This is a genomic window from Sphingomonas sp. BRN-1R (genome assembly GCF_057748035.1).
In genome coordinates this window covers 1,152,730-1,210,154 of record NZ_CM173236.1, presented here as the reverse complement: position 1 = coordinate 1,210,154, position 57,425 = coordinate 1,152,730, and the positions used below count along the sequence as shown (strand labels likewise).

General features: G+C 63.6%; 50 protein-coding genes, 1 tRNA gene and 1 pseudogene (2 of these 52 only partly in view). 29 read left to right on the top strand and 23 right to left on the bottom strand.

Annotation, left to right across the window (positions count from 1 at the left end):
* The 5 genes from AC3ANX_RS05480 to typA form a co-directional block, all read left to right on the top strand.
* Positions 1-44, top strand: the end of a protein-coding gene (locus AC3ANX_RS05480; RefSeq protein ID WP_488336009.1) for a cold-shock protein. It extends 163 nt beyond the left edge of the window; only the last 44 of its 207 coding nucleotides appear in the window; its start codon lies beyond the left edge, outside the window; the stop codon is at positions 42-44.
* Between the two features lie 60 nt (positions 45-104).
* Complete coding sequence (locus AC3ANX_RS05475) at positions 105-311, top strand: hypothetical protein (protein WP_488336008.1); 207 nt, start codon at positions 105-107, stop codon at positions 309-311.
* Positions 312-444: 133 nt separating this feature from the next.
* The gene (gene ligA, locus AC3ANX_RS05470; protein ID WP_488336007.1) at positions 445-2,574 is read left to right on the top strand and encodes an NAD-dependent DNA ligase LigA; all 2,130 of its coding nucleotides are present in this window, start codon (positions 445-447) and stop codon (positions 2,572-2,574) included.
* A 202-nt stretch (positions 2,575-2,776) separates the two neighbouring features.
* A complete protein-coding gene (locus AC3ANX_RS05465) occupies positions 2,777-5,362 on the top strand; it encodes a TonB-dependent receptor (protein ID WP_488336006.1) in 2,586 nt (861 codons plus the stop codon).
* Between the two features lie 167 nt (positions 5,363-5,529).
* Positions 5,530-7,365 (top strand): translational GTPase TypA, encoded by a 1,836-nt coding sequence (typA, locus tag AC3ANX_RS05460; protein WP_488336005.1) that lies wholly within the window; start codon positions 5,530-5,532, stop codon positions 7,363-7,365.
* Positions 7,366-7,676: 311 nt separating this feature from the next.
* Here the strand turns inward: typA and AC3ANX_RS05455 are convergent, their stop codons facing one another.
* Positions 7,677-8,489 (bottom strand): SDR family NAD(P)-dependent oxidoreductase, encoded by an 813-nt coding sequence (locus AC3ANX_RS05455; protein ID WP_488336004.1) that lies wholly within the window; start codon positions 8,487-8,489, stop codon positions 7,677-7,679.
* A gap of 72 nt (positions 8,490-8,561) precedes the next feature.
* Between AC3ANX_RS05455 and AC3ANX_RS05450 the strand changes: the two genes are divergently transcribed.
* Positions 8,562-8,996 (top strand): winged helix-turn-helix transcriptional regulator, encoded by a 435-nt coding sequence (locus AC3ANX_RS05450; RefSeq protein ID WP_488336003.1) that lies wholly within the window; start codon positions 8,562-8,564, stop codon positions 8,994-8,996.
* Between the two features lie 4 nt (positions 8,997-9,000).
* Here AC3ANX_RS05450 and mce read toward each other — a convergent pair whose 3' ends face one another.
* Together mce and AC3ANX_RS05440 are read right to left on the bottom strand one after the other, a co-directional pair.
* A complete protein-coding gene (gene mce / locus AC3ANX_RS05445; protein ID WP_488336002.1) occupies positions 9,001-9,417 on the bottom strand; it encodes a methylmalonyl-CoA epimerase in 417 nt (138 codons plus the stop codon).
* A gap of 2 nt (positions 9,418-9,419) precedes the next feature.
* Positions 9,420-9,989 carry a hypothetical protein gene (locus AC3ANX_RS05440; RefSeq protein WP_488336001.1) on the bottom strand — a complete coding sequence of 190 codons (570 nt, stop codon included), beginning with the start codon at positions 9,987-9,989 and terminating at the stop codon, positions 9,420-9,422.
* Positions 9,990-10,142: 153 nt separating this feature from the next.
* Between AC3ANX_RS05440 and acs the strand changes: the two genes are divergently transcribed.
* Positions 10,143-12,083 carry an acetate--CoA ligase gene (acs, locus tag AC3ANX_RS05435; protein ID WP_488336000.1) on the top strand — a complete coding sequence of 647 codons (1,941 nt, stop codon included), beginning with the start codon at positions 10,143-10,145 and terminating at the stop codon, positions 12,081-12,083.
* Positions 12,084-12,206: 123 nt separating this feature from the next.
* A complete protein-coding gene (locus AC3ANX_RS05430) occupies positions 12,207-14,240 on the top strand; it encodes a M13 family metallopeptidase (protein ID WP_488335999.1) in 2,034 nt (677 codons plus the stop codon).
* A gap of 45 nt (positions 14,241-14,285) precedes the next feature.
* Here the strand turns inward: AC3ANX_RS05430 and AC3ANX_RS05425 are convergent, their stop codons facing one another.
* A complete protein-coding gene (locus tag AC3ANX_RS05425; RefSeq protein ID WP_488335998.1) occupies positions 14,286-14,684 on the bottom strand; it encodes a cupredoxin domain-containing protein in 399 nt (132 codons plus the stop codon).
* A 99-nt stretch (positions 14,685-14,783) separates the two neighbouring features.
* Between AC3ANX_RS05425 and AC3ANX_RS05420 the strand changes: the two genes are divergently transcribed.
* Positions 14,784-15,161, top strand: a complete 378-nt coding sequence (locus AC3ANX_RS05420; RefSeq protein WP_488335997.1) for a hypothetical protein — start codon at positions 14,784-14,786, stop codon at positions 15,159-15,161.
* Positions 15,162-15,170: 9 nt separating this feature from the next.
* Here AC3ANX_RS05420 and dprA read toward each other — a convergent pair whose 3' ends face one another.
* Both dprA and plsY read right to left on the bottom strand, forming a co-directional pair.
* A complete protein-coding gene (gene dprA, locus AC3ANX_RS05415) occupies positions 15,171-16,256 on the bottom strand; it encodes a DNA-processing protein DprA (protein WP_488335996.1) in 1,086 nt (361 codons plus the stop codon).
* Positions 16,249-16,848, bottom strand: a complete 600-nt coding sequence (gene plsY / locus AC3ANX_RS05410) for a glycerol-3-phosphate 1-O-acyltransferase PlsY (RefSeq protein ID WP_488335995.1) — start codon at positions 16,846-16,848, stop codon at positions 16,249-16,251. Before plsY ends, dprA begins: the two co-directional genes overlap by 8 nt.
* Before the next feature lie 114 nt (positions 16,849-16,962).
* On the opposite strand from plsY, the gene murI reads away from it, so the two are divergent.
* Complete coding sequence (murI, locus tag AC3ANX_RS05405; RefSeq protein WP_488335994.1) at positions 16,963-17,760, top strand: glutamate racemase; 798 nt, start codon at positions 16,963-16,965, stop codon at positions 17,758-17,760.
* Between the two features lie 146 nt (positions 17,761-17,906).
* Positions 17,907-19,160, top strand: a complete 1,254-nt coding sequence (gene hemA / locus AC3ANX_RS05400; RefSeq protein WP_488335993.1) for a 5-aminolevulinate synthase — start codon at positions 17,907-17,909, stop codon at positions 19,158-19,160.
* 269 nt (positions 19,161-19,429) lie between these two features.
* On the opposite strand, the gene AC3ANX_RS05395 is transcribed toward hemA, so the two are convergent.
* The 5 genes from AC3ANX_RS05395 to AC3ANX_RS05375 form a co-directional block, all read right to left on the bottom strand.
* Positions 19,430-19,978: a Uma2 family endonuclease gene (locus AC3ANX_RS05395; RefSeq protein ID WP_488335992.1), complete on the bottom strand. Its 549-nt coding sequence runs from the start codon at positions 19,976-19,978 to the stop codon at positions 19,430-19,432.
* A gap of 32 nt (positions 19,979-20,010) precedes the next feature.
* Complete coding sequence (locus tag AC3ANX_RS05390) at positions 20,011-20,673, bottom strand: class I SAM-dependent methyltransferase (RefSeq protein WP_488335991.1); 663 nt, start codon at positions 20,671-20,673, stop codon at positions 20,011-20,013.
* Positions 20,673-21,899, bottom strand: coding sequence for a BtaA family protein (locus AC3ANX_RS05385; RefSeq protein WP_488335990.1), 1,227 nt, complete (start codon positions 21,897-21,899; stop codon positions 20,673-20,675). The genes AC3ANX_RS05390 and AC3ANX_RS05385 overlap by 1 nt, the downstream gene beginning before the upstream one ends.
* A gap of 270 nt (positions 21,900-22,169) precedes the next feature.
* Positions 22,170-22,889, bottom strand: a complete 720-nt coding sequence (locus tag AC3ANX_RS05380) for an anti-sigma factor (RefSeq protein ID WP_488335989.1) — start codon at positions 22,887-22,889, stop codon at positions 22,170-22,172.
* Positions 22,886-23,467, bottom strand: a complete 582-nt coding sequence (locus AC3ANX_RS05375) for a sigma-70 family RNA polymerase sigma factor (RefSeq protein WP_488335988.1) — start codon at positions 23,465-23,467, stop codon at positions 22,886-22,888. The genes AC3ANX_RS05380 and AC3ANX_RS05375 overlap by 4 nt, the downstream gene beginning before the upstream one ends.
* Before the next feature lie 96 nt (positions 23,468-23,563).
* Here AC3ANX_RS05375 and AC3ANX_RS05370 point away from each other — a divergent pair, with 96 nt between their 5' ends.
* The 5 genes from AC3ANX_RS05370 to AC3ANX_RS05350 all read left to right on the top strand — a co-directional run bounded on the left by AC3ANX_RS05370 (position 23,564) and on the right by AC3ANX_RS05350 (position 27,378).
* Complete coding sequence (locus AC3ANX_RS05370; RefSeq protein WP_488336891.1) at positions 23,564-24,016, top strand: RpiB/LacA/LacB family sugar-phosphate isomerase; 453 nt, start codon at positions 23,564-23,566, stop codon at positions 24,014-24,016.
* Positions 24,013-25,332 carry a serine hydroxymethyltransferase gene (glyA, locus tag AC3ANX_RS05365; protein ID WP_488335987.1) on the top strand — a complete coding sequence of 440 codons (1,320 nt, stop codon included), beginning with the start codon at positions 24,013-24,015 and terminating at the stop codon, positions 25,330-25,332. Before AC3ANX_RS05370 ends, glyA begins: the two co-directional genes overlap by 4 nt.
* Before the next feature lies 1 nt (position 25,333).
* Positions 25,334-25,795, top strand: coding sequence for a transcriptional regulator NrdR (gene nrdR / locus AC3ANX_RS05360; protein WP_488335986.1), 462 nt, complete (start codon positions 25,334-25,336; stop codon positions 25,793-25,795).
* 168 nt (positions 25,796-25,963) lie between these two features.
* Positions 25,964-27,046 (top strand): TrmH family RNA methyltransferase, encoded by a 1,083-nt coding sequence (locus AC3ANX_RS05355; protein ID WP_488335985.1) that lies wholly within the window; start codon positions 25,964-25,966, stop codon positions 27,044-27,046.
* Between the two features lie 83 nt (positions 27,047-27,129).
* Complete coding sequence (locus tag AC3ANX_RS05350) at positions 27,130-27,378, top strand: hypothetical protein (RefSeq protein WP_488335984.1); 249 nt, start codon at positions 27,130-27,132, stop codon at positions 27,376-27,378.
* A 25-nt stretch (positions 27,379-27,403) separates the two neighbouring features.
* Here AC3ANX_RS05350 and msrA (AC3ANX_RS05345) read toward each other — a convergent pair whose 3' ends face one another.
* The 4 genes from msrA (AC3ANX_RS05345) to galE form a co-directional block, all read right to left on the bottom strand.
* Positions 27,404-28,063 (bottom strand): peptide-methionine (S)-S-oxide reductase MsrA, encoded by a 660-nt coding sequence (gene msrA, locus AC3ANX_RS05345; RefSeq protein ID WP_488335983.1) that lies wholly within the window; start codon positions 28,061-28,063, stop codon positions 27,404-27,406.
* Between the two features lie 98 nt (positions 28,064-28,161).
* Complete coding sequence (locus AC3ANX_RS05340) at positions 28,162-29,568, bottom strand: M20/M25/M40 family metallo-hydrolase (RefSeq protein ID WP_488335982.1); 1,407 nt, start codon at positions 29,566-29,568, stop codon at positions 28,162-28,164.
* 101 nt (positions 29,569-29,669) lie between these two features.
* Positions 29,670-30,437, bottom strand: coding sequence for a helix-turn-helix domain-containing protein (locus AC3ANX_RS05335; protein WP_488335981.1), 768 nt, complete (start codon positions 30,435-30,437; stop codon positions 29,670-29,672).
* 72 nt (positions 30,438-30,509) lie between these two features.
* Positions 30,510-31,505 carry a UDP-glucose 4-epimerase GalE gene (gene galE, locus AC3ANX_RS05330; RefSeq protein ID WP_488335980.1) on the bottom strand — a complete coding sequence of 332 codons (996 nt, stop codon included), beginning with the start codon at positions 31,503-31,505 and terminating at the stop codon, positions 30,510-30,512.
* Positions 31,506-31,601: 96 nt separating this feature from the next.
* On the opposite strand from galE, the gene msrA (AC3ANX_RS05325) reads away from it, so the two are divergent.
* Entirely contained in the window at positions 31,602-32,150 is a 549-nt protein-coding gene (gene msrA / locus AC3ANX_RS05325; protein ID WP_488335979.1) for a peptide-methionine (S)-S-oxide reductase MsrA, read from the top strand.
* 337 nt (positions 32,151-32,487) lie between these two features.
* Here the strand turns inward: msrA (AC3ANX_RS05325) and AC3ANX_RS05320 are convergent, their stop codons facing one another.
* A complete protein-coding gene (locus AC3ANX_RS05320) occupies positions 32,488-37,080 on the bottom strand; it encodes an NAD-glutamate dehydrogenase (RefSeq protein WP_488335978.1) in 4,593 nt (1,530 codons plus the stop codon).
* 85 nt (positions 37,081-37,165) lie between these two features.
* Positions 37,166-38,452, bottom strand: a complete 1,287-nt coding sequence (locus AC3ANX_RS05315; RefSeq protein WP_488335977.1) for a PAS domain-containing protein — start codon at positions 38,450-38,452, stop codon at positions 37,166-37,168.
* A gap of 192 nt (positions 38,453-38,644) precedes the next feature.
* On the opposite strand from AC3ANX_RS05315, the gene AC3ANX_RS05310 reads away from it, so the two are divergent.
* Both AC3ANX_RS05310 and AC3ANX_RS05305 read left to right on the top strand, forming a co-directional pair.
* Positions 38,645-38,720 (top strand) — tRNA-Thr (locus AC3ANX_RS05310).
* 244 nt (positions 38,721-38,964) lie between these two features.
* Positions 38,965-41,571, top strand: a complete 2,607-nt coding sequence (locus AC3ANX_RS05305) for a DNA polymerase (RefSeq protein WP_488335976.1) — start codon at positions 38,965-38,967, stop codon at positions 41,569-41,571.
* Between the two features lie 140 nt (positions 41,572-41,711).
* On the opposite strand, the gene AC3ANX_RS05300 is transcribed toward AC3ANX_RS05305, so the two are convergent.
* Positions 41,712-42,182, bottom strand: a complete 471-nt coding sequence (locus AC3ANX_RS05300; RefSeq protein WP_488335975.1) for a hypothetical protein — start codon at positions 42,180-42,182, stop codon at positions 41,712-41,714.
* Positions 42,183-42,480: 298 nt separating this feature from the next.
* Here AC3ANX_RS05300 and AC3ANX_RS05295 point away from each other — a divergent pair, with 298 nt between their 5' ends.
* The 4 genes from AC3ANX_RS05295 (at position 42,481) to AC3ANX_RS05280 (ending at position 45,868) form a co-directional block, all read left to right on the top strand.
* Positions 42,481-43,065: a hypothetical protein gene (locus AC3ANX_RS05295; protein WP_488335974.1), complete on the top strand. Its 585-nt coding sequence runs from the start codon at positions 42,481-42,483 to the stop codon at positions 43,063-43,065.
* Between the two features lie 280 nt (positions 43,066-43,345).
* A complete protein-coding gene (locus tag AC3ANX_RS05290; protein ID WP_488335973.1) occupies positions 43,346-43,837 on the top strand; it encodes a rolling circle replication-associated protein in 492 nt (163 codons plus the stop codon).
* A gap of 288 nt (positions 43,838-44,125) precedes the next feature.
* Entirely contained in the window at positions 44,126-44,470 is a 345-nt protein-coding gene (locus AC3ANX_RS05285; RefSeq protein ID WP_488335972.1) for a hypothetical protein, read from the top strand.
* Positions 44,471-44,776: 306 nt separating this feature from the next.
* Positions 44,777-45,868 (top strand): DNA methyltransferase, encoded by a 1,092-nt coding sequence (locus tag AC3ANX_RS05280; RefSeq protein WP_488335971.1) that lies wholly within the window; start codon positions 44,777-44,779, stop codon positions 45,866-45,868.
* Here AC3ANX_RS05280 and AC3ANX_RS05275 read toward each other — a convergent pair.
* Positions 45,849-46,766: a hypothetical protein gene (locus AC3ANX_RS05275; protein ID WP_488335970.1), complete on the bottom strand. Its 918-nt coding sequence runs from the start codon at positions 46,764-46,766 to the stop codon at positions 45,849-45,851. The genes AC3ANX_RS05280 and AC3ANX_RS05275 overlap by 20 nt on opposite strands.
* A gap of 285 nt (positions 46,767-47,051) precedes the next feature.
* On the opposite strand from AC3ANX_RS05275, the gene AC3ANX_RS05270 reads away from it, so the two are divergent.
* Both AC3ANX_RS05270 and AC3ANX_RS05265 read left to right on the top strand, forming a co-directional pair.
* On the top strand, positions 47,052-47,708 hold the full coding sequence (locus AC3ANX_RS05270) for a recombinase family protein (RefSeq protein WP_488335969.1): 657 nt from the start codon (positions 47,052-47,054) through the stop codon (positions 47,706-47,708).
* A complete protein-coding gene (locus AC3ANX_RS05265) occupies positions 47,698-48,837 on the top strand; it encodes a hypothetical protein (protein WP_488335968.1) in 1,140 nt (379 codons plus the stop codon). Before AC3ANX_RS05270 ends, AC3ANX_RS05265 begins: the two co-directional genes overlap by 11 nt.
* Before the next feature lie 16 nt (positions 48,838-48,853).
* Here the strand turns inward: AC3ANX_RS05265 and AC3ANX_RS05260 are convergent, their stop codons facing one another.
* Both AC3ANX_RS05260 and AC3ANX_RS05255 read right to left on the bottom strand, forming a co-directional pair.
* Positions 48,854-51,433, bottom strand: a complete 2,580-nt coding sequence (locus tag AC3ANX_RS05260; RefSeq protein WP_488335967.1) for an NACHT domain-containing protein — start codon at positions 51,431-51,433, stop codon at positions 48,854-48,856.
* Positions 51,434-51,676: 243 nt separating this feature from the next.
* Complete coding sequence (locus tag AC3ANX_RS05255) at positions 51,677-52,045, bottom strand: helix-turn-helix domain-containing protein (RefSeq protein ID WP_488335966.1); 369 nt, start codon at positions 52,043-52,045, stop codon at positions 51,677-51,679.
* Between AC3ANX_RS05255 and AC3ANX_RS05250 the strand changes: the two genes are divergently transcribed.
* Both AC3ANX_RS05250 and AC3ANX_RS05245 read left to right on the top strand, forming a co-directional pair.
* Positions 52,046-52,312 carry a hypothetical protein gene (locus AC3ANX_RS05250; RefSeq protein ID WP_488335965.1) on the top strand — a complete coding sequence of 89 codons (267 nt, stop codon included), beginning with the start codon at positions 52,046-52,048 and terminating at the stop codon, positions 52,310-52,312. It abuts the gene before it with no gap.
* Between the two features lie 9 nt (positions 52,313-52,321).
* Positions 52,322-52,966: a hypothetical protein gene (locus AC3ANX_RS05245; protein WP_488335964.1), complete on the top strand. Its 645-nt coding sequence runs from the start codon at positions 52,322-52,324 to the stop codon at positions 52,964-52,966.
* Between the two features lie 54 nt (positions 52,967-53,020).
* Here AC3ANX_RS05245 and AC3ANX_RS05240 read toward each other — a convergent pair whose 3' ends face one another.
* Positions 53,021-53,464, bottom strand: coding sequence for a DUF6641 family protein (locus AC3ANX_RS05240; protein WP_488335963.1), 444 nt, complete (start codon positions 53,462-53,464; stop codon positions 53,021-53,023).
* A gap of 482 nt (positions 53,465-53,946) precedes the next feature.
* On the opposite strand from AC3ANX_RS05240, the pseudogene AC3ANX_RS05235 reads away from it, so the two are divergent.
* Positions 53,947-54,033 (top strand): annotated as a pseudogene (locus AC3ANX_RS05235) (hypothetical protein); the annotation flags it as partial.
* A 55-nt stretch (positions 54,034-54,088) separates the two neighbouring features.
* Positions 54,089-54,490, top strand: coding sequence for a phage integrase central domain-containing protein (locus AC3ANX_RS05230; protein ID WP_488335962.1), 402 nt, complete (start codon positions 54,089-54,091; stop codon positions 54,488-54,490).
* On the opposite strand, the gene AC3ANX_RS05225 is transcribed toward AC3ANX_RS05230, so the two are convergent.
* A protein-coding gene (locus AC3ANX_RS05225; protein WP_488335961.1) for a LamG-like jellyroll fold domain-containing protein crosses the window boundary here: on the bottom strand, positions 54,487-57,425 show its 3' portion. 916 nt of this gene lie beyond the right edge of the window; only the last 2,939 of its 3,855 coding nucleotides appear in the window; the start codon falls outside the window, past its right edge — the gene reads right to left on this strand; its stop codon occupies positions 54,487-54,489. The genes AC3ANX_RS05230 and AC3ANX_RS05225 overlap by 4 nt on opposite strands.

The window sequence follows — 57,425 nt, the reverse complement described above, 5'->3', positions numbered from 1 at the left end:
ATCGTCGCGGCAAGGTGTCCGCGGTCAATCTGAGCGCCGCGTGAGCGGCCGGGCGGCGCGGGGCTCTTCCCGCGCCGCCCGTTACCCTCAAGCGGAGATATGCGATGAACACCACCGTCTTGTTCTATCAGGATCGCGCCCGTCAGGCGCATGCCGACGCCGCATCCGCCACACTCGACAACGTCCGTGACCGGTGGCTCCGCGCCGCCAAGGCGTGGGACGACATGGCCAATCGCGCCGAGAAGACGGCCGAACGCCGTTCGGTCAACGAAGAAGCCAAACTCACCGTCGATATGATGGCCGACGACTAGATCGCGCTCAGGCGATCCGTTTCGAACCGCGTCGGGCGCATCGCACACGTCGCCTCGGCGCGGCTCGCGCGTAAAGCGTAACCTGCTCCTCCGCCCCTTGATCCCGCGCCCCGCTCTCCGCTAGCCCACGGCCATGCCGACGCCGCTGCCCGAGACCGAAGACGCCGCCGCCGCTGAACTCGCGGCGCTCGCCGTTGAGATCGCGCACCACAACCACCGCTATCATACCGAGGACGCGCCCGAGATCTCGGATGCCGACTATGACACGCTGGTCCGCCGCAATGCCGCGATCGAGGCGGCCTTCCCGCACCTCCTGCGCGCCGATTCGCCGAGCATCCAGGTCGGCGCCGCGCCCGCCGGGCATCTCGCCAAGGTTGCGCATGCCCGGCCGATGTTCAGCCTCGACAACGCGTTCAGCGACGAGGAGGTGGCGGATTTTCTCGGTCGAGTGCGTCGCTATCTGAAGCTCGCCGATGATGAGGCGATCGCACTCACCGCCGAGCCCAAGATCGACGGCCTGTCCTGCTCGGTTCGCTACGAGAACCGCCGCCTCGTCCGCGCGCTGACGCGCGGCGACGGGCAGATCGGCGAGGATGTCACCGCCAACGTCCGCACCATCGCCGACATTCCCGGCACCCTCCCCGACGACGCGCCCGATCTGTTCGAGGTGCGCGGCGAGGTTTATATGGCGAAGGACGATTTCGCCGGGTTGAACGCCCGCCTGCTCGCCGAGGCGGAAGCGACGTCGAAGGAGGCGCGCCAGTTCGCCAATCCGCGCAACGCCGCCGCCGGATCGCTGCGCCAGAAAGACGCGGCGGTCACGCGCGGACGCCCGCTCCGGTTCTTCGCATGGGGCTGGGGGGAGACTTCGGACCTGCCGGGCGATACGCAAAGTGCGATCATCGCGGCGATCCGCGCGTGGGGCTTCCCCGTCGCCGCCGCATTCCGGCCGGGCGGTACGCTGGAGGATGCGCTCGCCACCTACAAGGCAATCGAGCGCGAGCGCGCCGACCTTGGGTTCGATATCGACGGCGTGGTTTACAAGGTCGACCGGCTCGACTGGCAGCATCGCCTCGGCTTTGTCGGCCGCGCGCCGCGCTGGGCGATCGCGCACAAATTCCCCGCCCAGCAGGCGCAGACCACGCTTGAACGGATCGACATCCAGGTCGGGCGGACCGGCAAGCTCACCCCCGTAGCGCGGCTTACCCCCGTGACGGTCGGCGGCGTCGTCGTCACCAACGCTACGCTGCACAATGCCGACGAGATCGGGCGGCTGGGCGTATGGCCGGGCGACCGCGTCGTGCTGCAACGTGCTGGCGACGTGATCCCGCAGATCGTCGAGAACCTCTCGCGCGACGATTCGCGCGGGACATGGCCGTTCCCGCTCACCTGCCCAGAATGCGGCAGCGCGGCAGAACGCGAGCCCGGTGAGGTTGACTGGCGCTGCTCGGGCGGGCTGATCTGTCCGGCGCAGCGGGTCGAGCGGCTGCGCCACTTCGCCTCGCGCCACGCGCTCGACATCGAAGGGCTCGGCATCACCAACGTCGAGAGTTTCGTCCGCGACGGGCTGATCCACACCCCCGCCGACATCTACCGGCTGACCAAGGACACGCTGCTCGCGCGCGAACGCTGGGCGGAGGTGTCCGCGCAGAACCTCATCGACGCGATCGACGCCAAACGCGCGCCGCCGCTCGACCGGTTCCTGTTCGCGCTCGGCATCCGCCACGTCGGCGAAGTCACCGCGCGCGATCTCGCGCGGCGCTATCGTAGCTGGAGCGCATTCCACGAGATGGTCGGCCGCATGGCGGCGCGACGCGCGGAGCTGGTGCCCGCGCTCGGCGAGAGCGATGACAAGTTCCTCGCGCGCACCGCCAAGGATCTGGCCGCGATTGTCGAGACACCGGGCGTCGGCCCCGAGGTTGCGCTCGCGCTCGCCGACTTCTTCGCCGAGCCGCACAATGCCGAAGCGATCGCCGATCTGCTCGGCCAGGTCGCGCCTGCCGAGCTGATCCACGAGACCCGCGACTCGCCCGTCGCGGGTAAGACGATCGTCTTCACCGGCACGCTCCAAACGATGAGCCGCGACGAAGCAAAGGCGCAGGCTGAGCTTTTGGGGGCACGCGTGGCGGGATCGGTATCGGCCAAGACCGACCTCGTCGTGGCTGGCCCCGGCGCCGGCTCGAAGCTCAAAAAAGCGAGCGATCTCAACATCGAGGTAATCGACGAGGCCGGGTGGGCCGCGATCGTGGCCGCCAGCGCCTGATTGCGCCGGAGGGTCCGTCGCGGCTCCGCTGATGTTTTTTTGCAACGCAGCGGAACTTCTTGCGCGCCAGGGCTGGCGCGTGGGGCCGTTGTCATTTTACTTACACATTCGGGCCCCACGGGGCCGGACGACGACGCACACGTCGCGTCCGCAGACGATATCGCAACGACATATCGCGGCAACGACATAACAGGGGTACAGAATGCGTAGTAAACTGCTTTTGAGCGCGGCTTCGGTCGCGCTGCTGATTCCGGGCGCGGCGCTCGCGCAGTCGACCGGTACGGTCGATTTCGAGAACCAGCAGGATATCGTCGTCAAGGGCGCGCGCACCGACAAGGGCGTGAACGGCGTCCAGATCCCCGACACCCCCAAGACGCGCCAGGTGTTCACGCAGGAATACCTCCGCAAGCAGGTTCCCGGCCAGACGATCGACGAGATCATCAACCAGATGCCGGGCGTCAGCTTCCAGAACAACGATCCTTACGGTTCGTCGGGCGGTCGCCTCACCATCCGTGGCTTCGGTCCGGATCGCATCTCGCAGACCGTCGACGGTATCCCGACCAACGACACCGGCAACTACGCGCTGTACTCGAACCAGCAGATCGCGCCGGAACTGATCGATCAGGTCAACGTGACCTTGGGCTCGACCGACATCGACAGCCCGACCGCCTCGGCCTCGGGATCGACGGTCGCCTACCGCACGATCACCCCGACCGACGATTTCCACGCGCGCATGATCGGCTCGATCGGCGACTTCAACTATTTCCGTGTGTTCGGCCTCGTCAACACCGGCACCTTCACGCCCTGGGGCACCAAGGCATGGTTCTCGGCCAACACCTCGACCAACGACGTGATCTTCTCGAACTTCGGCAAGATCAAGAAGGACGAGTATGACGCCAAGATCTATCAGCCGATCGGCTCGAATGGCGATTTCATCTCGATCGCGGGCAACTACAACGTCAACCGCAACACCAACACGCCCGACTTCCGTCTGGTCAACACGCGCTCGCTGCCGGTCAACGGCACGTCCTCGGGCCGCATCCCGCTGAACCTGGACGAAGCCTTCGCGTTCAACAGCCCGCGCTGCACCACCGCGACCGCGAATGCCGGCGTGGCCGACACGGCCAATACCTGCGGCACGTTGTACGAGCAGAACGTCAACCCGTCGAACACCGGCTCGATCCGTATCAACTCGCGCTTCACGCTGGCTGACGGTCTCGTCCTCACCGTCGATCCGAACTTCCAGTACACCAAGGCGAACGGCGGCTCCTACGGCGTTGCTGCGCGTGAGTCGGCTGGCCCGGGCGGCTATCTCGGCTATGTCGCGGGCACCTATTACTATGGCCGCGATCTGAACGGCGACGGCGATACGCGCGACACAGTCGAACTCGATCAGACCAGCCAGACCGTCACGCATCGTTGGACGATCAACAGCTCGCTGCGTTACGACATCACGCCGTCGCAGACGATCCGTGTCGCTTACTCGCACGACTACGGCCGTCACCGTCAGAGCGGCGAAGGCATCGGCCTTCAGCTGAATGGCCAGCCGATCGACGTCTTCCCGATCAACAACCCGCTCACCGCCTCGAACGGCGCTCGCGTCGAGAAGCGCGATCGTATCTCCTACGCGGTGCTGGATCAGGCTTCGGCGGAGTATCGCGGCAAGTTCTTCAACGACGCGCTGTCGATCACCGCTGGCGTGCGCGTGCCATGGTTCAAGCGCAATCTGCGCAACTATTGCTACACCACCTCGGTAACCGGCAATGTCACCTGCATCGCGGGCGACGCGGCGACGGTTGCGGCCTACGGCGCAACCAATCCATACAACTTCACCCAGAACGCCGCCGGCAACGCGGTTCCGACCGGTGCGGCGGCGCCGCAGTTCCGCCAGTTCACTTACAACAAGGCGCTGCCGAGCGCGGGCTTCCAGTACAAGTTCGACGGCGGCTTCCAGGTGTACGGCAGCTACTCGAAGGGCTTGCAGGTTCCGGGGACGGACAACCTGTACCAGTCGTTCTACTATCCGGTCGGCGTGCAGACGCCACGTCCGGAAGTGACCGACAACTTCGACGCTGGCCTGCGCTACACCACCAGCAAGATCCAGGCACAGGTCGGTCCGTGGTACTCGCTGTTCACCAACCGTCTGGCGTCGTCTTACGATCCGATCCTCGACGTGACGACCTATCGTAACCTCGGCAAGGTGAAGAAGTACGGCGTCGATGGCAGCATCTCGTACCAGCCGGTCCCGCAGGTCTCGCTTTACGCCTTCGGCTCGTACCTGAAGTCGGAGATTCAGGACGACGTGCTCGGCGGCACCTGCACCGCGGCACTTGCCGGCGCCTATGGCTGCACCACCGCGAACGTCGGTTCGGACTATTACCTGCAGACCAAGGGCAAGCGTGAAGCCGGTGCCCCGGTCTACACCTTCGGCGGTCGCGCCGAGGTGGACATCACGCCGTTCCAGGTGGGTATGCAGGTCAAGCGGACCGGCCCGCGTTACGTCAACGATCAGAACCTGCCGATCTACAGCACCAACAACATCACCACCGCTACCGTGCTGTACTCGGCCAAGGCGCCGGCCTACACCGTCGTCGATTTGGACGCGCGCGTTTCGCTCGGCTGGGCGGGTCTGAACGACAAGACCTACTTCCAGCTGAACATCACCAACCTGTTCAACCAGTACTATGTCGGCAACCTCGGCAACACGAACACCTCCTACACGAGCATCCCGTTCGTGTACCTCGGTTCGCCGCGTGCGATCAGCGGTTCGCTCAACGTCGAATTCTGATCTGCTCGACGTTCGGTAACGATCGACACGGCCGCCGCTCCCGAAAGGGGGCGGCGGTTCTGTTTTCGGGGCGGGTCGCGGCGATTGTGACACCCCTCTTTCCGTCAGGCGCCATTTACGCTAGGGCGCGCGCAACTTTCCTTTTCCAGCAAGCATCGGGCATTTTCATGAGCCTTCGCAATATTGCGATCATCGCGCACGTCGATCACGGCAAGACCACCCTCGTCGACCAGCTGTTCCGTCAGTCCGGCACGTTCCGTGAGAACCAGCGCGTCGAGGAGCGCGCGATGGATTCGAACGATCTCGAGAAGGAGCGCGGGATCACCATTCTCGCCAAGCCGACCTCGATCGAGTGGATCGACAGCGCGGGCGAAGCGACGCGCATCAACATCGTCGACACGCCCGGTCACGCCGATTTTGGCGGCGAGGTGGAGCGCATCCTGAGCATGGTCGACGGCGTCGTCCTGCTGGTCGATTCGGCCGAGGGCGCAATGCCGCAGACCAAGTTCGTGACTGGCAAGGCGCTCGCGCTCGGCCTGCGCCCGATCGTGGTGGTCAACAAGGTTGACCGCAGCGACGCGCGCATTCAGGAAGTGCTCGACGAGGTGTTCGACCTGTTCGTCAGCCTTGAGGCTACCGATGAGCAGCTCGACTTCCCGGTGCTCTACGCCTCGGGCCGCAACGGCTATGCCTCGACCGACGAGAACGTGCGCGAAGGCACGCTGACGCCGATGTTCGAGACGATCGTCCGCCACGTGCCGCCCCCCACGGTCGACGTCGACGCGCCGTTCACCTTCCTGGTGACGCTGCTCGACCGCGACAACTTCCTCGGCCGCATCCTCACCGGCCGGGTCAATTCTGGCACGGTCAAGCTCAACCAGCCGATCCACGCGCTCAACAACGACGGCGTCGTGGTCGAGACCGGGCGCGCGTCCAAGCTGATGTCGTTCCGCGGGCTCGAGCGCGTGCCGGTCGATGAAGCCAAGGCCGGCGACATCATCTCGATTGCGGGCATGACCACCGCGACCGTCGCCGACACGATCGCCGACACCTCGGTCACCGAGGCGCTGCACGCGCAGCCGATCGATCCGCCGACGCTGTCGATGCGCTTTGCGGTGAACGATTCGCCGATGGCGGGCCGCGAGGGCAGCAAGGTGACCAGCCGCATGATCCGCGACCGCCTCGCCCGCGAGGCCGAAACCAACGTCGCCATCAAGGTGACCGAGAGCGCCGATCGCGACAGCTTCGAAGTCGCCGGGCGCGGCGAGCTCCAGCTCGGCGTGCTGATCGAGACGATGCGCCGCGAGGGCTTCGAACTCGGCATCAGCCGCCCGCGCGTGCTGTTCGGCGAGGACGAGGCCGGCAAGAAGACCGAACCGTACGAAGTCGTCATCATCGACGTGGACGAGGAATATTCGGGCACGGTCGTCGAGAAGATGAACCTGCGCAAGGCCGAGATGACCGACATGCGCCCCTCGGGCGGCGGCAAGACCCGCATCACCTTCTCGGCACCGTCGCGCGGCATGATCGGCTATCACGGCGAGTTCCTGTCGGACACGCGCGGCACCGGCATCATGAACCGCCTGTTCGAACGCTACGGCCCGCACAAGGGCACGATCGAGGGCCGCAAGAACGGCGTGCTGATCTCCAACGGCGCGGGCGAGGCACAGGGCTATGCGCTCGGCCCGCTCGAGGATCGCGGCATCCTGTTCGTCGGCCACGGCGAGGCGCTGTACGAGGGCATGATCATCGGCGAGAACGCCAAGACGGATGACCTCGAGGTCAACCCGATGAAGGCCAAGCAGCTCACCAACTTCCGCGCGAGCGGCGGCAAGGACGACGCGATCCGCCTCACCCCCCCGAAGAAGATGACGCTGGAACAGGCGATCGCCTATATCGACGACGACGAGATGGTCGAAGTGACGCCGAAGAACATCCGCCTGCGCAAGCGCTTCCTCGATCCCAATGAGCGCAAGCGCCAGAGCCGCTCGAAGGCCGCCTGAGGCCGGCTGCGCATTGCCGTGGCGAAAGCCACGGCACGCGTACCGCAGCCGGCCCGGCCGGCGGCGCTACAGCGCCGACCGACGACGCGGCTTTGCCGCGTCGTTCGCGCACTAATTACCGTAAGCTTTTATACAGCCCTCAACTTAGTATTCCTGCCGACTTCAAAAGACGCCCTACCCGTCAACCTGAACAAAAGCGCGTCAAGTTCACTGGTCGGCACGTGAAGTGACGCGCCTGCGCCTGTCCCCGCCGCGCCGAAGCGGCGCAAGCGGACGCGCGCGGCCTGAGGTGCCGCGCGCGTCCGGTCCCGTCAGGCGTGTACGGGCACGCGGTAACGCGCGGCGGGTGTGCTGCGGCTCATCACGGGGGCGAGCGACAGGCGGGCGGACTGCATCGCCTCCCACTGTGGCAGATGTTCGTCGGCGAGCGGCGGGATCGTCACCGTCTCGCGCAAGTCGAAGCCGGCAAGCGCGGTGTCGACCAAATCGTCGACCGACATCACCATCTCCGCCGGGAAGGCGTCGACATCCTTGCCCGAGCGCGCCCAGATTTCAGTGCGGGTCGCGCCAGGGAGAACCGCCTGCACGTAGAGGCCTTTTTCGCCATATCGCGCGGCGAGGCTCTGGCTGAGGTTGAGCAGATAGGCCTTGGTGCCCGAATAGATGCCGTCGAACGCCTCGGGCATCACCGCCAGCACCGAGGCGATGTTGATGATGCTGCCGGCACCGCGCGCGACGAACGCCTTGCCGGCCGCGCCCGCGAGGAGGGTCGGCGCGGTGATGTTGAGCGCGATCAGCCGCGCGACGTCGGCAGTGGGTGCGGTGATGAGGTCGCCCTCGATCGACATGCCGGCGTTGTTGACGAGCAGGGTGACGCCTGCATCCTCGCCGAGCCGGGCGGCGACCGTGGCAAGATCGGTGGCGTCTGTGAGATCGGCGCGCAGCACGGTGACGGTGCGCCCGGTCTCGTCGCGCAGTCGGGCGGCGAGCGTCTCCATGCGTGCGGCGTCGCGCGCCACCAGGATCAGATCGTAGCCGCGCCGGGCGAGCCGGTCGGCATAGACCGCGCCGATACCGGTCGAGGCGCCGGTGACGAGGGCGGTCTGGTTGAGGGCGTCAGTCATGCGAAATCTCCATCGCGCCCGGCACCTGTCGAGCGACTTGCATTTTAATAGTGACCTGACTATTGTTCCGCAATGGACTTGGATGAACTTTCCTGCGGGCCGTGCCCGGTCGGACGCGGCCTCGCCCGGGTCGGCGATGCGTGGAGCATGCTGATCCTGCGCAATGCGGGCCTCGGCCACACGCGCTTCGACCAGTTTCAGAAGAACCTCGGCATCGCCCCCAACATCCTGACGCGGCGGCTGGCGGCGCTGACGCAGGCGGGGCTGCTCGAACGGCGGCGTTACAGCGAGCGGCCGCCGCGCGACGAATATGTGCTGACCGCGGCGGGGCGCGATTACATTCCGGTGCTGCTCGCGCTGGGCGGCTGGGCGGCCAAGCATTTCGGCGAGGGCGCGATGAGCCACCCGGTCGAACGGGCGAGCGGGCGCGAGATCGTGCCGGTGGTGGTCGACGCGGCGACCGGCGCCCCGCTCGCCGAGCTCGACATCACGCTTGCCCTGCCGTGAGCGGTCAGTGGCCGATGGGGGTTTCCATGATCTCGGTCAGCACGCCGCCCATGTCGCGCGGGTGGACGAAGAATACGGGCGTGCCGTGCGCGCCGATGCGCGGTTCGCCGAGCACGCGCGCGCCCTTCGCCTCGAACCACGCCTTGGCGGCATGGATGTCGGGCACTTCGTAGCAGACGTGATGCTGCCCGCCCGCCGGGTTCTTGGCGAGGAAACCGTCGATCGGTGAGCCTTCGCCGAACGGTTCGATCAGTTCGATCTGCGTGTTGGCGGTGTCGACGAAGCACACCTTCACCCCTTGCGCGGGCAGGTCGAACGGTTCGCCGATGTGCTCCGCGCCGAGCACGTCGCGGTAGAGCGCGATCGACGCTTCGATCGAGGGCGTCGCCACGCCGATATGGTTCAGGCGGCCGAGGTGCATGGTCAATTCTCCGTATCGTCGGATTTGGGTGCGGGCGGCGGCGGGGGTGGTGCCGGCATCTGGCCGAAGACCTGCCCGCACGCCTCGACCGTCTGGCGGATTGGCGCCTCGGTCGGCGGGCCGGCGAACACCGCGTCGATCGGCACGTCGTCGGTGCCGATCACGCGGACCTTGATGGTGTGCGCGTGCGCGATCGTCACCGTCAGCGTCGTGACGACGCCTTCCTGCGCGGTGAAGGCGCCCCCGCCGGGGAATTCCCAGTTCGCGCCGAGCGCGGAGCCGCCGTCCGCCTGGAGCGTCACCGGACGCGGGGTCGCCTTGGCGAAACCGGGCGAGGGGATGAACTGCACCGACACCGCGTTCGCGCCGGGCGCGCTGCGATCGCAGCGCACCACCAGCCGCGCCTTGCCGTCCGCGCTGCGCGTCGACACCGAGGTCGAGCCGAGATGCGTCGCGGGGTCGATCCGCGCGACCGTCGTCCAGCCCGCCGCCGATACGGTGGTCGGCGCGAGCGTCGGCGCGGGTTTCGCCGGCGGCTGCGCCGCGGCCTGGAGCAGCACCATCAGGATCATCTTTTCCCCTTTCCTTGCGCGCACGTCTCGCCCGTCCGCTTGGCAAAAGCGCGGGCGCGACACAAGGGCTGCGCAAATAGCCGCGATTTGCGTGCGCCGCCACCTTGCCACGCATGCGCGACTGCGGGCAAAGAGCCGCCGCAGGAGACCGGCATGTCAGAACAGACCCTCTACCCCGTTCCCGCAGACTGGGCGAAGCGCGCACGCGTCGACGCGGCCGGCTACGAAAAGCTCTATGGGCGCTCGCTGGCCGATCCGGGCAGTTTCTGGCTCGAACAGGCGCGCCGGCTCGACTGGATCAAGCGGCCCGAGATCGCCGGCGACTGGTCGTTCGACGAGAAGGACTTCCACATCCAGTGGTTCGCCGACGGCAAGTTGAACGTCTCGGCGAATTGCATCGACCGGCATCTGGCGAAGCGCGGCGACCAGATCGCACTGATCTGGGAGCCAGACGATCCCAAGGCTGAGCCGCGCCGCTTCACCTATGCCGAGCTGCATGCCGAAGTGTGCCGCTTCGCCAACGTCCTGAAGGCGCAGGGCGTGAAGAAGGGCGACCGCGTGACGGTCTATCTGCCGATGATTCCCGAGGCGGCGTTCGCGCTGCTGGCGTGCGCGCGGATCGGCGCGATCCATTCGGTGGTTTTCGGCGGCTTCTCGCCCGAAGCGTTGGCCGGGCGCATCACCGATTGCGACAGCCGCATCGTCGTCACCGCCGACGAGGGCCGGCGCGGCGGCAAGACCGTGCCGCTGAAAGCCAATGTCGACGCCTGCGCAGCCCACGCCCCCGCGCTGCAAACCGTGATCGTGGTGCGCGCGACCGGCGGTTCGGTGACGATGCAGGAGGGCCGCGACCTCTGGTATCACGAGGCCGCCGCGAACGTCCCCGCCGCCTGCCCGGCAGAGCCGATGGGCGCGGAAGACCCGCTGTTCCTGCTCTACACCTCGGGCTCGACCGGCAAGCCCAAGGGCGTGCTGCATTCGTCGGGCGGCTATCTGCTGTGGGCGAGCCTCACCCACGAACTGGCGTTCGATTATTGCGCGGGTGACGTGTGGTGGTGCGCCGCCGATATCGGCTGGGTGACCGGGCACAGCTATGTGCTGTACGGTCCGCTCGCCAACGGCGCGACGACGTTGATGTACGAGGGCCTGCCCAACTGGCCCGACGCGAGCCGGATCTGGCGGGTGTGCGACCGGCATCAGGTGCAGGCGATCTACACCGCGCCGACCGCGCTGCGCGCGCTGATGAAGGAGGGCGACGACTACGTCACGCGCACCAGCCGCAAATCGCTCAAACTGCTCGGCACGGTCGGCGAGCCGATCAACCCCGAGGCGTGGCGCTGGTATCACGATGTCGTCGGCGAGGGTCGCTGCCCGATCATCGACACATGGTGGCAGACCGAGACCGGCGGGCACATGATCGCCCCCCTGCCCGGCGCAACCGCGCTCAAGCCCGGCTCCGCCACCACCCCGATGCCCGGCGTCGACCCGCAGATCGTCGATGCGGAGGGACAGGTGCTGACCGGCCCGGCGGAGGGCAATCTCGTCATCGCGCGGAGCTGGCCCGGGCAGATGCGCACGCTGTGGGGCGATCACGCGCGCTTCTTCCAGACCTATTTCACCACCTATCGCGGCAAATACACCACCGGCGACGGCGCGCGGCGCGACGAGGACGGCTATTACTGGATCACCGGCCGTGTCGATGACGTCATCAACGTCTCGGGCCATCGCATGGGCACCGCCGAGGTGGAAAGCGCGCTGGTGCTCCACCCGCAGGTCGCCGAGGCGGCGGTGGTCGGCATGCCGCACGAGATCAAGGGACAGGGCATTTACGCCTATGTGACGCTCAACGCCGGCGAAACGCCATCGGACGCATTGCGCAGCGATCTGGTCAAATGGGTCCGCGCCGAGATCGGCCCGATCGCCACCCCCGACAAGGTGCAGTTCGCGCCGGGCCTGCCCAAGACGCGCAGCGGCAAGATCATGCGCCGCATCCTGCGCAAGATCGCCGAGGGCGACGTTTCCGCGCTCGGCGACACCAGCACCCTCGCCGATCCGGCGGTGGTAGACGATCTGGTGGCGAACCGGGTGGCGTGAGGCGGCCCTAGCGGAAGGGAAGCCGCACCCTTCCCTCGCCGATGATCGCGTCCTCCGCCGGACTTGCGATGCCTTCGCGGCACCGCTACGCTCCGGTAATACACCAGTATTTTGGGGGACTTCATGCGCTTATCCACTCTGCTCCGCACCTCGGCGGCGCTTGCGCTGGCGGCCGCCGTGCCGACCATCGCCGCACCCGTCGCCAAGACCGTCTATGGGGATTTCGGTGTCGATCTTGCCGCACGCGACCCCGCCGTGAAGCCGGGCGATGATTTCTGGGCCTATGCCAACGGCGGCTGGGACAAAGCGACGGAGATCCCCGCCGACAAGGCGTCGACCGGCCCGTTCGTGCTGCTGCGCGATGCGTCGGAGGCGAACGTGCGCACCATCCTCGACGACATGGCCGCCAACCCGACCAAATATGGCGCCACCGGCCAGCAGGTCGGCGATTTCTACGCGAGCTGGATGGACACCGCCGGCATCGAGGCCAAGGGCACCGCGCCGCTCAAGCCCTATCTTGCGAAGATCGCGGCCGCCAAGGACCCTGCCGCACTCCAGACATTGTTCGCCAGCAACGGCTATGCGACCCCGGTCGAGATCGACGTCATGCCCGGCCTCGCCGATCCGACGCATTACACCGCTGCGGTCGGTCAGGGCGGGCTCGGCATGCCGCGCGACAATTACCTGCTGCCGGGCGAGAAATACGACGCGTTCCGCAAAGCGTATCGCGCCTATATCCAGCAGATGCTGACGCTCGGCGGCATCGCCGATGCGGGCGCCAAGGCCGATGCGATCTTCGCGCTCGAAACCGCGATGGCCAAGAGCCAGTGGTCGCCCGCCGAAAGCCGCGACATCGCCAAGCTGAACGATCCCGAGGATATCGCCGGGCTCACTGCCAAGGCGCCCGAGTTTGACTGGCGGCTGATGCTGAGCACCGCCGGGCTCGTATCCTCGCCCAAGGTGCTGATGACGCAGAACACCGCCGTCGCGGCGATGGGCAAGATTTTCGCGGCGACTCCGGTGGCGACATGGCAGGATTACCTCGCCTTCCACTTCATCAGCGATCACGCGACCGCGCTGCCCAAGGCGTTCGACGATGCGCGCTTCGCCTTCTACAGCCAGACGCTGTCGGGCGTGCCCGCGCAGCGCGAGCGCTGGCGGCGCGGCATCGCGCTGACCAATGGCGCGCTCGGCGAGGCGGTCGGCAAGCTGTATGTCGAGCGCTTCTATCCCCCCGCCGCGGAAGCACAGATGAACGAGCTGATCGAGAATCTGCGCGCCTCCTATCAGGAGCGGATCTCGAAAGCGCCGTGGATGGATGAGCCGACCCGCAAGGCGGCGCTCGCCAAGCTTGCCGCGTTCGAACCGCGCATCGGTCACCCGGCGAAGTATATCGATTATTCGAGCTTCAAGGTGGTGCGCGGCGATCTGCTCGGCAATGTGATGCGCTCCGGCGAATTCGAGCATCAGCTCGAACTCTCGCGCTTCCCCAAGCCGGTCGATCGCACGCTGTGGGAAATGACCCCGCAGACGGTGAACGCCTATTACAACCCGCTGATGAACCAGATCACCTTCCCGGCGGCGATCCTGCAACCGCCGTTCTTCGATCCCGCCGCCGATGCGGCGGTCAATTACGGCGCGATCGGCGCGGTGATCGGCCACGAGATGGGCCACGGCTTCGACGATCAGGGTGCGGGCTTCGGGCCGACGGGCAAGTTCGAGAACTGGTGGACGCCGACCGCCAAGGCGCAGTTCGAACAGCGCACCGGCGCGCTCGCCGGCCAGTATGATGCGTATGAGCCGGTGCCGGGCACGCACATCCAGGGCAAGCTGACGCTGGGCGAGAACATCGGCGATCTCGGCGGGATCGAGGCGGCCTATGGTGCGTATCAGCGCTATCAGGCCAAGCACGGCAAGGCGCCGGTGATCGACGGGCTGACCGGCGACCAGCGCTTCTTCCTCGCCTTCGCGCAGGCGTGGCGCGGCAAGACCCGGCCCGACGCGCAGCGCCAGGCGCTGCTCACCGATCCGCACAGCCCGGTCTATTTCCGCACCAACGGCGTCGTCCGCAACGTCGATGCCTGGTATGCGGCGTTCGACGTCAAGCCCGGCAGCAAGCTGTACCTGCCGCCCGCCCAGCGCGTTCACATCTGGTAAGCACGGTGGCGGCGCGGGGCACACGCCCCGCGCCGCGCCGGCCGATCAGCGAATCACGAACACGCCGCGGTAATCGTCATCCGCATCGGCGAGCGTGGTGCTGCTGAACTGATAGGTGCCGCCGCGCCGCGTGACGGGCGCGAGGAAATGCACGGTGGCCCGCTCGCCACCCTCGAGCACGATCTGCCCGTCGCGAGTCAGCCCGCGATCCTGCGGCGCGACCCGCGCTGCGGCGAAGAACGCCTTCTGCGTGAGGTTGTGGCCCTTGCCCGTCCGGTTGGTGACGCGCAGCACATAAGGCGCACCCTGCCTGAGCGCGATCCGGCGCGGCACGAACCCGGTATCGGTCATCGTGATCGCGATCGGCTGCTCCTTCGCCCGCACCGGCGCTTGCGCGACCGCGGGAGTAGCCAGCACCGCCAGCGCCAACAGCATCGTCTTCATCGTCTTGCCTTTCGAAACGGTAGGCCATGCGAATGACGCAAGCGCCTTTTCGTTCCGCCGGGCGGGTGAAACGGATCGGTTACACCTGACGGCTAGACGGTGCGGATGCGCCATGTGCTCACCGTCGTCGGCGGCCTGATCGTCGTGCTGACCTTCGTCCTGCTCGCGGCCGCGCCCGTCTATGTGCCGAGCGCCCGGCTTGCCGTTCTGGCGGAGCGCGCTGCCGGGCCGAGCCTCGGGCGCGCGTCGATCATCGAAGCGCTCGACAGCGTCCGGTCCGGCCGGCGGCGCTCGCGCGCCTTCCGCCAGTTCAACCCGGACGATCTTGTCGGCGTGAAGCGCTTCGTGTCGTTGCAGAACGATGCGGGGTTCCTCGCCAGCACCACGATCGCCTGCCCAGCGGGGGAGCGCTGCATCGTCACCGCCACGGCGATGGTGCCAGCCCCGACCCGGCTCGCAAACGGGGGCGCGGACTAGCCGCCGCCGCTATGCGACCAGACTCGCCCGCCCGCCGGCATGCCGCTCCAGCCGCGCGGCGAGTTCCAGCTCCAGCAGCACAGTCTGCACCACCATCGGTGCCGCGCCCGACTGGCGGATCAGTTCGTCGACCGCGACCGGCACCGGGACGAGCAGGTCGGTGATCGCGCGCCGCTCGGCCGCGCTCGCGTCCTGTGGTGGTGGTCCCGACCAGCGCGCCACCCGCGAGCGCACGCCGCGCGCGTCGATCGGGCGGATCGCTTCGAGTACGTCGGCGGCGGACTGGATCAGCGTCGCGCCCTCACGGATCAGCCCGTTGCAGCCTTGCGCGCGCGGGTCGAGCGGGCTGCCCGGCACCGCCATCACCTCGCGTCCGCCCTCGCCCGCCAGCCGCGCGGTGATGAGCGAGCCCGAGCGCGGCGCCGCCTCCACCACCAATGTCCCCGCCGATGCGCCGGCGATGATGCGGTTGCGATAGGGGAAGTGGCGCGCGCGCGGCTCGGTGCCGGGGGGTTGCTCGGCGATCAGCAGGCCCTCGTTGGCGATCCGTTCCTGCAAGCCGGCATTTTCGGGCGGATAGACCACGTCGATGCCGCCCGCGATCACGCCGACCGTCCCGCCCTCAAGTCCGCCGATATGCGCGGCGGTGTCGACCCCGCGCGCGAGGCCGGACACCACCGTCACGCGCGCGTCGCCCAGTTCGGCGGCGATCTGGCGCGCGAAGCGGCAGGCCGCGGCCGAGGCGTTGCGCGCGCCGACCATCGCCACACAGGCCCTCGCCAGCAACGCGACGTCGCCGCGCACCATCACCACCGGCGGTGCGTCGTCCAGTTCGGCGAGCAGCTCGGGGTAATCGTCGTCCTCGATGAACAGATGCCGCGCGCCGAGTTTCCGCGCCGCCGCCAGTTCGCGTTCGGCGACCGACACGGCCGCCACCACCGGCGAACGCCCGCCGCCACGCGCGGCAAGCCCGGGCAGCGCCTCGATCGCCGCTGCCGCATCGCCGAAGCGCGCGACCAGTTGCCGGTAGGTGACAGGGCCGATCTGCGCGGTGCGGATCAGGCGGAGGCGCGCGACCGCCGCTGCGTCAGCCACGCGATTTGCCGACACGCGGCTCGCTGCCGTCGAGCAGCCGCTCGATATTGGCGCGGTGCTTCCACAACACGAGCAGCGCGCAGGCGATCAGCAGCGGCACATCGTCGAAGCGGTCGAACAAGGCGGCGGCGACCGGCGCGCTCACCGCCGCGGTCATCCCCGCAACCGACGAGATCCGCACGACGCTGAGCAGCCCGAGCCACACCACCGCATAGACCAGCCCGATCGGCCAGTGCAGCGCGAGCGCGATGCCGAGCAAGGTCGCCACGCCCTTGCCGCCGCGAAAGCGCAGCCACACCGGGTAGAGATGCCCGAGGAACGCCGCGCCGCCCGCGATCACGCCGGTGCCGGGCGCGACCGCCTCGGCCAGCAGGACCGCCGCGACACCCTTTAACGCATCGAGGATCAACGTCGCCGCCGCCAGCCCCTTGCGCCCGGTGCGCAGCACGTTGGTCGCGCCGATATTGCCCGAACCGATCGCGCGCAGATCGCCCGCGCCGAACGCGCGCGTCAGGATCAGCCCGAACGGGATCGAGCCGAGCAGATAGCCGAGCACGAGCACGGCCAAACTCATCCAATTTTGCGTCGGCATGATGATCGTTGCGCCCCCAGACGCGACCCTTCTAACGCCCTGCGACCGGGGACGCCATTGCTCTTCATCAACCGGCGCGATTGTCAAACCGGCGCGCGCGCGTATGTGCGGGCCATGGTGGACATGCGGCCGATCCTGTTCTTCGATTCGGGCGTCGGCGGGCTGTCGGTGCTGGGCGCGACGCGCGCGCTGCTGCCGGGCGCACCGTTCGTCTATGCCGCCGATTCGGGCGGCTTTCCCTATGGCACCAAGACCGAGGCGGAGATCGCCGCGCGCGTGCCCGCGCTGCTCGGCCGGCTGGCGGAGCGCTATCGCCCGCGCCTCATCGTGATCGCGTGCAACACCGCCTCGACCATCGCGCTCGGCGCGGTGCGCAGCGCGCTCGATCTGCCGGTGGTCGGGACGGTGCCCGCAATCAAACCCGCCGCCGAGGCGAGCCGCACCCGCGCGATCGGCGTGCTCGGCACCGATGCGACCGTGCGCCAGCCGTATGTCGACGATCTCGCGCGGCGCTTCGCGGGCGATTGCCTGGTGCTGCGCCACGGCTCGGCCGAGCTGGTGCAGCTTGCCGAGGATGCGCTGCGTGGCCGCGCCGCCGCGCCGGAACGCTATCGCGCGATTCTGGGCGGATTGCTCGACCAGCCCGGCGGCGAGCGGATCGACGTGATCGTCAACGCCTGCACCCACTTCCCGCTGGTGGTGGACGCTCTCGCCGCCGCCGCGCCGCGCCCGATCGCGTTCGTGGATGGATCAGCGGGGATCGCGCGGCGCGTCGCCTATCTGACGCAAGGACAGGACTGGCCCGACACGCCCGGCGCGGGCCGCGCGGTGTTCACCGGCGCGGGCGCTGACGATGCGGCGCTGCGCCCGGCGCTGGCCCGGTTCGGGCTGGCCGAAACCGAGTCGCTTTGAAGCGGCTTGCACCTGGCGGGCGAGGCTGCGACAAAGTGTCCAACAGCAAAGGCCGGCGCGATCGGTCTAGAGGGCAGCGTCTTCGTGCGCGCGCGACATGCGCGGATGCACGTAATGCGCTGGAAAGCGGGAGGGATTGCGACTAGATGCCGACCATCATGGAATCGCATGCACCGGCGCGCGGGGTCGATTACTCGCGGATCTTCACCCAGGCGATCGACCGGCTGCATGCCGAGGGTCGCTATCGGGTCTTTATCGACATCCTGCGCAATAAGGGTGCCTACCCCAACGCGCGCTGCTTCGCCGGGCATAACGGCCCCAAGCCGATCACCGTATGGTGTTCGAACGACTATCTCGCGATGGGGCAGCATCCCAAGGTGATCGCGGCGATGGAGGAGGCGCTGCACGACGTCGGCGCCGGCTCGGGCGGCACGCGCAACATCGGCGGCAACACGCATTACCATGTCGATCTCGAGGCTGAACTTGCCGATCTGCACGGCAAGGAAGGCGCTTTGCTGTTCACCAGCGGCTATGTCTCGAACGAGGCGACGCTGGCGACGCTGGCGAAGATCCTGCCGGGTTGCGTGATCTTCTCCGACGAGTTGAACCACGCCTCGATGATCGCTGGCATCCGCAACGCGGGTTGCGAGAAGTTCGTGTTCCGCCACAACGATCTCGCGCATCTCGAGGAACTGCTCGCCGCAGTCGATCCCGCCACGCCCAAGCTGATCGCGTTCGAGAGCGTCTATTCGATGGAAGGTGACGTCGCACCGATCGCGGCGATCTGCGACCTTGCCGACAAATACAATGCGCTGACCTATCTCGACGAGGTCCACGCGGTCGGCATGTACGGCGCGCGCGGTGGCGGCATTTCCGAACGCGACGGCGTGGCCGACCGGCTGACCATCATCGAGGGTACGCTCGGCAAGGCGTTCGGGGTGATGGGCGGCTATATCGCCGCCGATCAGATGATCGTCGACGTGATCCGCTCCTATGCGCCGGGCTTCATCTTCACCACCTCGCTGTCGCCGGTGCTGGTCGCGGGCGTATTGGCGAGCGTGCGCCACCTCAAGGCATCGAGCGTCGAGCGCGAGGCGCAGCAGGCGGCGGCGGCGACGCTCAAGGCGATGCTGAGCAAGGCCGGGCTGCCGGTGATGATCGGCGAGACCCATATCGTGCCGGTGATGGTCGGCGATCCGGTGAAAGCCAAGAAGATCAGCGACATCCTGCTCGCCGAATATGGCGTGTACGTGCAGCCGATCAATTACCCCACCGTACCGCGCGGCACCGAGCGGCTGCGCTTCACCCCCGGCCCCGCGCACGACGAAGCGATGATGCGCGACCTGACGCAGGCGCTGTCGGAAATCTGGAGCCGGCTGGAGTTGCGCAAGGCCGCCTGAGCCGCTGTCGGAACCGAGTCTGCCTCCGCCCGTTATATCGTGACGAACCTGCAACGAAGGGCATCACGATGGGAAAAGGCTGTATTCTCTGGCTGTTGGGCGTGCCGATCCCGGTGATCCTGGTGCTGTACCTGCTGTTCCATCATTGATGGTGTGCGGGCGATGTTCGGCATCCGCGAGCGGCGTGGCGAGGTCGGGAGCGGTGTCGTGAGGCACCGGCTTCGGCTTCGCTGAGTCCCAGCGAATAGCCGAGTTGAGCGCCGGCGAGATCAGTCGATGACGATCGTCCGTTCGGTGCCCGGCACCGCCAGCGGGGTGCCGAAACGGACGGTGCTGATCGACGCGTAATCGCCATCGAGCGGCTCGGCGAAAACGTGAACGACCAAACGGCCGCTGTCGATCACCCAGTACGAGCCGATACCTGCTGTTGCGTATTTGATGCGCTTCATGCCCATGTCGCGCGCCACCGTGGTCTCCGCCACCTCCACCACCAAAGTGATATCTGTAGGCGTCAGCATTCGGTTTTCCACGACTGGCGACTGCAATACCGCCGCGTCGCACGTCAACACCGTGTCATCGTCGATGACGATACCAATCTCTACCCGCACCAGCTTGAGCGGCAGGACTGACAGAAGCCGCGCCATCACGAGCGTCTGCCGCCCACTATGCGCGTTCATCGGGGGCGTCATGCGTTCAAGCTCTCCGTCGACAAGTTCGACCTTCATGTCGGGGAAAGCGCCCGCCTCGCACATCTGCAAGAACTCCGAGGCGCTGAATCTCGCCTTGGTCGAAGCTTCGATATGCGTGAGAGAGTTCATACGTTTGCGTATACCACGCCCTAGCCGCCGCGTTAAGCCGCCCGGCTCAACCGGGCCGACCAGGCATAGCCGTTGCGCAGCGAGGCGAAGCTGGCGGTGAGGCCGCTTTCCTTGGAGATGCCGCATGCCGCACTTTTCAGGTCCGCGCGGGGCGTCACGTCGAACTTGGCGAGCCACGCGAACAGCAGCGCCTTGAACGCGCCCGGCAACCGCTCCTGCTGGCCGAAATCGACGATGTCGAGCCGTCCGCCCGGCGCGAGCTTGCCAGCACCTTCGCGCAAGGCACCCTGCCAGTCGGGGATCATCGACAGCGTATAGCTCTGGAAGATGCGGTCGAACGCGCTGACGTCGAACAGCGCCTGCGCGTCGAAGCGGGTTGCATCGCCCTGCGCGAGCGTGATGCGGTCCGACAACCCGGCCTTGACCACGCTGGCGCGCGCGGTCTCGAGCATCGCTTCGGAAATGTCGATGCCGTAGTAGCGCGCGTCGGGCCAGCGCTTCGCCGCCGCGATCAGGTTGCGCCCGGTGCCGCAGCCGATCTCCAGCACGGTGCCGCCCGCCGGCGGGGCGAGGCCGGCGATCAGCGCATCGCGGCCGAGCAAATAGTATTTGCGCGTCAGGTCGTAGAAATGGCGCTGCGTCTTGTAGATCGCATCCATGTGCCCGGCATGACCGGCGCTCGCGTTCCCGGCCATTATTTCAGCACGTAGAGGTGGACGCCGCCGTAGATCGAGGAACGATCGCGCTTGGTGTAATCGAGCGAATCCTCGGCACGATACTCCCACTGGCCGAGGATCGCGTCGGGCACGCGGCCGGGCAGGATCGTCTCGATCCCGGCGGTGCGGAACAGCACGCGCGCGCCGGGCTTGGCGGTGCGGGTGATCTCGCTCCACAGCTCGGTCAATTGCTGGTCCGTCATCCAGTCCTGCGCGTCGAGCAGGATGTAGCGATCGCGCGAGCCCGCGTCGCAGCCGCGCAGATAGTCGGTGAAGTTGGTGTGGCGCACCTCGATCCGGCTGACCCGATCGATGATCTCCTGATAATGGTCCTTCTGGAGATAGGGCGGAAGCGGCGCGTTGGGATCCTCACTATAGCCGCGATTGAACGCCTGCCACGCGAAGTAGTTGTCCTTGAGGTCGAAATCGCAGGCGAGCTTCTCGAGCCGCTCGCGTAAGACCACCGCCATCTTCTCGTCGCCGGCCAGCGCTTCGTACTGCGCGGGCGGGATGCCGAGGCCGAACAGCGACGCCGGCTGATCGGTCAGCCACTTGACGAAGCCCCTGTCGAACACCGGCGCGAATTCGCGGTCGAAGATCTCGCGCTGCTCCTCGATCGACCTGGCCTTGAGCAAAGCCTTTGGGTTGGCGCCGTTCATGCGTGCGATCAGGTGCGCCGCGCCGATGAAATTGCCGAGCAGCCCACGCTTGTACACGCCCTTGGCGAAGCCGCCGATGCGGCGCCGGCCGACCATGTCGCGGCCTTCCCAATAGCGCTTGCTCGTCTCGTCGAGATGCGGGCGGACATAGGTGCGATAGGCGAGGATGTTGGCGCGGCTGTTGGCGCGCGCGAAGAAGCGGTGGAAGGTCTGGTAATCGGGCAGGTGCCGCGCCGCCACCACCTTCAGCTTGTTGAGCGCGATGTGCGCGGTGTTGAGATCGACCGCGGTGATCGCCTTGGGGTTCGCGGTCAGATACGACATCATGTTGCAGCCGCCCGAGGCGATCGTCACGACATGGCTGTCGGGCGTGATCGCCAGCGCCTCCATGTCGACCTTCGGGTCCTCCCAGATCTGCGCATAGACCAGCCCCCGGAACGCGAAGGTGAAGGCGCGTTCGAGGATGCCCTGCTTCGACAGATGCTCATGGCGGTGAACCGCCGCACGTACGGCGCGGTTCTTGGGCGTGCGGGCTGCGATAGCCATTTCAATCTCCTGCGGCCGGACCGTTAGGCGCGCGGCGCTCAGCTACGACAAAGCGATGACGCTTCCATGACGTGTTCGCGTCCAAATGAAAAGAACCTGTCGGTGGGGTGTTCCACCGACAGGCTCCGTTACGCTTCGGCCCGGCACGGCTGACGGAGGGAGAAAGCACGCCGGGGCACACGCCTTTCACCGCCGAGGAGAAAGACTGCCGTAGATACGGCGTGGGACACGCGACGGATGCAGGCGTGCGCAAAAAGATCCGCCTAGCGCTTACACTTCCGACAGATCGCCCTTCAGCACGATCGGCCCGGTCGGCGCGCCGGTCGGCGAGCCGCCTGCGGGTTCGATCGTCACCGCAAGCGTCGCGCCGGGGCTGAGTTGCCGGCGGATCGCGACGGCAGGCGTGACGCTGGTCGCGCCGCCGGTGGCGAGCAGGCCGAGCGAGTGCGGCGTCTTGTCCGCACCGATCACCCATAGCTCCGCGCTACGACCGCTGGCGGGCGTATCGCCCTTGCTGACGCGCAGAACTCCGCGCGCAGGATCGAACACCGCCGCGATCGGGGCGCCCTTGGCGGTGGGCGCGATCGAGGCGACCAGCAGCCGCTGCGCCGCCGGTGCCTGGGTCGGCGCGGGCACAGGAAGCGGCGGCGCGGGCCGCGCGACCACGAACACCAGCAGACCGGCGGCGGCAATGCTGGTCAACCCCGCGAGCGCCGGCCAGAAACGGCCACGCGGCGCGGGCGCGACCGCGTGCGGCGCATCGAGCGAACGCTCCACGCGCGCGAACACGCCCGCAGGCGCGGCGACTTCGGGCCATATCTCGAACAACTGCGCAAGGTAGCTACGCCAGCGCTCCACCTCCTGCGCGAAGCCGGGTTCGGCAAGCACGCGGCGCAGCGCGGTCGCGCGTTCCTCCCCGTCCAGCACGCCGAGCGCGAGTTCGGCGGCGGCGACGTCAGGCAGATCATCGGGGGTGCGGATGTCGGTCATGCCTCCAGGCACTCCCGCAGCCGGGCGAGGCCGCGTCGAACCCAGCTTTTCATCGTGCCGAGCGGTACGCTCACCCGCTCGGCGAGTTCGGCATAGGTCACGCCCTGGAAGAAGGCGGTGCGGATCGAATCGCGCTGGTTGCCGTCGAGTTCCTCAAGGCACCGGTGCAGGCTGTGCGCCTGCTCGTCGGCGACCATCGCCTCGCTGGCGAGCGGGGCCGCGTCGGCGATCTCGGGCGCCTCCTCCAGCGCGGCGGTGCGGCGGGTGCCCTGCGCGCGCCGCCAATCGATCGCACGGTTGCGCGCGATGGTCGCGAGCCATGTAATCGGGCTCGCGCGCGAAGGTTCATAGGCCCCGGCCCGCTTCCACACCGTCAGATAGACATCATGCAACACGTCCGCCGCCGCCTCCCGTTCGCCGCAGATACGCAGGCAGATACCGAAAAGCTTCGCACTCGTGCGCGAATAGAGTTCGGCGAAGGCGGCGCGGTCCTCCTCGCCGGTGCGCAGCAGGATCGCGACAAGCTCCGCCCGCGCCGCGTCGCGCTGGGGAGTCGGGCCGGCTGATGTGTCCGTCATGTCGCCGGTGTATGGCGTGGCGACGGGTGTGGCAATCGCCCGCCGCTTTGCGTAAGAGCCGCGCGTCTGACATCGCACATGGGACTCGCCGCCGCCTTGCGCATCGCCTTCGCATCCGATCACGCCGCCGTCGACCTCAAGGCCGCGCTCGTCGCCTGGGCGCGGGACGCCGGGCACGCCGTAACCGATCTCGGGCCCGAAACGGCAGCGCGAGTCGATTATCCCGATTACGGTTATGCCCTCGCGCAGCACATCGCCGCCGGGGCGGCCGATTTCGGCGTCGCCCTGTGCGGCTCGGGCATCGGCATCTCGATTGCGGTCAACCGCAATCCCGCCTGTCGCTGCGCGCTGGTGTCCGATCCGTTCGCCGCGCGGCTTGCGCGCGAGCATAACGACGCCAACGTCATCGCGATGGGCGCGCGGCTGACCGGGCCCGACATGGCGCAGGCGTGCCTCGAAAGCTTCCTTGCCGCCGGGTTCGCCGGTGGCCGTCATCAACCCCGCGTCGACAAGCTCGGCGCCCCCGCTCTCGAAAGGGAAAGCGCATGAGCACCCAGATCCACGACCCCCGGCTCGACGCCGTACAGCCGGACGGCTTCTTCACGCAGAGCCTCGCCGATGCCGACCCCGCGGTGTTCGCGGGCGTGCGCCACGAACTGAAGCGCGAGCAGGACCAGATCGAGCTGATCGCGAGCGAGAACATCGTCTCGCGCGCGGTGCTGGAGGCGCAAGGGTCGGTGTTCACCAACAAGTACGCCGAAGGCTATCCCGGCAAGCGTTACTATCAGGGCTGCCATCCGTCCGACGAGGTCGAGCAGTTGGCCATCGACCGCGCCAAGCAGTTGTTCGATTGCGGCTTCGTCAACGTCCAGCCGCATTCGGGCGCGCAGGCCAACGGCGCGGTGATGCTCGCGCTCGTCAAGCCCGGCGAGACGGTGATGGGCCTGAGCCTCGACGCGGGCGGCCACCTGACGCACGGCGCGCGCGCCGCGATGTCGGGCAAGTGGTTCAACGCGGTGCAATATGGCGTCGATCCGGTCACGCACCTGATCGACTATGACAACGTCGCCGAGATCGCGCGCGCCAACAGCCCGAAGATCATCATCGCGGGCGGCTCGGCCTATCCGCGCGAGATCGACTTCGCCCGCTTCCGCGCGATCGCCGATGAGGTGGGCGCGTATTTCATGGTCGACATGGCGCATTTCGCCGGGCTCGTCGCCGCCGGGCTGCACCCCTCGCCGCTGCCGCACGCGCATGTCGTGACGACCACCACGCACAAGACGCTGCGTGGACCGCGCGGCGGCATGATCCTGACCAACGACGAGGCCATCGCCAAGAAGATCAACTCGGCGGTGTTCCCGGGGCTTCAGGGCGGGCCGCTGATGCACGTCATCGCCGCCAAGGCGGTCGCGTTCGGCGAGGCGCTGCGCCCCGACTTCAAGACCTATGCCGCCGCCGTGATCGAGAACGCCAAGGTGCTGGCCGCGACGCTCAAGGAACGCGGCGCGGAGGTCGTCTCGGGCGGCACCGACACGCACCTCGCGCTGATCGACCTCACCCCTCTGGGCGTGACCGGCAAGGACGCCGACGAGGCGCTGGAGCGCGCAGGGATCACCTGCAACAAGAACGGCATCCCCAACGATCCGCTGCCGCCGACCAAGACCAGCGGCATCCGCGTCGGCTCGCCCGCCGGCACCACGCGCGGCTTCGGGCCGGCCGAGTTCCGCGAGATCGGCAACATGGTCGCCGACGTGCTCGACGGCCTGCGCAAGAACGGCGAACAGGGCGACGCGCAGGTCGAGGCCAACGTCCGCGAGCGGGTCGCGGCGTTGTGCGCACGCTTCCCGATCTACCCGGGGATGTGATTTGCGCTGTCCTTTCTGCGGACATGAAGACAGTCAGGTAAAGGACAGCCGCCCCACCGACGACGGGGCGGCGATCCGCAGGCGGCGCCAGTGCGAGGGCTGCGCGGCGCGCTTCACCACGTTCGAGCGTATCCAGCTTCGCGAGCTGGTTGTGCTGAAAAGCGAGGACCGGCGCGAACCGTTCGACCGGGAGAAATTGCTCCGTTCGCTGCTGATCGCCGCGCGCAAACGCCCGATCGAGCCGGTGCGGCTGGAGAAGCTCGTCTCGAGCATCCAGCGCCAGCTCGAGACGCAGGGCGAGACCGAAATCCACTCGCAACGCATCGGCGAGATGGTGATGGAAGGGCTGAAGGGGATGGACTCGGTCGCCTACATCCGCTTCGCCAGCGTGTATAAGGACTTCCGCGAGGCCAAGGACTTCGAGGAGTTCGCCGGGAATGTGAGCGCGGTGGCGAAGGGGTGAGCGCACCGTCCTGAGCGGGGTTGCCTGGATACGCGGTCTCGATACGGCTTCGCCTACTCGATCGCTACTCGGCACGAACGGTTTAGAGGAAGTGATCGCCCCATTCCGTTCGTCCCGAGTAGCTATCGAGCTTGTCGAGATAGCGTATCGAGGGATAGAGCCTGAGCGATGAACTTCTGGATCTACATCCTCCGCTGCGCCGATGGCAGCTATTACACCGGCCATACCGACGATCTGGAGACGCGGATCGGCCAGCACCAATCCGGACAGATCGAGGGCTATACGCGCTCGCGCCTGCCCGTCGAACTGATGTGGTCGCAGGATTTCCCCTCGCGGGTTGAGGCGCTGGAGGCGGAACAGCAGGTCAAGGACTGGTCGCGCAAGAAGAAGGAGGCGCTGTTCCGGTCCGACTGGGCCGCGGTATCCGCCGCGGCGAAGAAGCCGGCGCGGGAGATTGTCCCTCGATACGATGTCTCGACAGGCTCGACATCTACTCGGGACGAACGGAGTCATACCCCGCCCCCCGTCATCGTGCTCGTCCGCCCGCAGCTTGGCGAGAACATCGGCAAGGCCGCGCGCGCGATGCTCAACTTCGGGCTCGTCGAGATGCGGCTGGTCGCGCCGCGTGACGGCTGGCCCAACCCCGCCGCCGGGCCGGCCGCCTCAGGCGCGGACAGCGTGCTCGAACGCGCGCAGGTGTACGAGACGCTGGCGGAAGCGATCGCCGATTGCCCCAACGTCTATGCCACCACGGTGCGCAAGCGCGGCGTCACCAAGCCGGTCGTCACGCCCGAAGTCGCCGCACGCGCGATCCACACCGGCCCAGGGCGCACCGCGATCCTGTTCGGGCCGGAGCGGTCGGGGCTGGAAACCGACGACGTCGCGGTCGCGCGCGAGATCATCACCGTGCCGATCAATCCCGAGTTCGGTTCGCTAAACCTTGCGCAGGCGGTGATCCTGGTCGCCTACGAATGGTCCAAGGGGATCGCGCTTGCGCAGCCGCCCGAGGTCGATCTGCCCGAGCCCGCGCCCCAGGAAGAACTCGACGGAATGATCGCGCAGCTCGACGGCATGCTGGAGGACGCCAACTTCTTCTTCCCGCCCGATCGCACGCCCGCGACGCGCCGCACCTTGCGCACATTGCTCACCAAGCCGGGCTGGTCGAGCCAGGAAGTGCGCACGTTGCGCGGCGTACTCTCCGCGCTAGCGGGGGCGAAGCGCAAGAAGTCGCCGCGCGACAGCGAAGCATAAGGCGACTTGCGACGGTAAAGCCGTCGCGATAGTCAGGGCGGGAAGCGGCACGCCGCTCACCCCCGTACGATCGGAGCCATCGCATGCGCCTGCCGTCTCTTGTCATCGCCGCAACCCTGCCCGCGCTGATCTTCGCCGCACCTGCCGACGCCAAGGACAAGAAGCCGCAAGACCCCAACAAGAAGGTCTGCCGCAGCGAGGTCCCGACCGGCTCGATGTTCGGCAAGAACGTCTGCCACACCCGCGCCGAGTGGGACGCGATCGACGCGCAGAACGCGGCTGCCACCGACAGCGCGATGTCGGCCGCCAATCACGGCTCAAGCCACCCTTGAGGATGGCCCGAGCCAGCCGCGCCGCTCAGGCGGCGAGGCTGGGGAAGCCCGCCCGGAACGCGGCGAGCTTGGGCTTGTCCCAATGGACGATGTATGGGTGATCCGGGTTCCGGTCGAAGAAGTGCTGGTGGTAGCTTTCGGCCGGGTAGAAGCCGCCCGTCTCCAGCCTGGTCACGATCGGCGCCTTGAAGGCATGCGCCTGCGATAGTTGCGCGATATAGGCCGCCGCGACCGCACGCTGCGCCGGGCTCTGCGGGAAGATCGCCGAACGGTAGCTGGTGCCGCTGTCGGGCATCTGCCGGTTGAGCGTGGTCGGATCGTGCGCGACCGAGAAATAGACGCGCAGCAGCGTGGCATAGCTGACGCGTGCCGGATCATAGACCACGCGGATCGCCTCGGCATGGCCGGTCGTCTCGCTGCTCACCTGATCGTAGGTGGCGGTGTCGGCGCTGCCGCCGGCGTAGCCCGCCGTCACCGATTTCACGCCCTTCACATGTTCGAACACCGCCTCCATGCCCCAGAAGCAGCCGCCCGCCAGCACCGCGACCTGCGGCTTGCCGGCGTTGGGAACGTCATGCTGGGCGGCGGGAATCGGCACCGCACGCTCCGCGCTGGCGACGCCGCCCGACAGCGCGAACACCGCCGCGCCGGCAAGCCCAAGTCCGCCAAGGATCGTCTTCATCATCGCTGTCTCCACATCCGGGACGTTCGTCTCACATGGAGATACGCGCCGCGGATGCATCCGGTTACACCGGCGCGGCTGAACCGGGGCTGACGGGCGGGTCAGCCGGCATAGGCCTTGACCAGATCGAACAGATAATCGCGGCCCTGATAGAGCGCCTTCACACCGATCCGTTCGTTGAGGCCGTGCATGCCGTTGCCGTCGGCATCGAACATCAGCCCCGGCGCGCCGTACACGGGGATGCCGATGCTTTCAAAGAAGATGCCGTCGGTCGCGCCGGTCGACATCAGCGGCAGCATCGGCACGCCGGGAAAGTGGCGCGCGGCCACCGCCTTGGCCGGGCCGACCACGGCGGGATCGAACGCGGGCGGGATCGCGGTCGGGCGGATCGGCGCATTGGCGGTGACGGTGACGTTCGGCCCGGCCAGCCCCTTCAGCGTGGCGAGCGTCGCGTCGACCGTTTCGCCGGGAAAGATGCGGCAGTTGACGTTGGCGGTGGCGCGCTGCGGCAGCGCATTCTCGGCATGGCCCGCCTTGAGCAGGGTCGCGACGCAGGTGGTGCGCAAGGTCGCGTGGAAGGTCTTGTCATGGTCGAGCAGCGCCGCCGCCTCGGCGTCCTGCGGATTGGCGAGCAACCGGCGGATCGCTTCGGCCAGCGCCGGCGGGGTCGATTTGCGATCCTGTGCGATCGCCGCGAAGAAGGCGCGCGTCGTGTCGGTGAAGCGCACCGGGAAGGTGTAGCCCTGCACCGCCTTGAGCGCATCGGCGAGCTGGTAGATCGCATTGTCCGGGGTCGGCTGCGAGCTGTGCCCGCCGGGGCTGCTGGTGGCGAACGTGTAGTTCTGCGCGGCCTTCTCGCCGATCTGGATGGCGAGCAGTTCGGGCTTGCCGTCGTCGCCGTAGCGCCCGCCGCCACCTTCGTTGAGCGCGAATTCGGCAGCGATCAGCGCGGGCCGATTCCTGGTGAGCCACTCCGCGCCGTTGAAGGCGTAGGTGGTCTCCTCGCCGCAGGTCAGCGCCAGCTTCACCGTGCGTTTGGGATGATAGCCGGAGGCCCGGAAGCGGATCAGCGCATCCGCCCAGATCGCCGCCATCGACTTGTCGTCGGCGGTGCCGCGCCCGTAATAATAGCCGTCCGCCTCGACCAGCCTGAACGGGTCGCGCGCCCAGTCGGCGCGGTTCGCCTCGATCACGTCGATGTGCGCGAGCAGCAGGATCGGCTTGGCGGCGGGGTCGCTGCCCGCCAGCACCGCGACCATGCCCCCCTCCTTCGGGTGGTTCGGCGCGGAGAACAGGGTGATGTCGCGCGCGGGATAGCCGGCATCCTCCAGCCGCGCGGCGACCTTGGCGGCGGCATCGGTGCAACTTCCCGCCGACAGCGTGGTGTTGGTCTCGACCAGTTCCTTGTAGAGCGTGAAGAACTGCCGCTGGTCGGCGCGCTCCTGCGCTTGCGCGACGATCGGGGCGACCATCGCACCCAGCCCGAACGCCACCGCCATCCACCGCATCCGCCCCGCCTCTTTTGGTCTAAAGATCAAGGGGTAGCGCGGACGCGCGCGCAAACGCAACCGGCATGGGCCGCGCGCCCGCGTGGGGCGCGCCGCCCGTCTCAGCCGATCGACACCCCTACCACGCGCCAGGTGCCGCTCTCGAAATCGAGCGTGACCGTTTCGATCGCATCGGCGCGGTTGGCGAAGCTGGTGCGGAACTTCACAACCTCGTAGCCGGCCGGGGGCGCCGGCAGCGTTTCCTGGCTTGCGAACGTGCGCGACACCACGTCGCCCAGCGGCGTCCGCACCTTTCCGGAGGTTTCCGCCCAGACCTGTGCGGTGTTGAGCGTGCGGAACGGTGCGCCGGTTGCACGATAGCTTTCCTCCCAGCGCCCCTGATCGACCAGCGCCAGCCAATGCCGTGCGGTATCGACCACCTTGGGATCGGCTGCCTCGCGCGATGGCGGCGCGGCGAGCGGTTGCGGCAAAGCGGTCAGCGCGAGCAGGCCGAGAACGAACGTCATGATAAGCCCTCCGAGGATGATCGGGGCCACGCGGGTCACGCGCCCCGCGCCGATGGTCGGCGCGGCGTCGTGATCGGGCTCCGGGCCGACGGGGTCTGCCCCGATTTGCTCGTGCCCAAGCTTTTGGGGGAGTGCCGGGCTCGGATCGCCGCCCTCCGCCGCGAACAACAGCCGCGCCGCCTCGCGGCTGCTCGACACCGCCAGCTTGCGACGGGCATCGCGCAGCCGTTCGTTGATGGTGTGGACCGAAAGGCCGAGATCGCGCGCAATCGACTTCGCGTCGTGGCCGCGAACGATCAGGCGAAGCGTCTGCTTCTCCTTCTCGGTCAATGCCGACACCCCGGTTTGCGCCTGCGTGGTCATAGCGGTGCGCCTACGTCGCGCGCGATCGCGCGCTACCCCAAAAACCTTGTACCTCGCGCGATTGGCGCAGCGTCAGCCGCGTTCGGCGAGCGTGCGCTCCCACGCGAGCGCGTCACGCACGATCAGGTCGAGGTCGTCACGCCGGGGCGCCCAGTCGAGCGCCTTGAGGATCGCGGCATTGTCCGAGATCAGCGCGGCGGGGTCGCCCGCGCGGCGACCTTCGATCTTGCGCTCGATCGTCACGTTGGTGACGCGGTCGACCGCATCGAGCACCTCCAGCACCGAGAAGCCGCGCCCGTAGCCGGCGTTGAGCGTGTGGCTCCTGGCGGGATCGGCGACGAGCAGATCGAGCGCGGCGACATGCGCCGCCGCCAGATCGCTGACGTGGATGTAATCGCGCACCCCCGTGCCGTCGGGCGTGTCGAAATCGGTGCCGAACACGCCGACGCTCGCGCGCTTGCCGGTCGCCGCCTCGACCGCGACCTTGATGAGGTGCGTCGCGCCTGCGGTGGACTGACCCGATCGGCCCTGCGGATCGGCGCCCGCGACGTTGAAATAGCGGAGCGCGCAGTAATTGATCGGGTGTGCCGCCGCCACGTCGCGCAGCATCGCCTCGGTCATCAGCTTGGACATGCCATAAGGGTTGATCGGCACGGTCGGGTCGGTCTCGACCACCGGGATGCGCGCGGGCGTGCCATAGGTCGCCGCGGTCGAAGAGAAGATGAAGTGCGGCACCCCGCACACTACCGCGCTCTCGAGCAGCGCGCGCGTCGCGACGGTGTTGTTGCGGTAGTATTTGAGCGGATCGCTCACCGATTCCGGCACCACCACCGACCCGGCGAAGTGCATGATCGCCTTGACGTCGTGTGTTCGGATCGCCGCGCGCACTGCGTCGTCGTCCTCGATATTGGCCTCGACCAACGTCGCGCGGGGATCGACCGCCCAGGCGAAGCCGGTGACGAGATTGTCGACCACCACGACGCGATATCCCGCGTCGAGCAGCGCCAGCACCGCATGGCTGCCGATATAGCCCGCTCCGCCCGTCACCAGCACCGCGCCGTCGATCATCGCTTACCCCTTCGCTGCTCGCACATGCGCCTACCACCAGAGATTGCGCCGCGCCAATCGCTTCCTATCTTTCAGGTCATCAAAGAGGAGCAAGCAATGGCAACCGAAGTCGCCACGTTCGCGGGCGGATGTTTCTGGTGCACCGAGGCGGTGTTCGCCGACGTGATCGGCGTGGAGAAGGTCGAGAGCGGCTATATCGGCGGCTCGGTCGCGAACCCGACCTACAAGCAGGTGTGCGGCGGCGATACCGGCCACGCCGAGGCGATCCGCGTGACGTTCGACGCCGATCAGATCCGCTATGCCGAACTGCTCGACATCTTCTTTGCGACGCACGATCCGACGCAACTCAACCGTCAGGGCAACGATGTCGGCACGCAATATCGCTCGGCGCTGTTCCCCGCCACGCCCGACCAGCGCGAGGAAGCGCAGGCCGCGATCGAGCGTGCGAGCGCAGACTGGCCCAGGCCGATCGTCACCACGATCGAGCCTGCGTCGCACTGGTATCCGGCCGAGGATTACCATCAGGACTATTGGGACGGCGAAGGCCGGCGCAATCCGTACTGCCTCGCGGTGATCCCGCCCAAGCTGGCGAAACTGCGCAAGAGCTTCGCCAAGCGGTCCAAGGCGGTCGACGCGGCAGTGTGAGGCCGGGGAAGGTTTCCCCGGCCGTCGCCCCGGCGCAGGCCGGGTCTGCTCGGTTACGAAGCACACCCTCTCCACCATAGCGGCCCCGGCCTGCGCCGGGGCCACGGCTCTGCTGCGTGCAGTATCCGCCGCGCTCTAAACTTCTCCGTTCGTCCTGAGTAGCTGCCGAGTAGTCCGCGTAGCGGGCGTATCGAGGTAGCGTATCGAAGGACAGGCCCCGAGCACGAACTGTGCTTCGATACGGGTTCTCGATACGCCTTCGGCTACTCGATCCCTACTCAGCACGAACGGAGTTAGGCCGCGTGGCGCTGACGCGGAACGCAAGCCTCGCTCCACCTCACCGCCCTAGCAACACCCGCGCCTGCCCGGCAATCTGCGCCAGCATCGCCGCGCTCGGCGCGGGCGTGCTGCGCGCGCGGTCGATGCCGGCGCGGAATTGCGCCACACGGCCCGCATTGTCGGCCAGCCAGCTTTCCACACGCGCCTGCGGATCGCCCTCCCCGCGCCCGAGGAACTCCAAACGCAACTGCTGGAAATCGCGCGCCAGCCCCGCGATCAGCAACCGCTCCCACGGATCGCTCGAGGCGATGCGCGCAGCGTTGGCCTGTGCCCAGTCGAGCCCAAGCGCCTGCCCCAGCCGCGTGAACGCGCGCGTCAGCACCACCTCGTCGAGCGCGAGTTTCTGGCCGAGATCGGCGAGGCCGACCGAACCGTCGAGCTCGAACAGCCGCACCACCTTCTGCGCGAGCGCCCCGGGCGCGCCGACCGCTTCGAGGCTGGCGGCGATCCGCGCGCTCTGGCTGCTCGCTTCCTCGAGCAGCAACGCCTTGGTCTGGCGGTCGAGCTGGCCGATGCCTGCACCGACGCGCGCCATCACCATGCCCGGCCCGGTGCCCGCCCGCGTCACGCGCAGCAGATCGGCGATGTGCGAGCGCGTCGCCACCGCGACCTCGTCGAACAGGGCGATGCGCGCCGCCTCGGGCATCTCGGCGGTCTCGATCTCGGCCCAGAGAGCAGGCAGATCGAACAGCCGCTCCGCCACCACGAACATCGCCGCGATGTCGGACAGCGCCGCGCCTTCCTCCTCCGCCAGCTCGAACGGGTGCAGCATGCCGAGCCGGTTGATGATGCGGTTGGCGAGCTTGGTGGCGACGATCTCGCCGCGCAGCCGGTGCTGGTCGATCGCGGTGCCGAACGTCTCGCGCATCGCGCGCGGGAAGGCGGCGTGGAGATCGGGCGCGAGATCGGGATCATCACCCAGCCCGCCCTGCTCGATCGCGGCCTGAAGCGCGAGCTTGGCGGTGGCGAGCAGCACCGCCAGTTCCGGCCGCGCCAGCCCGAACCCTTCCTGCGCGCGGCGCAGCAGGATGTCGTTGGGGGCGAGCCCCTCGACCGCGCGGTCGAGGCTGCCCGCCGCCTCGAACGTCTCGATCAGGCGGACATAGCTCGGCACGTCGCGCGCGCCAGCACCTTCCGCGATCGACAGCGCCAGTGTCTGGAGGCGGTTGTCCTCCAGCACGATGTGCGCGACGTCATCGGTCATCGAGGCGAGCAGCGTGTTGCGCGCCTCATAGGCGAGCCGCCCCTCGATCATCTCGCGGTTGAGCGCGATCTTGATGTTGACCTCGTTGTCCGAACAATCGACGCCCGCCGAATTGTCGATGAAGTCGGTGTTGATGCGCCCGCCCTTCATCGCAAACGCAATGCGCCCGGCCTGCGTCACGCCGAGGTTCGCCCCTTCGCCGATCGCGGTGGCGCGGACCTGTTCGGCATCGACGCGCAGCCGGTCGTTGGCGGGATCGCCGACCTGCACGTTGTTCTCGTAACCCGCCTTTACATAGGTGCCGATGCCGCCGAACCACAGCAGATCTACGGGTGCCTTGAGGATCGCGGTGATGAGCGCGCCCGGCTCGATCTCCCCCACGTCGACGCCGAGCACGGCGCGGATCTGCGGCGACAGGCGGATGATCTTGTCGGTGCGCGGGAACACGCCACCGCCCGTCGAGATCAGGCTGGCGTCGTAATCCGCCCAGCTCGAGCGCGGCAGCGCGAACATACGCGCTCGCTCGGCCCAGCTTGCGGCCGGATCGGGATCGGGATCGAGGAAGATGTGGCGGTGGTCGAACGCGGCGACGATCTTGAGCGTCTTCGACAAGAGCATGCCGTTGCCGAACACGTCGCCCGACATGTCGCCGCAGCCGACCACGCGGATCGGCTGGCTCTGCACGTCGATACCGCGTTCGGCGAAGTGCCGCTGCACCGACACCCACGCGCCGCGCGCGGTGATTGCCATCGCCTTGTGATCGTAGCCGACCGAGCCGCCGCTGGCGAAGGCGTCGCCCAGCCAGAAGCCGTGGTCGATCGCGATCGCATTGGCGATGTCGGAGAAGGTCGCGGTACCCTTGTCGGCGGCGACGACGAAATAGGGATCGTCGCCGTCATGCACGACCACGTCGGCGGGGTGCACCACCGCGCCCTCGGCGATATTGTCGGTGATCGACAGCAAAGCGCGGATGAACACGCGGTAGCTTTCGGTGCCTTCCGCCAGCCACGCGTCGCGGTTGGAGGATGCGGGCAGTTGCTTGGGGTAGAAGCCGCCCTTCGCGCCGGTCGGCACGATGACCGCGTTCTTGACGCGCTGCGCCTTCATCAGCCCGAGGATCTCGGTACGGAAATCGTCGCGCCGGTCGGACCAGCGCAGGCCGCCGCGCGCGACCGGGCCGGCACGCAGATGGATGCCCTCGATGCGCGGCGAATAGACCCAGATCTCGCGCCACGGCACCGGCGCGGGCAGCCCCGGCACGAGATGGCTGTCGAGCTTGAACGCGAGTGCGGCCTGCGCGGCGGGCGAAAAGGCGTTGGTGCGCAGGGTCGCGCCGATCACGCTCCAGATCGCGCGCAGGATACGATCGTCGTCGATCGCCGAGACCGCATCGAGCCCCTGCTCGATCGCCGCATTCGCAGCCGCCACGTCACGCGCGGTGCGCGCGGGATCATGCGCGACATCGAACCGCTCGATCAGCGCCGCCGCCAGTCGGGGCGCACGCCGCAGCGCATCGACCACCGTGGCGAGGCCATAGGTGAGCCCGGCCTGCCGCAGATAGCGGAACCACGCACGCAACAGCACCACCGCGCGCGGCGGCACGCCCGCCTCGACGATCAGCCGGTTGAACGCGTCGTTCTCGGCCGCACCTTCCAGAACGGCGCGGATCGCCTCCTCCAGCACCGCCGGATCGCTTGCCAGCGGATCACCCGCCGCCTCGACCAGGAATTCATGGACGAAGCTGTGGCTTTCGTCGGTCAGCGCAGTCGGTTGCTCCTCGATCACGCGGAAGCCGAAATTCTCGAGCACCGGCACCGCGTCCGACAGCGCCAACGCTCCCCCTGAGCGATACAGGTTGAGCCGCAGCGCGCCGCCGGCATCGCGGTACAGCCGCACCGAACGGTCGCCGGGGTTCTCCAGCCGGGCGAGCCGGATGATGTCGCTCGCCGCGTCCTCCGGCGTCTTGGCGTTGCGATAGCCTTGCGGAAAGGCGCTGGCGTAGCGCAGCGCCAGCCGCGCCGCGCGCGCCGGCTCGAACGTATCGACCAGCGCCGATTCGACCGCCGGCGCCCAGCCGCGCACCATCCGCGCGATCCGCGCGTCGAGTGCGGCGGCGTCGGGCATCACCCCGCCTGCGCGCAGATCGAGAGTGAAGCGCATCAGCGCGATCACGCCGTCCATCGCGATCGCCCAGTTGAGCATGCCGCCGTTCGCCGCCTCGACCAGCAGCTCGCCGATTGCGACACGCCGCCCGGTGGTGAGATCGTCGCGCGGCAGCCACACGAACGCGAACAGATGCCGCCCGAGGATGCTGCGCACCAGCACCAGCTTGGGGCGCGGCCGGTCGGCCAGCGACATGGCAGTGAGCGCGAGTTCCTCGAGCGCTTCGGGCGCAAAGGCAGCGGCGAGATCATGCGGTAGCGAGGCGAGCGCATGCGTCAGCGCCTTGCCGGCGTGGCCCTTGGGGTCGAAGCCGAATTTCTCCTGCAACGCCGCCAGCCGCGCACGCAGCACCGGCACCTCCTGCGGCGGCGAGGCGAGCGCCCCGCTCGTCCACAGGCCCGCATGGATCGACAGGCCCACTACCGTCTCACCATGGCGCACCGGCACCAGCGCGAGATCGAGCGGCACCTGACGGTGGACGGCGGAAATCTGGTTGGACTTGAGCAGCAGCGGCGCCTCCCCACCCTGCTGGAACCAGGCGATGGCGAGATCGCGCGACGCCTCGGCGAGGATCGGCACGGCATGGCCGTTGCGCGCGAGCCCGAGCGCGGAGGCCAGCCCATCCTCCCACCGCTCATGCGCGAGCAGCGTGAAGTTGCGGTCGAGGAACCAGCGCAGCAGCGCAGCGCCCTCGGTTGTCCCGAGCGCGTCGGCATCGGCCGCCATCGCCGCTTCCAGCGCGCGCCAGTCGTGCACCGCCGCGCGCACATCGGCGAGGCTGTGTTCGAGCGCGGCGATCAGCTCGCGCCGGTCGCGCGCGTCGGCGCGTTCCAGCTCGAGGTAGATCATCGATTCCGGCGTGCCCGCATCGTCGATCGCGACGAGCGTGCCGTCCGCATCACGCGTCGCGCCGATCACGGGGTGGATGATGCGGTCGATCGCGATGTCGTGCGCGCCGATCACCGCCGCGATCGAATCGACCAGGAACGGCATGTCGTCGTTGATGATGGCGAGCCGCATGCGGCGGCGCGGGTCGGTCGCGGCAAGCGGTTCGAGCGCCAGCACCGGCACGCCCGGGCGGCGGTGCGCGGCGGTCGTGGCGACGAACGCGGCGGCCGCATCGAGTGCGCCTGTGTCGAAGCCCTGCAACTCGCCGGGAAGCGCACCCTTAGTCAGCCGGGTGGCGAGCGCCTCCGCCAGCGGTGTCTGCGTCAACTGTGCCATGCCTCGCCCTATGTCGGTTCGTTTCCGACTCTATAGGGGATGCCGTTCGCCACAACACCCTCCGGCGCGGCGACTTGCGAAAAAATCAGGCAGTCGCCTGGCGAAGTGCCTTTTTAAGCAGCAGCGGATCGTCGCCGAGCGTCGCGACGATGTCGAGCGTCCCGGCCGCGCCGGCGCGGGCGAGCAGCACCACGAAGTCCCCCGCCGCCGCATCGGTTTCGATCGCGACGCTGGCGAGCGGCGCGCGCGTGCGCAACTGCGCCGCCGGATCGACCGGCGCGGGGCGTGTCGGCGCGCGTGCGGCGCGCTCGGCCTTGACGATGCCCTTGATCCCGCCCTCGACGCTTTCGAGGAACCCGCTCAGGCCGTCGGCGGCAATGCCGAGCCGGCGGGCATGGGCGAGCACGCAGGCATATTCGGTCAGCCGCGTCTTGTCATACGTCGCGCCGAACACGAGCTTGACCACCGGCGTCATCGGTGCGCGCAATTGCAGCGTGATGCCCGCGTCGCCGAGCAGTTCCTCATAGCTTTGCGGATCGGCGTCGGCGGCCGCGGCGAAGGCGTAGGCACGGTCGAGCGCACGGTACAGCGCGGCGCGGGTGCGCCCCTCCGCACCCTGCACCGCCTCCGCCGATTCGCGGGCGAGCGCGAGGTGATCGAACAGCGTCTCGGGCGGCGCTGCCTCGGGCGTCAACTCATCCGTTTCGTCCGCATCGGCCTCGGCCGGCGCGTTGCCGCTCGGCCCGTCCGCCCAGGCGAGCGCCGCCCCCGCCCCGGCCGCTGCCGGCCCGGCGCGCACCGAAGCGGCGAGTTCGGCGTTCAGCGTCGCCTGAGTCGCGTCGTCGACCAGTTCCTTCCAGTTGATGACGCCGTAGATGAAGTCGATCGAATCCTCATGCGAGGAGAACGGCATCAGGATGCCGCGATACAAGGTGTTGTGCCCGCGCGCGTTGACGAACTCGGCCTCGAAGCCGATCGGCGCGCGATTGGCGATGATCTGAAGATAGTGATCGGTCAGCCGCGACAGCAGCGAACGGCTCGGCACCTGCGAGATGTGCGTGATCGTACTGTCGATCGAACATTCCTCACGCAGGGCGCGGCCGACGAACGGGATCGCTGGATTGTCGACCCCGCCGGAGAAATCGAGCAGGACGCTGTGCGGGCCGAAATCGGCGATATTGGCGGGATCGAGATTGGCGATCGCCGGATAGGCACGCCCGCGCAGCAGCGACACCCAATGGTTGTAGGCGCGCACGTGCATGCGCCGTTCGTCGGTGCCGATATCGAGCCGCGGACCATCGACGTCGCCGGCATGCGCCTCGACCTCCACCGCCCCGCCCCGGCCGTCCTCGAACCCGCGAACATTTTCCATTGCGCAACCGACCTTCTGCGGGAATCGCCGCCCGAGTCCCTTTTCCGGTCCGTCTGTGCACGCCCCTTGGTAAACGCCGCGTAAAGTCGCGCCTTCGTGCTCTCCCGGAAGAACACGCGCTTGCCATACGCGATTCCACCTGATAAGCGCCCGCCCTCACGATCGACAGCGCAACGTTGCCGGTCGCCAGATGCCGCTTTAGCTCAGTTGGTAGAGCATCGCATTCGTAATGCGGGGGTCACAGGTTCGAGTCCTGTAAGCGGCACCATCTAAAAATCATTTTAAATCAATGACTTAGCGTTTTTAGAGACGGCCAGGTGGGTTTCTGAACGTCGTCAAACCAGACGTCACTGTCATTGAACAGCAATTGTCCATATCATATGCTCCAAGCTAGCCGAGCCAGAGTGAGCCGACGATTTATGCCTACCGACAAGACCGTCATACGAGGCAGTAACTCAGCCGAACTTCGCTTAAGAACCGATGACCACCAATTCAGTAAAAGTAGTATATGGGTGAAGAGGCAGAACTTTTACGGACATTCAAAAACGATCAAAGATCGTCCGTATATTATTGTTGGTTTCGACACCGAATTCAAGACTCCCGACAAGCCTGTAACCGCTGACGAATTAAAGGCGGGCTCTGCAAAATACACCGTCCTTTCCTATCAGGTCCATTGCAGCGTCTACGATCCGGCTCAGCCGGGTGCAAAAGAGTGGAGTGCCATCTGTTACCCCGAAGCGGGAGACCGAATGACGCTTGTTGACCTGCTTGTCCTTGCCTTCTCAAAAGGGATTTCGACAGGTTCGATCCACACGCTGCCGACGCTCGTATACCTTGTCGGTCATTTCACCCGAGCCGACGTTCCCGCCTTTGCCGACTTTAAGGATCTGACCGGGCAAATCGCTGCCGTTCGATCAACATTCACGTCCGTCGATAAGGGCGTTCCGGTCAGCATTGGGTTTGATGACGAGCCGTCGGTCGAGTTGCTGGTCATCCTACGGGACACTATGTTGCTGACACCTGCAACGTCGAAAAGCCTATGGGAATTGGGCAACATCGTTGGCGTTCCTAAAATTGATCTCGACCCTGACCCCGAACGGCAAAAATTCTATAAAAGGAGCATGGATGCTCTGCTGAGAGATAATCCGGACCTGTTCGATAGATATGCGATCAATGATGCGGTTATATGCGTCAGATACCTGGCTCGCTTGATCGGCATCTATTTTGAGATTTTCAAAGAACGAAAAGCCCCTGCGACGCTAACAGCGATCGGGGTCGATCTGCTGATGAAGACGTGGAAGAACGAGCTGAAATATGATCCTGACTATGTTGTTGGTAAATATAAAATCAAGCAAAAGCAATATAGTAAGCGCCTGGGATATTACGTTACCAAGCCGGCCACAGTCTCGTTTGAGCAACCAGCTTTCTACGAGCCTCTCGCGACTGAATGCTATCACGGTGGCCGTGGTGAGCAATTTTGGTTCGGTCCCGCTTTCGTCGATGATTGGACTGACTACGACCTTGCCGGAGCCTACCCTACAGCGATGGCGCTGATTGGATATCCTGATTGGCACCGCCTGCGGGCTTCTACAAAGGTTGCCGATTTCACGGCCTCGACACTCGGCGTTGCCAATGTCGAGTTTGAATTCCCGAAGTCAGTGCGGTTTCCAACGATGCCGGTCAGGTCAGCAAACGGTCTGATTTTTCCTCGCAAGGGGATCAGCAATTGCTCGTCGCCCGAAATTGCTCTGGCGCATTCGCTCGGTGCCAAGATCAGGATTCTGCACGGTGTCATAGTCCCGACCGAAGCCGACAAACCAATCTTCCTCGATTTCATCCGCGATTGCACCGACAAGCGACGGTCATATCCGAAAGGCTCGCTCGACAACCTGTTCTGGAAGGAATTGAGCAATTCCAGCTACGGCAAAACCGCTCAAGGCCTGCATTCCAAGCGCGTTTTCGATCTGCAAGAACAATCGATGAAGCCCCTGCCCCCAAGCAAAATTACCAATCCGTTTTTCGCAGCGTTCATCACGTCGTTCGTTCGGGCAGCGCTTGGCGAAGTGATGAACAGCCTGACGAACGAAGTTTGCGTTTTTAGCTGCACGACGGACGGCTTCCTCACCAACGCTACCGCCAACCAGATCGAAGCTGCCTCCGCCGGGCCGATTTGTCAGATTTTCGGTCAAAGCCGGGAACGTCTGACCGGCGCGCCGGCGGTCTTGGAGGTCAAACACCGCATTCGTCAGCCGCTTGGGTGGCGTACTCGCGGGCAAGCCACCCTGCTCGAAGGCAACTCGCCGAAAGGTGACGGGGAAAACATCGTCCTTGCTAAGGGCGGAATCTACACCGCTCAGGAATATGACAGCACCCTTCTGCAGAACGGATTTATCACCAACCTGTTTCTGAAACGCACGCCGTCAGACCGGATCGAGATGGCGACGAAAACCGGTATTCGCGACATGATCAATTTCGATGCTGATCTCGTCGAGAAGGAAACGTCGAAGCGTCTGAATATGGAATATGATTGGAAGCGGCGACCGAGCGCCGTTTGGGACGATCAAGCTGTCGGCCACGTCGCGTTCTCGACCGACCCGTGGGACACGATCGACGAGTTTGTGAAGATGCGGGAATATTGGGAGCAATTTGCGATTGAGGAACCTCGCTGCATCAAAACGGCTGCGGATTATCGGGCGTTCGGCGTTTACGTACTTTCCAAATCCTCGTTGGAGGGAGATGGATCTCGGTATTTGCGCAAGACCGACCCCGATTTGAAGCGGCTTCGGCAGGCGCTTTGTGCTGCTTGGCGGCAATCGCGGGCAGGATTACTGTACAAGGCCGATTGCAAAACTGCTCAGGAATTCGCGTCAATGCTGACCGAGGCTGGCGTTGCTTGCAAACGGGCGGATGTTGAAAATGCTCGCAAGGCGTTCGTTCCCCATCTCTGCCCAGCCACTCCCGGCGTTGCCACGGCACTTACGAAACTCCGTGAGGTGTTTCCCCGCTTGGAAATAGAAACGTTCATCACGACTGGCGTTGGCCTCGATATTATCAAGGCGCTCGATCAACCTTCGCCGTTCCATTCACTGTCGGTAGCCGAGGTACGGATGGCAGCTTGAATGGCGAAAAGTGTTAGTTAGGCGATCGTCTGCTTTCGGTTAGTTGAATGGCCTGTGTTGCCGCTACGGTCGCTCCCACTCCTACTTCGCTGCTTTACAAACGGTGGTGCGTATTATCCTTTCCTTCGCAGGCGATTATATCAAAAAGCTCGCCGCGTAGCCGCTGGATCGTAAGCGACACACTTTCCTCGAAACGCCTCCCGAAAGCCGCTTATCGAAACCATGCCAGTCATTCGGTCTAGGACGATTTTGGGCTGATTGATGAAGTTTAGCGTGGCTTTGGCAACAATCTCGCCTTGGCTGTACGTGACATTCCGCAGAGGCAGTACGCCATTTTTTCCACCGTGGATCGGCGGCAGCATGAACATTGGTAGGCGGATTTCCCCTGCCGCACCATTCAGGTCAATACGGACGTCTTCGTCACTGTTGGCTGTGCTGTCGATTCCGACTGTCGCGTTCGACCACTGACCTGCGCTATTCGTGCCGTAAGCCGTGGCCGTTTGGTGCTGCACAACCTGTGCTTGCCCTCCGCAGATAAGATGAAACGGAGGTTCTTGTGCAAAGGCGGGTGAGGCGATTAACCCGGCCGCGACCAAAACCATCAGGCGCATTCAGACCCCAACTCTTAGGCGGTTATAACGACGTGCTCAACAACCTCATCGGTAACCGCGAATGCGTTTAGCGTTAGTTAAAGGATGCTTGCGGTCGCGCGGGCATGGCCTGAAGCGACCGATATTTGGCGGAAGCGGATGTCGACAGCGGGTACCGTGCGGGTACAGCGGCCCAAACGGCAGCGTTCTCAAGGCGGGCGGATGCGACCTCGGCGGAGGGATCCTTCGCCTCGGTTCACTTTGTCGCTAGATTGATGCGGCTTCAAGGAAGCTCAAGCGGAGTTCGGAGGGCGATCATATGGATATGCGGCATTGGCAGTACTTTCTGATGCTCGAGAACGACGTCGCCGGCACCGCTGCCTTCGTCGACCCCGCGCCGGCCAATCACGCGACCTACTCCGATCGCTTCGCGGGCCTCCTGCTGCTCATCGGCAGCGAGGTCGACGTGGTGGCGAAAGCGCTGTGTGGCGATATTCGACCAAGGTCGAAGCCCTTCAATATGGAGGCCGCGAGCAAGATCATCCTGACGCGCTTCCCCAAGTTGCCGACGGTCGAGGTCGGCGTGTCCCGATATGGTCTCACCTTTCTGCCCTGGAAGAGTTGGGGCGAAACTCCGACCAGCAAAGCGTGGTGGTGGGATGCGTATAACCAGATAAAGCACAATCGAGTGGCAGCGCGCGCTCAAGGATCGCAGCTCGCAGTGTTTGAGGCTCTGGCCGGACTGTTGGTACTGCACCGCTATCTTTACCGCAGCGTCGACTGGCCGACGCCGTATCCCGCGCTCCTAGAGTGCGGATTTCCGCATATCCTATCGTCCGCTAGGCTGGCGTGGAAAGTCCCTGATGATGAAGGGGAAGGCGAGCAGGGCGACGCGACCGGCTGAATGCTGCGGTGAGTATGAACGGCCATTGGCTTTCGGGTGCAGCGATGAACCTCCTGAACGGCTGCTTCTGGGAGACTGCCAACCCGGCTGATTCTTTGCGCCACCGACCATAATGGCGCGGGCCACCCTTTCGATGTCACAGAAAGACGATCGTAGATTCTGCCCGCTTCAAATCGATACGACGGCAGGCATAAAGATATCATTTATTCTTCGAAAGGACGTAGCATCGGTCAAGTTCATGATAAATACAGTATCGTTACTCCGTCTATACATTTAAATCATGAACCTATCCCAGACCCGATCATACCAAGCTGCCGTCCGATCCTTCATCGACGTCGAAAAATGGGAATCTCCGTATGCAGTCACGCTGACACTGAGACAGAGCCTCCAAACGGCCCCCGGCATCCATGCCCGTCTCACTCGTGACACAGCGTCTGCGAACTTTCGACATTTCATGAACATCGTGAACAAACAGGTTCTGGGCAGTTCCCATACGAAGTTCGGGAAACAGCTGAATGTCTTTGCCGTTCTCGAAGGCGGAGATGGCAAACGGCTTCACTATCATGCCGTTATCGAATGCCCTCGGCTCGACCTCCGGGACACATTCCCCACTCTGATCCGTGACGCATGGCAGTCGACGAACTGGGGTTTTATCCAATCCGATATCCAAGCCGATTCTGACAACGGCTGGATTAATTACATCAGCAAGTTCCGTGACAAGCCCGTTTATGACGAAGCCATAGACTGGGCCAACACCTCTCTTCCGAACTGACGGGTATATACCCCCTTTCGAACCTTGCCTTCACCAGAAATCGAAACTTGGCTTCAAAAACGATTGAAGCCTTGATTAAAGAACCATGTCTAAACGATGACAAACATAATTCAATAAAACTTAAACACACTTTCAATACCCGATAGCATTACAGTCTGAATATTTTTCAAATTCAATTATGCCGTTAATTTATAATTAAACTTAGAATGTGCCGTTTACGGCAATGCCGAAGGCATTCGTTTATGATGTTGTTAAAGTAGTTAGAAGCTCTAAGGAGATAAAATATCGATGATATATCAAAAAGCAAACTTTGAACGTGTTCTTGTCAATTTTAAGGTGAGTCCTGAAACACTCACTCCTTTTGATCATTCGTGCGTTTTAGCACGGAAAACTCGAACACAGGTCATTACCGAGCTGATGAACGACTATTCAAACAAAATGGGTTCGGATCTTAAAAAGCGCGTTGCAGCTGAAAAGGAGATTCATCTTGCTTTGAAAAATGCCGCTATGAGCACCGATCAGGCAAAAGCGAAGAAAGTGCCGGACGATGAGCAAACGGCCGGCAAATCGCGTTTAAAACGCAAATTTTCGAGCTTTCTCGAGCTTGGGTCTGGCCCAGCGGGGTTGGTCTGATGGGATTGCTGAAAAATGTCGCGCCGAGAACAAAGAGTGAACTCATCGAGGCGATCCGGCGAATGCCGGTTAAAACGTTCTCCGTCCACGAGGGATCGTCACTCTCTGCGCTGCCCTCGGCTCGTGATGTAGATCGCGCGGGCGCCACCGTGGTTATCCTCCGGCCATAACTTAGATCGCAGCCTTGGCATTAGCGCTCTGCCCGCTGTCCTCCTCACACCTTCGACCGCTCCGCAATCAATCGCACAAACAGGGAACATCGGTTTGGCCGTAGCCAATCTCTGGATCGCGTTATAAGGACAGGGGATGACTGAGATTCCCGCGGAAACCGCCGCTAAGCATTCGAAATCGGCGTCAAATCCACGCAAGCGTGAGTCAACCAGCACCGTCAATCGAGGCAAAAATCATGTGCTGGACGGGGACCCCACTTTCGAACACTGGTCAGATAGTCTCGTCGACCTCTCTCTCGGAGACTCGTTAAGCCAGTATATGCGGTGGGAGTCGCCCACGGTGATAGTATCGGACGGAGCCTATGGGGTGCTCGGCTTCGAGGGCGATACCTCTGATCACACTGGCATGCCGGAATGGTACGAGGCACATATCAAGGCCTGGGCGGCAAAAGCTACGCCGGGAACGACTTTATGGTTCTGGAACTCGGAGATTGGTTGGGCATCTGTTCATCCCATCCTTGAAAAACATGGATTTCGCTATCAGAACGCTAATGTCTGGAACAAAGGCCTAGCTCACATCGCCGGCAACGTGAACACTCAGAAGATCAGACGCTTCCCTGTCGTCACTGAAGTATGTGTGCAGTATGTGTTCGAAGCCCAGTTGGATGGGCTTCCCTTGAAACGCTGGCTATTGAAAGAATGGAAGCGGACTGGCTTGGCGGTTCGGAGGGCGAACGACGCATGTGGGGTGAAAGACGCCGCAGTGCGGAAATACCTTGATCAAGGTCACTTGTGGTACTTCCCGCCCGCAGAAATGTTTGAAAAGTTGGCAGCTTACGCCAATGAACACGGCAAGGCAGAGGGTCGGCCGTATTTCTCCCGCGACGGCACCAAGCCCATGAACGGCGCCGATTGGCTTACATTGCGGTCGAAGTTTCGTTGTCCGCACGGAATGACGAATGTTTGGGATCGTAACCCACTTAAAGGGGCAGAGCGGGTTGTCGCACCCAATGGTAAAGCCGCCCACCTAAACCAAAAGCCGCTAGACCTGATGCAAAGGATCATTGAAGCGAGCAGCGATATTGGAGACGTAGTGTGGGAGCCATTTGGCGGCCTGTTCAGCGCGTCACTGGCCGCCCGAAATACTGGACGCAGAGCGTTTGCCGCGGAACTGGACTGGACGTATTTCAGCACCGGAGTTGACCGGTTCAGGACACGATTGCTCTAGCGTCGATATCCTCAATCCCGAGATGATCCTTCAGCTTCTGGCACACGAATGCATCATCATCCGAAGCGAAAATTTTCGCCCACTGTGCAATCGTGTGACCATGCAACGTCATCGCTAGCACCTTCCGTTTGAACACCTCTATCTCAGGATGCGCTATCCGATCGATCTTAGCGAAATTAGTATCAAGCCGATAAGGGAAGTTCGCTATTAACTCTCGTAACTTTGTTTGGTATTCTGGAGTCGGAAGATGCGAGGCACCGCCCTCCCCCCATCTAGTGATCAAGCGGGCCGCTTCTGCTTTTTTGGACGCCGGGCCTTGCCATTTGAAACCGTTCGTATTCGTTTGCTGCAGATTAACAGTACGAGCCGTGGTGTCTTCTGGTTCCAAGACCAGATAGTCTGGTGGATTGTGATAATGGGCATCCCGCTGCGCAGCAACTGACTGTCCGGACACGACCGCAATGTCGAGGATGTAGGGTTCGCCGTAGATCAAATTACGCGGAACCCATGCTATCAATGCAACATAAGTGTTATCACCGGTGAAGTGATTCTGGCTATCCTTGAAGCGAGCGGTGATTTCCGTCGCCAAAGGGAACCAAGCTTTTATTTCGAAGCCGGGTACGGGGGTTATCGCGCCCTCAAAGATTGCGTCTGGAAAACCCGGATCCTGTCGCTTCCACTTTCCCAAACCTTGGAAGTGCTTCTGATCATTTAGAAATTCTACAATATTGAACTCGATCAAGTTCCCCAAAAGGGGCGATAACTTCGATATTATTTTAGCTAAATTTAATGCCGCCGCCGGAGAAACAGGCTTCTTTACGTCCAAAAGATCGAAACAATGACCTTGCAGCGACTCAAAATCCTCGGTTGCGCGTGCAATGACCTCAGCGGTTTTCATTTAAACACTCCCGTTTTCACGGTGTTGCAACGGTATCCGTCCTGAGTCTAGTAGCGATAGTTGGACGCACTTCCGGCCTGCTTCGGCACACAGAGTGATATAGGTCCGCTCACGTCGCGGTAGCGGTACTACTGTTCTCGGTTAATGAGGAAGCAGCCCAGCCGTTGGCAAAACAGGGCCGAGAAAGACGTTGATCTCGCGGAGATTCTGCGTGGCCAAAGCATCTGAACGATACGATCACGTCCAAAGCAAACCAAGGTTTATGCTTTAAGGACGGGTCAGCGGATGACGAGGTATGTAGCGTATTTCCGAGTATCGACGGCGGCGCAGGGCCGGTCCGGTCTGGGCCTTGGGGCACAAAAAGCACGCATTCAGGAATTTATCGGCGTTGGTGACGAGATCGTCGCCGAATATGTTGAGGTTCAATCCGGAAAGCAGGACAATAGGGTCGAGCTTTGGAGGGCGATCGCTGCCGCCAAACGGCTTTCGGCCAAGGTGCTGATCGCAAAGCTCGATCGCTTCTCCCGCAAGGTCAGCTTCATCGCCGGGATCATGGAACAGGGCGTCGGCCTCGTTGTCGCTGACATGCCGAATGCCTCAGACTTCCAGCTTCATATCTTTGCAGCGCTCGCTCAGGAAGAACGCCGGATGATCTCCGAGCGCACGCGGCTTGCGCTCGCGGAAGCGAAGAAACGCGGTGTCATCCTCGGGAAGAACGGCACCGCCCTCGCCGCGCGTAATCATCAACGAGCGGTCGAACACGCCCGGTCCTTGGAGCCGATCCTCCGTCCCCTGATCGATCAGCGGCAGGGATATTCGGCGATCGCCCGTCACCTCAACGCGCTGCAAATCCGAACCGTAAACGGCAGCGCATATTTTCCTCAGACGGCGAAGAACGTCGTTCGATATTTGAATTTGGAGTCATCATCACATGCAGAATGAAAGGATCGGAAACGTCACGCTGACCGAGGTCGCCGGGTCCACGTCGTACTATGTCCGGTATCGCCGGCACGGGAAGCAGGTCACGCGGTCGTTGAAGACGAACGACATCACCAAAGCCCGCGCGGATGCAGCAGCGATATCGGAAAAGCTGGGGAACACCGCGCCGGCGGCCAAGATCGTCACGACGTTCGGACATTTTGCCAATCAGGTGATCGATGTTGATGTTCGACGAACGACGAGAGGCGAGTGCAGCCCGCGTTTGGTGCCGGATCAGAAGCGCATTCTGGCGACGCATTATGCCGCTATCGCCAATCTCGATATTCGAAAAATCAGCCACGGCACGCTTCAGGAATTCGTCGATGAGCTGACCGACAAGGATCTATCGTCGGCTACTATCAAGGTGATCCTCACGCTGGCGAGCAAGACGTTCAAACAGGCGCAGCGCATGGGCGTGATCGATCATGCGCCGATTATGCCGATCGTCAGCCTGAAAGCCGGTGTCCGGGGCTGGCTATCCCTGAAGGAATATCAGGTATTGCTGAAAGAATGTGACCGGCATCGCCTGCTGAAAACGAAAGTCCGTACCCACGTTATCACGAACGAACTTCGGTGGTTCTCATCGTTCTCGGTCAACACATTCATGCGTCCGTCCGATATCAAGCTGCTACGGCACCGGCATATCGAGGTTGTGAGGGAAAAGGATCGCCAATTCCTTCGGATCACGACCGATTTCAGCAAGACCGTTTGCAGCCCGATTATCTCGATGCCGGCTGCCGTCCATACGTACGCCCGCCTCCTGAAGGCGAGCAAGGATGCCGGATACGGCAAGCCAGACGATTTCGTGTTCATGCCGCAATATCAGAACCGTGAATTCGTCATCCGCTCGTTCAGTCGGCAGCTTCGAACGGTGTTGAAATCTGCGGGCTTGTATCGGGCTCCATCGGGTCAGACGCGGACGCTCTATTCGCTGCGGCATTCATCGATCATGTTTCGGCTTATAAAGGGCAAGGACATGTGCCTGCTGACGCTGGCCCGGAATGCCCGAACCAGCGTCGAGATGATCGACCGATTTTACGCGAAGCACCTGACCGCCGAGATGAATGTCGATGTGTTGCACAGCATGAGGTGATACTTTCAGGTGCCTGTTACCGATGAGACTCAAGGAACTGCCCTATAGGATGCGGCAGATACTCCGAGGTAACCATGCGGTGTATTTCCGGTCGCCCTGCAGACGTCACAGAAACAAGTTCATTCCTGTCTACCGATATCCAACCTTTTGATTCAAGATAATCGATAAAGTTTCTAGCGAACGGAGGATCGTTTTGCGCCTCCCCTCGCTGGGTAAGCCCGCGTTTCTGACTGTTTTTTTGTCCAGAAATTTTCTCGACGATTTTAGAGACAATAGGAAATTTTGGATGAAACTTGAAGACGAAGTAGTGGTCAACTTCATCAGTTAAAGCACCATGCCACCTCAAGTAGCCTATTGCCGACTGCCCCGTTAGGGTGATGTGCCCCGCGACAGGGCTACTTGCTAAAAATATCGAGTCGCTCTCCATACCTGTAAAGTCTGCATCAAAAACATCAGCACCAGACAAATCACAATCAAACAATAATGCACCTTTAAAGGAACAACCTTTTAGAGATGCATCCTTGAAAGAAACGTTGTCCAAAACCGTATAATCAAAAATAGATTTTGATAAATCCATGCTTCCAAAATTCAAATCAGAAAAAATTGACATTGCCGCATTTATAGAACCATTTTCAGATAACCGGTCCAAACTTACGTCAATGTCTTTTAGCTTTAATTCGTTCAGATCGATGACCGTCCCATACTCCGATGCTGAGAGGCGCCTCAACAATGATACAATCCCTCCATCAAGCCGGCGCGCGCGGTCCCAGAGAAGACTCAGATAGGGTCCTAACTCGAATTCGTTGACTCTTCGAGCCCAGACATCACCCAAAGCTTGCCATATGACCTCAGCGTCCTCCCCGCCTATAGACGCAGCAAATCCGCGCATAGCCGCGCTGATCGGAACGCTGGTGTTGATAGGTTCTTTAGCCAACAATCTTTCCAGCAGATACTCTGCCACCAAAAACTCACGTAACGAATTATGCGAGAAAACCCATCCGTCGGTTTTTCCAAGCGTAGCCCTAGTCAATGTTGCCGAACTTCTGAGGTCTTCGAAAAGCTGAACACGCCTCGTCTGCCGCTCATCAGGGGATAAAACACGCAAATCTCGACTGAATTCTTCGGTAATAATTTCTTGAAATAACGCCTCGTCGGCAACCATTTTGTCTTTACCAGAAATCTTTAATGCAAGCTTTTGAAGAACCTTACGCCGCGCCACTGGGTTCATCGCAGTCCGTTGCATGTCGCGAATCATCAAACGATCAACGATGAGCTTGTAGACCTGCCACTCAGTAAGCTCTTCAATGGTAGATTTTTGCTCTTCTGGCTTTATATCTTCCACAATTTCAAGCAAGTAAGAGATAATGACGGGTTTTCCTGAAAGCGCCTGTCGAGATCCGTCTGATTCTTCTCGAAAAACTCGATCGAGCATCGCCAAAACCAAATTTTGACCTGCCGGATTCTTTTTCAGTTTCCTTGATACAAGCGATTTGGTTTGCTCCGGTGTTAGATCCTGAAGCACTCTTTCATACTTTTCCAGTATGTATTTTTCAACAAGATTATCTATAGCAAGTTCATTTGCTATAAACATCCTATCGTATTTAGATAGATGAACCTTATTTTGCTCTAAGGTGGTGTACAAAGCCTCAAAGACATTTAATTCTTCATGCTCTGTGAAATAGTTTGGCCTACTTGTTAATATCCCTTTCGCTCCATCAGCCGAAAGTTCAGCTAGAGCGCTCAAACATGCACGACGTTCCCTTGAGTTAAGGAACTGCGCCATTTCGTCATAACCGTCAAGAAGTAGGATAACTCTACCAGTCTTAATGAGATACATCAAAAAATCTATCGGAACGTACGACAAGCCGTTCGTATCAAGAAAGTGGTGCAACAGGCCACGCGCATCAAACTGCCTACTAAAATTTCGTAACTCTATGCGGACCGGAATCGGCAAAGCTGGATTTGCGTGATATTCCTGTAGCCATCGATGCTGAAGTATCTTAGTCAGGGTTGTTTTACCAGTTCCATACTCTCCAAGTACAATTAGCCATTTGGCGTCTTCAGACGCAAAGCTCTTCCACCTTTTTAGCCATGTACTTACAGGCTCAATGCCTTTGCTATCATTGAACTGCGGCTCTTCATAGGATGATGTTAAAGCGCTCATTTCAGTGTCGTTCAACACGGCGTTCAAGTACGGAGAGAATTTCTCAAATCTGGCGAAAAGCTCTTCATATGTTAGAGTTTCAACTCTGCTCTTTTCCGCCCGCTCTTTCACATCCGCGGTGAATCCATTTGAACTTAAGCAAACCAGCTTCGCGTCGGGCTTCAACTCTCTTATAAGGAGGAATTTAGTGCTATCTTTGGAATATTTAGCGTTATTGACGTATTCTACAGTTACTTCTATGTATATCGGACTAGAAAACGGATCTGATTTTGAGTGAGCTACAATATCTACTTGGGCTCCATTAATATGCACATCATGAGTAACCTCATAATTGTTCATTTCGAACAGATTGCCTACCGCAATTGGTAAACTATCGGCTGTAAAAATTGCACGTTTTGCATTTCCAGCAACGGATGTAGTAGGCGGTACCATTGGCTTGCATCCTCGGTGCTGTTATCAATGTATCATGCTCGGCATTGTCATAGGAATGCAAGTCGCAATGAACCGGGCACGACGGACGCTTCTCCAGATGCATCAGCAGCCTGATCGGCGGAAAACCTTATAATGCCGTGTTGGGTTATCACCCGGTAGCATGACCGCGGATTTAGATGTAAAACTGGTCCCTACGACATTCGCAACCGCGCAATTGCGGATGGTAGCATAGCCCACCGATCGTCAGTTTCTGTTATATGCCGGGGCCACCAAACCTCTACCGACGATATCCTTCCAATCTATGCCGAGAGCTTCTGCGACGTCGACCAATTCTATAACGTCCAAACGCCGTTCACCCGATTCATACTTCGAAACGAACTGCTGCCGTGTTCCAAGACGTTCAGCTAAAGCCGTCTGACTCATACCGATACGCTCACGCTCCGCCTTCAGCGCATCTATGACGCCGAGATACCGCCGGTCGTGAATTCCCTTCGCCAATTCGACACCCAACCCTTGCAGGTCAGGGCGTAGGAACCGCGTTGTGATTACCCCAAAATCGGGTAGAAATTTCCTGAGGATTTTTATCGTAAAAATCCAAAGGGGCAGGATCAAATGCGATTTATCGTCGATCTCTATCGGTACATAATTTTTGGCGTCCTCGCCGTTCTCATCATCGGCCTCGTGTATGGCGGGATGAAGATGTCCGAGCTGAACAGCAGCTTGTATCCGCTGCTATGGCTCTACGCGGTAGGCGGCGTCTTCGCCGTTCTCAGCATCGTAATGATGCTCGGCCTGACCGCCACGTTCATCTCCATTCATGACCGGCACGTCGATCTCGTTGAAGAAATTCGCGAGTGGCGTGACGAAACGCGCTCGTAGGAGGCTTGCGTGAGCGGAAAGCGAAATTCGCATGTTGCTCAGGGAGTGGCATTCGTTCTCGTCTGCGTCGTGGCAGGAATGCTTCTGTATTTCGTCACCAAACCCGGGCCGGATCAGGCGATCGGGAACAACATGTACGTGGCTCCCGCAGCCGAGAATATGACCGTAACGGATCTTGGATCAGGCGATACCGTTTCAGAGGATTTCGGGAATAGCGTTATTAGCAGTTCACCGGAAGCGACCCCTCAGAACTCGCAAACCGAACAAGCCAACTTATACGATGACCAGAATCCTCTTCACGATATTACAGAACCATCGTTTTACTTCGACAAAAACGACAAGGAGCTAACAGACACTCATGTGTTGGCTAAGGAAGATTACGGTACACTAAACGGCTCCGTTCCCGTCATTACGGTTGGCAGGTTCGTTGAAAAGAAAGCCGACGGGCTCAAAATCGCGGTTATGTCGGATGCTCCTAGCGATGCTGGTTTTGCTGGGGTTATAACCCTAACCTGCGGCACCCAGCCTTCGTATTCATGGCAAGTGTTCCAAACACCGAACGGGTCTATAGAACGAGGAGACGAAGCCAAGACTGCTGCTGCCGATCATTTTCCGGCAGCTTCAGAACAAGCGCTTGTTAGGGCGTTTTGCTAAAGTTGGCCAAACAGATCACATAAGGAAGGGCGGTGGCAGGCCACCGCCCTGCATTCATCTCGAGAAGCGGGCTTTGAACGTCCCCACAGCGGCAACGATCGCGGTATCGAGCTCCCCTGCCCTTACAGCAGCGCTGACCGTCTTGAACACGTCGAGCAACTCGGCATTCGACTGAACCTTGATAGCCGATTTGCCCTTTTGCAGTTCCAAGGCTTGATTGCCGTACTTGATCCAGACGAGCATTTCACCATCCGGCCCGGCAACCCACCAAGGACGAATGCGGGTCCGAACCGCCACTTCGGAAATTTCGTCGTTCTCAAGGTCACGGACCCGGCGATATTTGACCCGCTGGCACGACCTACCGGCCTCAAGAGCCTCGGCCAACGAGATTTGATCGGCGATCCGATCGAGCAGCTTTTGACGCATTGCTGCGATCCCACGGACCCGGTGTGCAGCCGGATTTGCCGAGACGATCGTGAGTGAAGAAATAGCCGTCATGTTGATCCTCCTGTCGTTGAGAACCACGGCGTCCGGCTTATCGGGAAAACAGGCAACGACACACGGCAGAGAAGCGGCTGTGACTTTCCGTAATCGGACTTTGAACCACCTAACCGATTAATTTAATGCGATTTTTAAATGATCACTGTGATTGTCAAAGCGGATCAAAAACGGTGAAAATCTCCGTTATCTCAGAGGGTTATTTCGGTTCCGAGTCTTCGTAATGCGGGGGTCACAGGTTCGAGTCCTGTAAGCGGCACCAGTCATATTGAGAACATTGCAGAAAACCGCAGAAATCTGCGGTATATTGCCTCCTTTTGATCCTGCGAAACTTGACTTTGTTCCGCTAAGGATCACTCAACGTGGACCACGAGAATTTGAGGCGGCGTGGTCCACTGTGCTGACGACCGTCCAGATCCGTGCGCTGAAACCCGCAGCGCGTCCCTTCAAGGTTCCCCCACTCCGACGGGCTGTTCCTTCTGATGCGGCCGACCGGCGCGCTGCTGCGGCGGTTCTGCTACAAGGTGTTGGCCGTCGAACGCAAAATGTCGCTCGACAGCTTCCCCGATGTGACGCTGAAGGACACTCGCACAAAGCGGAACGCGCTGCGCACCGAACTTGAGGATGGGGATCGATCCGGTCGAGGAAAAGCGGCAGCGCCGCATCAAGGACGAACTTGCGGCGGCGACAACCTTCGGCTGGTTACCGAGGAGTTCATCCAGAAGGTGGGCGGGAGGGGAAATCGCCCGCGACCGTAAAGAAGGCATGGTGGTTCTCGAGTTGCTGGATGCTCTTGCAAAGCACCCGATCGCTGCGGTCACCCCGCACGAGCTGCTCGACGTGCTGAAGCGCGTCGAGCGCCATGGCCGTCGCGAAACCGCGCTGAGGCTACGATCCTTCGCGGGTCGCGTGTTCTGGTATAGCTTTGCAACCCTTTGCGTCGACCGCAACCCTGCGGACATCCTGCGCGGCGCTCACGTCCGCCCTCGCGCGAGAGCAGACGATCGGTGCCCGCCGGCACTCTAGCGGGCGAGTGGCACGACGTTGTTGAGCGACGTCACCTCCGCCACATCTCCGGCAAGCGCAACCCGCACCGAGAGCGGCCCGGCAGAGCGCGGCGGGATCGCCAGCCGGACCTGCGCGGTCTTGGGCAGAAGATCCAGCGGCGCGGCCAGCGGCGGGATCGCCACGCTGGCCAGCACGCGGCCGGTGCCGTCGACCAACGTCGCGGTGCCGCCCGCCGCCGGCTGCGCGCCGAGGCTGTGGACCGTCACGCTTACCCGGCTGCCGCTGACCGCCACATCGTCCGCGCCGATGCCGAGATCAGGGCGGTCCGCTACCGGCGCGGCCTTCTGCGTCAGCGCGAAATCGTACACGGTCAGGGTGTGCGGCGCGAACGCCACGTCAGTGCCCGCGCTCCGCTCCAGCGTGAGGCTCGTCGCCGGGCCGGCCGGCGCCAACGTCTTTCCGCCATCAGGGCTGGTCGAACGCGCCACCTGCCACATTCCGGCCGTCACGTCCCAGCCGGTCATGCGGGCGGTCTGCACCCGGTCGCTCGCGTTATAGGCCATGACGCGGAACCGGTCGGGCGTGGCACCCGGCAGCAGGATCGCGACCTGCTCGCCGCCATCCGGTTCGGCGAAACGCCAGCTTACCGTGTGGCCCGGCCATTCCTGCCCGCGCACCAGCGCCACCCCTCCGAGCCGTTCGCGCTGGAGAATGTCCATCGCCGATTCGACGCGATCGCTCCACCAATGCCCTTCGGTCATCATGTAGAGGCGCTGCGTCTTGGTGGCGATCGAGGCGGCGTGGAGTTGCTCCAGCGGCGCAAGGTCGCCGCTCGCATCCCATGCGACATAGCGCGAATAAGCGTCGTCGCCGCCCTTCTCGAGGATCGCCTTGCGCCACGCACCCCCCACCGGGGCGAGCGCGAGCGCGTCCTCGTTGATCGCCGCAAGCGTGCCGGTGCCGCTCCTGGCGACGCGCGCGGCGATCGGGCGAAGATATTTGGCGTCGCCGCTCAGCCGATAGGCGCCCCATGCCGTCTGCATCGGCGTCTCGATGCCGCCGCCGTCACCGACCCGCTCCGCATCGGTCTGCCAGTTGATCTCGTTGGGGAAGCTCCAGCCGCCGTCAGCGCCCTGCTTGCCGTGCGCGAGCCAGCCGTCCATCACCCCCGTCACCTGCCCCTTCGCGACCGGATTGCCGTTGTAGAGGCCGACCAGCATCGCCGGTTGCAGCATGTTGAACGCATAGGGCTTCTGCCAGGCCCAGGCAGGATCGCGGTAGATTTTGCGCGCGCCGTACCAGCTCGATGCGAAGTGCATGTGCCCGGCCGGGTTGACCAGCAACACGTTCCGCATCGCGCGCACCGTGCTCATCAGCCGCTCGACCGCCTTGGGCTCGCCCCAGTTGAGGTACAGCCGCTCCCCGTTCGAGTTGATGCCCTCCTCATAGACGTGCAACTCGTCGGTGGTGATGTAGCCGAGCCCGTCGACGATCATGCCGTTGCGATACACCGCATCGGACAGCGCGCGCAGCGACGCGTTGATCTTGTCCGGCTCCACGCCCATCAGCGCGAGGCCGGGCCATTGCTCGGTAAGATCGGTATCGTCGGAAATGCCGCCGCCGAAGTCGCCATAGGGCACCTGCCGGTTGTCGATCCACCAGTCGACGAAGCGCTTCGACAGCTTGAGATCCTCGATCTGCCGGAACGCCCACACCGGCATGCCCGCTGGCGCTACCGGCTGCACGACCGGCGGCGCATTCTCCGGACGGTAGTTGATGTCGGACCAGTAGGTGCGCGCCAGCGCATTGTCGGGGTCGACGCGCAGCAGGTCGCTGATGTCGGCGAACACGCGCGCATACAGGCCCTCGCGCTTGGAGGCGGTATGCTCCTCGACCAGATAGCCCCAATTGTCCTTCACCTGATTGAACCGGTCAGCGACATGCTCCTTCAGCGCCTCGGCACGCGGTTTGAACACGAGGCGCAGCTTGGCGCCGTTCAGGCTCTGCGCGTCGAAGTCGGGCGCGGCGGAGGCGATCGTCAGGTACAGGCCGTTCGGCGGCAAGATACGGTCGCGCAGGTCGAGCCAGAGCGTGCGCGCCTGGCCCGGCTTTACCGACACCGACACGTCGATCATGTCGCGCCCCGGCCACAAAGGGTCTTTCACACGAATGTTGAGCGGCACCAGGCCGCGTGCATCCGGCGTGACCTTCAGCGCGGGCAGGTCGATCGCAATGCCGTCGAGCCCGTCGTTGAGGTTCTGCCAGCCATAATCCCACGCGCGCGCGAGCGGCTTGTCGGCATAAGCGTCGGCGAACGTCGCGGGGATCAGGACGTGGACGATCGGCATCGCCCCCGCCACCCGCCGTGCCACCCCACCCGCACCCGCCGCCCCTGCGCCGATCGCCGCCTTCACCCCGCCAGAGGGCAAAGCAAGCACGGTCGAGCGCTCGTCGGGCGCGAACCGGCCGGCGATATAGGCGTTGAGCGGGGCGAGCGACGCCATGTCGGGCGCGGCGGCGGCGTCGATCGTGTAGGAGAGTTTGAAGCTGCCGGCGGGCTCCTCGCCCGCGCCGACGTCATAGGCCCAGATTTCCTGGATCGGCTGTTCCTGCATCGTGTTGACGAACGAGAGCGCGCCGCCGGTGCGGGGCGCGAAGCTGTCGAAGCTGCGCACCACGCCCTTCGGCCGTGTCGCCAGCGTCGTCGCGCCCTTGTCGCCGGTCCAGTCGAGCGTGCCGTACGCCGCGCCGCGGATCTCGACGCGGTTGACGGTCTCGCCCGCCGGAACGGTCAGGTCGTAGCGCTTGCCGCCTTCGACATAGACGTTCCAGTCGGGCAGTTCGAAGTAATCGTCGCGGCCGGGCAGGCGCGAGCGGTTATAGACGCCCGGCCATGTCGTCTCGGCGATGCCGTCGACGCCCTTCCACATCCATTCCTTGAGATCCTTCGCAT

Bases quoted from the DNA above. Each gene is read 5' to 3' on its own strand.
- acs (WP_488336000.1), top strand. From the start codon at position 10,143: ATGTCAGAACAGACCCTCTACCCCGTTCCCGCAGACTGGGCGAAGCGC.
- AC3ANX_RS05475 (WP_488336008.1), top strand. From the start codon at position 105: ATGAACACCACCGTCTTGTTCTATCAGGATCGCGCCCGTCAGGCGCAT.
- AC3ANX_RS05320 (WP_488335978.1), bottom strand. From the start codon at position 37,080: ATGGCACAGTTGACGCAGACACCGCTGGCGGAGGCGCTCGCCACCCGG.
- msrA (WP_488335983.1), bottom strand. From the start codon at position 28,063: ATGATGAAGACGATCCTTGGCGGACTTGGGCTTGCCGGCGCGGCGGTG.
- typA (WP_488336005.1), top strand. From the start codon at position 5,530: ATGAGCCTTCGCAATATTGCGATCATCGCGCACGTCGATCACGGCAAG.
- msrA (WP_488335979.1), top strand. From the start codon at position 31,602: ATGGCAACCGAAGTCGCCACGTTCGCGGGCGGATGTTTCTGGTGCACC.
- AC3ANX_RS05440 (WP_488336001.1), bottom strand. From the start codon at position 9,989: ATGATCCTGATGGTGCTGCTCCAGGCCGCGGCGCAGCCGCCGGCGAAA.
- galE (WP_488335980.1), bottom strand. From the start codon at position 31,505: ATGATCGACGGCGCGGTGCTGGTGACGGGCGGAGCGGGCTATATCGGC.
- AC3ANX_RS05280 (WP_488335971.1), top strand. From the start codon at position 44,777: ATGACTGAGATTCCCGCGGAAACCGCCGCTAAGCATTCGAAATCGGCG.
- AC3ANX_RS05315 (WP_488335977.1), bottom strand. From the start codon at position 38,452: ATGGAAAATGTTCGCGGGTTCGAGGACGGCCGGGGCGGGGCGGTGGAG.
- AC3ANX_RS05430 (WP_488335999.1), top strand. From the start codon at position 12,207: ATGCGCTTATCCACTCTGCTCCGCACCTCGGCGGCGCTTGCGCTGGCG.
- AC3ANX_RS05260 (WP_488335967.1), bottom strand. From the start codon at position 51,433: ATGGTACCGCCTACTACATCCGTTGCTGGAAATGCAAAACGTGCAATT.
- AC3ANX_RS05465 (WP_488336006.1), top strand. From the start codon at position 2,777: ATGCGTAGTAAACTGCTTTTGAGCGCGGCTTCGGTCGCGCTGCTGATT.
- AC3ANX_RS05285 (WP_488335972.1), top strand. From the start codon at position 44,126: ATGATATATCAAAAAGCAAACTTTGAACGTGTTCTTGTCAATTTTAAG.
- glyA (WP_488335987.1), top strand. From the start codon at position 24,013: ATGAGCACCCAGATCCACGACCCCCGGCTCGACGCCGTACAGCCGGAC.
- AC3ANX_RS05390 (WP_488335991.1), bottom strand. From the start codon at position 20,673: ATGGCCGGGAACGCGAGCGCCGGTCATGCCGGGCACATGGATGCGATC.
- AC3ANX_RS05340 (WP_488335982.1), bottom strand. From the start codon at position 29,568: ATGCGGTGGATGGCGGTGGCGTTCGGGCTGGGTGCGATGGTCGCCCCG.
- AC3ANX_RS05425 (WP_488335998.1), bottom strand. From the start codon at position 14,684: ATGAAGACGATGCTGTTGGCGCTGGCGGTGCTGGCTACTCCCGCGGTC.
- AC3ANX_RS05240 (WP_488335963.1), bottom strand. From the start codon at position 53,464: ATGACGGCTATTTCTTCACTCACGATCGTCTCGGCAAATCCGGCTGCA.
- AC3ANX_RS05295 (WP_488335974.1), top strand. From the start codon at position 42,481: ATGGATATGCGGCATTGGCAGTACTTTCTGATGCTCGAGAACGACGTC.
- AC3ANX_RS05380 (WP_488335989.1), bottom strand. From the start codon at position 22,889: ATGACCGACATCCGCACCCCCGATGATCTGCCTGACGTCGCCGCCGCC.
- hemA (WP_488335993.1), top strand. From the start codon at position 17,907: ATGCCGACCATCATGGAATCGCATGCACCGGCGCGCGGGGTCGATTAC.
- AC3ANX_RS05385 (WP_488335990.1), bottom strand. From the start codon at position 21,899: ATGGCTATCGCAGCCCGCACGCCCAAGAACCGCGCCGTACGTGCGGCG.
- AC3ANX_RS05275 (WP_488335970.1), bottom strand. From the start codon at position 46,766: ATGAAAACCGCTGAGGTCATTGCACGCGCAACCGAGGATTTTGAGTCG.
- AC3ANX_RS05395 (WP_488335992.1), bottom strand. From the start codon at position 19,978: ATGAACTCTCTCACGCATATCGAAGCTTCGACCAAGGCGAGATTCAGC.
- AC3ANX_RS05270 (WP_488335969.1), top strand. From the start codon at position 47,052: ATGACGAGGTATGTAGCGTATTTCCGAGTATCGACGGCGGCGCAGGGC.
- AC3ANX_RS05350 (WP_488335984.1), top strand. From the start codon at position 27,130: ATGCGCCTGCCGTCTCTTGTCATCGCCGCAACCCTGCCCGCGCTGATC.
- ligA (WP_488336007.1), top strand. From the start codon at position 445: ATGCCGACGCCGCTGCCCGAGACCGAAGACGCCGCCGCCGCTGAACTC.
- AC3ANX_RS05290 (WP_488335973.1), top strand. From the start codon at position 43,346: ATGAACCTATCCCAGACCCGATCATACCAAGCTGCCGTCCGATCCTTC.
- murI (WP_488335994.1), top strand. From the start codon at position 16,963: ATGGTGGACATGCGGCCGATCCTGTTCTTCGATTCGGGCGTCGGCGGG.
- AC3ANX_RS05450 (WP_488336003.1), top strand. From the start codon at position 8,562: ATGGACTTGGATGAACTTTCCTGCGGGCCGTGCCCGGTCGGACGCGGC.
- AC3ANX_RS05375 (WP_488335988.1), bottom strand. From the start codon at position 23,467: ATGACGGACACATCAGCCGGCCCGACTCCCCAGCGCGACGCGGCGCGG.
- AC3ANX_RS05250 (WP_488335965.1), top strand. From the start codon at position 52,046: ATGCGATTTATCGTCGATCTCTATCGGTACATAATTTTTGGCGTCCTC.
- AC3ANX_RS05265 (WP_488335968.1), top strand. From the start codon at position 47,698: ATGCAGAATGAAAGGATCGGAAACGTCACGCTGACCGAGGTCGCCGGG.
- AC3ANX_RS05230 (WP_488335962.1), top strand. From the start codon at position 54,089: ATGGGGATCGATCCGGTCGAGGAAAAGCGGCAGCGCCGCATCAAGGAC.
- AC3ANX_RS05455 (WP_488336004.1), bottom strand. From the start codon at position 8,489: ATGACTGACGCCCTCAACCAGACCGCCCTCGTCACCGGCGCCTCGACC.
- AC3ANX_RS05335 (WP_488335981.1), bottom strand. From the start codon at position 30,437: ATGACCACGCAGGCGCAAACCGGGGTGTCGGCATTGACCGAGAAGGAG.
- plsY (WP_488335995.1), bottom strand. From the start codon at position 16,848: ATGCCGACGCAAAATTGGATGAGTTTGGCCGTGCTCGTGCTCGGCTAT.
- AC3ANX_RS05355 (WP_488335985.1), top strand. From the start codon at position 25,964: ATGAACTTCTGGATCTACATCCTCCGCTGCGCCGATGGCAGCTATTAC.
- AC3ANX_RS05300 (WP_488335975.1), bottom strand. From the start codon at position 42,182: ATGCGCCTGATGGTTTTGGTCGCGGCCGGGTTAATCGCCTCACCCGCC.
- mce (WP_488336002.1), bottom strand. From the start codon at position 9,417: ATGCACCTCGGCCGCCTGAACCATATCGGCGTGGCGACGCCCTCGATC.